The organism is Azonexus sp. GW821-FHT04F04, from assembly GCF_059420025.1.
In genome coordinates, this window is sequence record NZ_JBWKSX010000008.1 from 1 (window position 1) to 57,671 (window position 57,671).

Sequence of the window (57,671 nt, forward strand, 5' to 3'; positions counted from 1 at the left end):
ACCATGGGGTCGCCGCCGGACGAAACCATGCGTTTGGTCAGGCCGACGACCCGGTAGTCGTGCCGACGAATCCGAATTCTAGCGCCCAGTTGGAACCCGGTTTTGACGTCGGCGACGGCCTCGTAATGGTTACGGGTAATGTGACGTCCGGCAATCAGGTAGCCGGGCTCTCCCGGCTGCCCTGGCTCGAAACCTACAACCATCGCACGCACATCGGTATTGTCCAGACGAACCTGCATGGTCAGATAAGTCACGTTGGCGGCGCGAGCCACGCCCGACAGGCTCAGCATTGAACGGTACACGTCATCATGGATGCTCGAGGACTCCGCATACGGCCCCTGCGTGTCCTGCTGAACGACCCACAAGTCAGCGCCACTGTTGTTGAGCAGCGCCTTGGCATCATCGACCATACCTCGATACACCCCGGCCATGGTCAGCGTCACGCCAATCAGCAAGCCAAGACCGATTCCGGTCAACACGAACTTCGACCAGGAATGCAGGATGTCGCGCCCGGCCAGACTTATCACTGGCGTTGTCCTGCCAGTTGTTCGACAACTTTGACACGGCTACCTTCAGACAGCTCGCGCTCGCTGAAAACGATGATTTCGTCACCTGCGCCAAGTCCTTCCAGTACCTGCACCGCACCATCCAGGGTGCTGGTGCCGAGTTTGATGGCGACAAAGACGGGCTTGCCATCGCGTAGTTTCCAGACACCAGAACCCTCAGGCATTTGTTTGATGGCTGCATTGGGCAGTGTCAGGCCAGATTGATTGGCTGCCGTTTGAACGGTCACCTCGGCCATCTCGCCAATGCTCAGGCCAGGAGGAATCTGGTCGAAGGTAATCAGGGTGATGCGCTCCTCGGTCACGCTGTCACTGACCGGTTCAATCCTGACTACCTTGCCGGTTAATGGCATTCCCGGATTGCTGCGCAGGGCAATGCTAGCGGCTTGTCCAGCAGCCAGGCCGCGGGACCGCCCCTGGTCCAGCCGGACCTTGACCCAGAGACTGCTGGGCTCTATCAACTTGAGCACTGATTGCCCTGCAACGACTGTCGAGCCAGCTTCAGCATCACGGCTGGTCAGCACGCCGTCAACGGGTGCGACCAGGCGCAGGTTATTCCGTTGCTGCCGTAAAGCATCCTGGTCGGCCTTCAGGCGGATGACTTCCTGCCGGGCACTTTGCAGGTTGGCATCACTTGCATCGACGGCTGCCTGAGCCGAGGTCAGTTCCTGTTGTTTGCTCTCAACTGCACTCGGGCTGACGAAATGCTTATCGCCGAGGTCGCGATAGCGTTTCGCATTCAAGCCGGCAATCATCTGGCGGGCCAGAACATCCTTGCGCTGAGCGTCAGCCGCCAAAACCGCGCTGGATGCCCGGGCGTATGAGGCTTCAAGCGAACGTAGTCGTTCGTCCAGGTCGACTGGGTCGATTTCTGCCAGCAGTTGCCCGGCCTTGACCTGTTCACCCACATCGACATGAACTGCTTTGACGCGACCAGCAGCGGTGGGTCCAATAAAATAGCTGCGTCGCGCTTCGACCGTGCCAATGCCGAACAGGGATGATGACAGACTGCCGGCTTCGACCCGAGTGATGGTGACTTTGGTCGGCGCTAGGGGGCCTGAGCGGGCGACCACAAAGCCAAATCCAACCAGAAGAACCACTGCAAAAACCACCAGGCCAAACTTGCGACTGAGAAGACTATCGAGCTTCATGACTTGACCCCAAGGGCGGCAAGATAAAGTTCCAGAACGCCGACCGCCTGTTGCTCCATCTGCTCAGTGTGGCCGCTGAGCATGGATTGAATGACCAAGCCCTGAATGGCACCAAGGAACAGGGCTGCGGCCGCTGCGCAATCGGCATCGGCGCGAATCAACTTCGCCTCAATAGCCGCGGCCAGGGTTTGGGAAAGGGTTTGCCGATAGCGCTGCATGATTTGCTGAACCCGCTGCTTGACGGGGGATGAAGCAGGTTGCTGAAGCTCGCCAAAAATGAGGCGAGGCGCTCCGGGGTGTACTTTGGCAAAGCCGACGTGAGCCATGAACATGGCCTTGAGAGCAGCCAGCGCATCAGTGGAGCGCTCCTTGGCAGCAAGGAGTTCGAACATCAAATGTTCATCTATCCATTCGACCACGGCCAGGCGGATGGCCTCCTTGGTGGCGAAGTGCCGAAAAAGCGCCCCTTGAGTAACCCCCATGGCTTTGGCAATGTCCGTAGTCGTTATTTCGGCAGGGCTGCGCTCGGCCGAGAGCCGAACCATGGTGGCGATGATTTCTGCCTGGCGTGACTCGGTGGTTTGACGAGGGTTGATAGACATGGGCGCTTGTAAGTATTAAATCACTTACTAGTATAAGCGCCTAATTCATACTTTCCTAATATGCTTCACGTAGCGTGCAACCCAGGGTGACCTATCGCTTACCTGAATTTGTTGACATGGCACCAGCGCATCAAGCTAATTCAAGAGTGCACGTCAAAGTGTTACCAGAAAATCGTGCGCCAGTTCCAGTTTTGATTCAAATCAAACTATGATGGGCGCATTGTCATTTGCCTCGGGACGAATATGCGCGACCACAAGTCAATCAGCATCGAAAACCACCTGGCTCACTTGCCCCTGTTTGCTGGCATGGCTACCAGCGATATCGAACACATTGCCAGTTGCTCCAAGCTTATCCACGCGCAAAAAGGCGATGTACTCTTTCGTGCCGGAGATGCTTGTACGGGCTTTCATCTTCTGGTCTTCGGCCAGGTCAAATTAGCATTCACATCATCTCAGGGCAACGAGAAGATTGTGGAAATAATTCAGCAGGGTCAAAGCTTTGGCGAAGCCATTATGTTTTTGGACCGGACCTACATTGTCTTTGCTCAAGCGCTGCAGGATTCGATGCTGATTCATGTCCCCAAGGCAGCCATCATGAATGAGTTGGAACACGACTACGAATTCACTAAGAAGATGTTGGCCGGGCTGGCAAAACGCACTCACGACTTGATGACGGACGTCGAAGGCTACTCGTTGCAGTCAGCCAAGCAGAGAATTATCGGATATTTGATGATAGATGTGCCTCAGGCAGCAATAGACTCAGACCAACTGGAGTTTGAGCTCACAGCGGGCAAAGGGGTCATTGCCTCACGCCTCAACATCACTCAGGAACACTTCTCCAGGGTTTTGCACGACCTGTCGGATAGCGGGCTGCTTGAGGTGCATGGCAAGAAAATTCGGATTCCGAGCGTGTCCAAACTCCTCAAAACTCAAGACAACCCGTAGCGGTGAGAGCATCGCTAGTAACGACTGAAGGCTGTTCAGGGTCGAGGGCTGTCCTTCGTTACGGCAACTAGTTGGTATCGGCTAGGAGCCGGCCAGGAACTGCCGGTGAGCTATGTACGGTGGGCTGACTGCCTTAAGCAAACAACGGACATCGTCCTTCACAATTAATACGGTGGCAGAGCACTGATAGAACGAAGTATGTTGCGCGTAATTTCTTGCCGCTTTGAGAGGTCATTCAGTCTGTTGGGCGTATCGATGTTCAGCGCAAAAAATACCGGTCCGGTTGGCCACTCGACCCAGCCTACCCACCAGCCAACCTTTCCACTCCAGCCGGTCTTGGCCCGCAATATCCAATCACGACCTGCCTCATTCACCATCACGTCCTTGATGAGCCGCTGATGCTCGACCGGGAATGGCAGTTCATTACGATAGAGATGACGCAGGAACGATATTTGTTCATTTGCCGAAATTGCTAGGTCGCCTTCGACCCAGAAAGGTTTGCCGCCTCCCGCAACTGCGTTGCCATACTTAATCTTTCGCATGTACTCAGTCTCACGCGCATCGCCAAGCTGCCGAGCAAATCGTTCGTAGACCCAGACAGTCGAATTACGCATCGCGGAGCGTAGGTTTTGGTCCTCATTCCACGCCTCTATCGAACGCTTGATGCCATCCCAGGGAATTACCTGGAACTCATCACGGAGAATTCCCGCGTCAAGAGCAAACAAGCTATGAGGAATTTTGAAGGTTGAAGCCGGCGAGTAGCGACGCCCCGCGCGCTCCGAGTCGTAAACGAAAGCCACTTCCTTCCCATTGCGGTTGTCTACGACAACGATGGTGCCGTGCGCCTCGGCTGTAGTAAAGAAACTGGACCAGTCTGCGCGCTCTTGTGAAGCAGACGCAGCAAGCGTCCTAAACGCAAGGACAATTGATAGCGAAAAGAGAATTAGGCTACGTCGATTCATCGCACTAATTGTAGCCGTCTAGCCAAGCTTGAATGACTGGTCTGTGCTTGATTGCAGCCGTGCTGCCTGAGAACTGTAACCGGCTGCAATGGGTCGTGAGTGCTCAGTAGCGACTGGCCGCTTCCGGGAATTGGGTTTTTACTGACCGCTTTCCGACCATGAATTCGAAGAGGCAAACTGTCGCAAACCGACGCTTTGCCGACATGGTGGCTACTCGGTAACAGCCGTTCAGCCATACTCAATTTATGCGAGCTGGAATGCTACGAAGCGGCCGTTCTGGATATCTCAATACTGGGCTGCCCATTGGCCAACACCAGTTCCCTTGAATCGTTTTTTTCGCCTCTGGTATGGCGTTGAATATCTATTCACTTCGCAGCTTGATTGTTATCAAGACTAAATTCTTCCGAAGACAGCCTCAATTGGTGCCTTCATTACCCCTTGATCTTGATCAAAGCAGCAAAGCCCAGGCTTGCGACAGTGCCGATCCTTATTCAAATTTTGAGAGGGTCAAGGGAGTCATGATTTCAACAAAATACAAACGCAGTAGCTTGATGGCATTGCCGCTTCTGGCGGCGCTTGTCCAGTTTGCCTTTGCCGAAACACCGGCCGCGCACGGCGACGGCGCGATGCGCGACTACCAGGCGGCAGGCGGTTCGCCACTGGCTGACGTGAAGATGCATCAGGACATCAATCCGCTAGCGCCCAAGATGTCGGAACCCGAGTTTGATAAAGCCAAGCGCATCTTCTTCGAACGTTGTGCCGGCTGTCACGGGGTGCTGCGCAAGGGCGCAACAGGTAAACCGCTGACCCCGGATATCACCATCGAAAAGGGGCTGGAATATCTGAAGGTCTTCATCAAGTACGGCTCGGCCGGTGGCATGCCGAATTGGGGCACGTCCGGTATTCTGACTGATGATGAAGTCGACCTGATGGCTCGCTACATCCAGCAGACGCCGCCAGCACCGCCGGAATTCGGCCTGAAGGAAATGGAAGCGTCGTGGAAGGTCATCGTTCCCGTTGAACAGCGTCCGAAAAAGAAGATGAACAATCTCAATCTTGAGAACCTGTTCTCGGTGACCCTGCGCGATGCCGGTGAAATCGCCCTGATCGACGGCGACAGCAAGAAGATCGTCAGCATTCTGAACACTGGCTACGCCGTCCATATCTCGCGCATGTCGGCTTCTGGCCGCTACATGTTCGTGATTGGCCGCGACGCCAAGATCAACCTGATCGACCTGTGGATGGAAAAACCGGACACGGTGGCCGAAATCAAGGTCGGCATGGAAGCCCGCTCGGTCGAAAGCTCGAAGGCGAAGGGTTACGAGGACAAGTACGCGATTGCCGGCACCTACTGGCCGCCACAGTTCGTAATCATGGACGGCGATACGCTCAAACCGCGCAAGATCGTCGCCACCCGTGGCATGACCGTCGGCACCCAGGCTTACCATCCTGAGCCGCGCGTTGCCGCCATCGTTTCCTCGCACTTCAACCCGGAGTTCTTCGTTAACGTGAAGGAAACCGGGATGGTCTATTCGGTCGACTATCGCGACCTGAACAACCTGAAAATCAAGATGATCGAAGCGGCGCCTTTCCTGCATGACGGCGGCTTTGAGTCGACGCATCGCTACTTCATGGATGCGGCCAACGCCTCCAACAAGATTGCGGTCATCGACACCAAGGAAGGCAAGCTGGAGAAACTGGTCGAAGTCGGCAAGACACCGCACCCGGGTCGTGGCGCCAACTTCATCGATCCCAAGTTCGGCCCGGTGTGGGCGACAGGTCACCTCGGTGACGACACGATCGCGCTGATCGGTACTGACCCGAAGAAGCATCCGGACAATGCCTGGAAGGTTGTCCGTTCGCTGAAAGGCCTGGGCGGCGGTTCGTTGTTCCTGAAGACGCATCCGAAGTCGAAGAACCTGTGGGTCGATACGACGCTCAATCCGGAACCGAAAGTCAGCCAGTCCGTAGCGGTATGGGACATCAACAACCTCGAAAAGGGTAATGAACTGATTCCGATCGGCGAATGGTCAGGCATCAAGGATGGCCCGAAGCGTATCGTCCAGCCGGAATACAACAAGGCCGGTGACGAAGTGTGGTTCTCTGTCTGGAACGGCAAGGACCAGGAATCGGCAATCGTTGTGGTCGATGACAAGACGCGCAAGCTGAAGGCTGTCATCCGCGATCCGAGACTGGTCACGCCAACCGGCAAGTTCAACGTCTTCAACACTCAACACGACGTCTACTAAGACTAAAGAGGGGGTATGGCTCCTCCGAGAGAGGAGTTACACCCCCTTTTCGTTTTGCTTAGTATGGGGTTGGGAACAACTTCAGGAAATATTCTCCAATTGAACGCCCGCTTTAACGATCCGTATCGTGCCCAGCGCGAACTGCTCTCCGGCAGCAAGTTCTTTGCCGCGTTACCGCCTGCCTTGCTCAACGAGCTGGCCGAGGCGAGCCGCCTGCTCGAACTTCCGGCCAACCAGACGCTATACGAAGCTGGCGACCCGATCCGTGAAGCGCACCTGCTGTTCAACGGCAGCGTCAAGCGCAGCACGACCATCCCCGGCGGCGCCACCAAGATCATCGAACTGGTACAGAGCGAGCAGCTGCTTAGCCTGGGCGAACTATTCGGCGCCACGCATTACGCTTCGACTTGTTGCTGCATCACGCAGACCCTGCTGGTGGCAATCGATATTCGCAAACTGCGCGAGGCCACCGAAAATCACCACGAATTGGGCGCGCGCATCATTGCCGCCCTGGCTCGCCGTCAATGCGCGATCGAGTTCGACGTCACCAGCCACCATTATGGCCTGACCGGCACCCAACGCTTACTCGACTACCTGCTTGAATCGGCGGGCGAAAAAGCCAATCTGGCGGGTGAAACGACCGTCGTTCTAAAGGCCAGCAAGAAAGTGATCGCGGCGCGCATTGGCATGACGCCGGAGTCCTTCTCCCGCAACCTGCGCGAACTGAGCGACAACGGCGTTCTTGTCGTCGAAGGCCGCAAAGTCCATATCCAGAATGCTGCCCTGCTCGATACGGTAGGCGGCGACAACCGGCAGAGGCTGAATTTCTGCCGAAAACGTAAAGGCAACGCGCTCGATGCCGAGACCCCGCTGTCGGCTGGCGCGCTGGTCAACATGTGCGGCCGCCTGCGTGTGCTTTCGCAGCGCATGGCCATTGCGTGGTGCATGATCGTTTCAGCGATTGCCCCACACAAGGCATTGGTCAAGCTCAACCAGCAGGAGAAGGAATTCGAGCGCCATCTGGCCCGCCTTGAAAAGCTCGAACTGGCCGCCGAGTTCGCCGAAAAACTCGTGCTGATCAAGGCTTTGTGGCCGCGCTATCAATACCTGATGCATGGAGACCAGTTATCCGTACAAAAAATTGAAGATGTATTCGAACTGAGCGAGAAGTTGCTTCAAGCAACCGACGCGCTGACTGGCCATGCGGCTGATCTGGGCGAACTCCCCGCGGCGCATTACGTCAACATGGCCGGCCGCAACCGCATGCTGTCGCAGCGTATCGGCAAGTTCTTCCTGTTTCGCGAGTGGCCAAGGCTGGACGAAAAAATTGCCGTGCTGACGCCGCCTTCCTGCCTGGAGTTCGACAGCAACCTGAAGGCCCTGGGAAAAACGGCGAATATCCCGCCGGAAGTCGCCGCCCAGCTTCGGGTAGTCGCCAGCCAATGGCAGAAATTCATCCACACGCTCTGTCCGGATCTCTCCCATGCCGCCAGAACCCAACACGCCCGCCTGGTCATTGCCGAAGGCGAGCGCCTGCTGCGCAGCGTCGACACCACCGTCAAGTTGTTCGAACGGCTGACCAAGTAGCGGAGTCGCCAACGACTCGAAGATACGAAGTCTTGATGTTCATCAATTCGACGCATTGAGCAACATCAGATTCGGACGGGCTTCGGCAGGCTTTTGATTCCCATCAAAGCGCCAATTTTTCCAACCGCGACATTACGCTCCCGCATTATTTCAACGAAGGGTTCATCCAAATGAAAGCTGTCCATATCGCAATGATGTTTGCCGCTGGTCTCGGTATCTCCGGCCAGGTACTGGCCGACGAGGCACTGGCCAAGGCCAAGAACTGCATGTCCTGCCATGCCATCGAAAAGAAACTTGTCGGCCCGGCCTACAAGGACGTCGCCGCCAAGTACAAGGGCGATGCCGGCGCGGTCGACAAACTGGCCGCCAAGGTCAAGGCCGGTGGCAAGGGCGTCTGGGGTCAAATCCCGATGCCGCCGAACAACGTTACCCCTGACGAAGCGAAGAAGCTCGTTACCTGGATTCTCTCCCAGAAGTAACAAACGCCAGTCTTCAACGAGCAAGCAGCTTCTCGTGTTGTTGGACTAAAACAAGCCGAGAGCCAATAAACGGAACTCTTCGTAATTCCGTTTTTTATAGCAGTGATGTCTCTGCACAAGCGCTGCGCAGTTGCCTGTTGCTTCACGTCTCCAAGTCTGTGATCTTCGACGAACTGGATCGTGATCGCGACTATGTATGCAAAGTGCAGGCCGGGATGGCCATGCGCATGCATCAACTCATGCTCAATGTTGAAGCTTATTCCTTGTAATCAGGGAAGCAGCGCATCATTGGATACTTGATGCATGAATTGCCGGAAAGCCGGCTCGATGACGAAAATACGGTTCTCGAACTTCACGTAAATAAAGGGCTAATTGCCTCCCGCCTCAACCAGACGCAAGAATACTTTTCTCGCATCCTTCGCGAATTGAGTGAGCTTGGTCTGATCAAGGTTGAAGGAAGGCGGATCCTGATCCCAAGCGTTGACCGCTTGCACAAGTATCAGACGGCGTAGCACCCTACCTACTTATTCTTGCTAATGGCGGCATCTTTTTCCCGAAGAACACGTTCTGTCACGTCTCGTGCCATGGCAACCGAACCAATGACCTTTTCGGATTCGTCGGTTACCAGAGCAAAGCTCATTTCGACATAGATTCTCTCTCCCGATCTACGTTCTGCTCGTGTCAATGTGGGGCGGCCATGTAGGCGTGTAGAACCATTAACCATCGCAGCCTCAAAACCTCGCCAGTGCGCTGGACGAAGGTGCTCAGGAATTATCAGATCCAAGCTTTGGCTGTAAGCCTCGGCAAAGGTATATCCGAACATTGATTCTGCAGCTTGGTTCCAGCGTTCAATCACACCCTCTCGATTGGCGTAGATGAGCGCATCAGAGGTCTGCTCAAGGATTAAATCACTGAGTGAAGAAATTGCTCGCGAATACCCGTCCATAGCGGTCTACCTCAACAATTTACTTCCAACTTAGAAATTTGAACTCTGTAATCGTTCCACCAAGCCTTCTGTGAAACCATCTGGCAACTTCTACTCTTTGTTACTGCTCCCATTGCCGTGAGCTAAGCCAGCTGAATTTTCGAGATCAGTCTGAAATTTTTCGCTCCCAACGCCAACGATTCGCCATGCATACATCACGCTGGTTTCACTGAATTCCAGGCCGGATTCCATATCGAGCCACCACGCGTTGGACTGCGCCCCTGGACCGAGATAGCGCCAGTGGCGCAATTCTCCGCTGCACAATTCGATCACATAAATTCCGTCGTTTTTTGGCTCAAGCATCTGGGAGCGAGAACATCCAACGAGCGTTTTCGCGCCAATATCTACCGGATTGTCATTCTTTGCTGTCATTGCTGATTTTTGAGCCCGGCGCTACGGCGACTTCATCTCTTCGGCCCTGCTTCTGCACAATGCGTGCATTTTTCGCTGGGTTTGCGAACACGTAGCGACCATAAAGCACACAACCTTTCATTCCAGGGTCACAAGTTTGACCACCAACCTTGTGACACAAGCCATTAATTTCGTGTGGGCAACCCCATGAGCCGGCCATATTCAAGAACTCATCACTGGCGTTTCCGCCGAGTCGATGCCCCAATCGCCCCACTTGTACCAATCGTCCCCGAGCATTTCCGCCGGATGCTGGGTACGACCAGAACCATTGCCGCACTGCAACGAATTCACTGAACAATATTTATCGCAGCCCCAACAAGTCCGTTCAGGATGTTTAGGATGCAACGGAAATTTTTTTGCCATCTCGGGAGATTTGAAAAACACAGGGTCTTTACTCATAACCTCGGCCTTAATATCTGCGCAGTACTTATTATTGACCTGAATATACCTGACAAGATTACTCGGTTATGGGCGCAATCATTTGATTTCACTTAAACAATCCGCGATGTGGCGTTTGCTACACATGGCGAGTTGCAAATTTGTTGCAAGCGCGGGATTTTCGGCGGATCTCGTGTCAAGCAGTCGTATGTTTGCTCACCGAATACCGGTCGTACAAGCAGCTCTGAGAAAGCTGCAACTATTGAAATTGGATAGCCACTTGGACCGTCCGCAGATGGCCGGTTGGGCGTGGTCGCGACCGGCCGCTTTGTAGATGTCTAGTCCGTAAAACCAGGGTTTGCCTGACCGTCGGGTCTGGAGAAGGCTGGATGTCCGCAATGGGCGCGGAGTACGCATTCGCCAGAAATCGAAGCTGCCGTTCGCGACCACTCAAGGTGGAACGGCAGGTAAGCGGCGGATTGCTGCCCGATTGAGCGCCTCAGGCCAATGGCCGTTATGGCCGATCAACTGCCTAATTCAGAGGGCTGCTGATATTTGGGGTTCGCAGGCAGCGCGAGCGTTGTGAATATTACAGCTGCAGTTGGCGATCCTCTTCATCGATTGGCAGCTTCCGATTTCCGCCAATGAGTTATCGGCGCCAAAAACTCCTGATGGAAGCGCCAGCCTCCTGGCCTGATGCGGAGCGCAACATAAGGCTGATCAACCGCCCGGTGGAGTACTTACCAAACGGATGGCTTGGCTATCAGCCAACGCACACATTTGGGCAGGGTTTCTGAATTTCAGTGATGGTTTGACAAGGCGGAAAATCAGGAAGACTTGTGAATTCCAAGAGCTAGGCGAGTGGTCGTTGCGAAATGCTCTTTTAGTAGTTCACACGCTTTGTCTGCGTCGCGTGCCAAAGCTGCATCAACAATTCTCAGATGTTCTTGAGTTACATCGCGGACATAGGATTTTTCAGCACGCAATGATAGCTGTCTGTAGCGAGCAGTTTGTTCGCGCAAAAGTGCTGCGAGCTTGAGTTGCCAGTTCGAAGTTGATCCGGAAAGCAGAGCTGCATGAAAGGCATCGTGAGCTCTTTCCCACTCTGGGTTCAGCACAACTTCAGGGTCCGTGAGCATCATCGGAATGCGACTGAGTCTGTGACTAGCTGACATCAGTTCTGTTTCCCAATTGATGTCTCCGTGCTCGATCGCATCACGCAACGCATCGGCCTCCAGTCGTTGCCGTACCTGAGTGATATCAAGCAACTCAGCCTCCGATACTCCGGCAACACGAAAACCGCGCTGATCCTCAGCATCTACAAAACCGCTCATTGCTAGCCGCGATAGGGCTTCTCGAAGCGGAATAACTCCGACGCCGTACCGCTCTGACAACTCTCGGAGCTTGAGTTTTGAGTCTGGAGGAAAGACGCCAGCAATGATGTCCTGTCGCACTGAATCCGTAAGGATGGATGCCTGAGTGCGTACTGCCAGATCGCTATTGCGGCGGCGACTGGATGTGGTGGCAGTTCTATCGGTATTCAAAGCGGGTATCTCAAAAGGTCGCATGGTGACAGCTCCAATTCTAGGCGAACGGGGTGCGAATATCTACTATACGCAAAAAATTATGCATAAATGAACAAATTATTTTTTATTTGATTTTGTATATATTTTGTCGTAATGTATAAATCGTGTGAGCAGCCTTCACGCAAATGAGTCGCAAGAACTCTGGCTGTGAAAGGAGAGCAGCACCTTTCATGAGGTTGCTTCATTAGGTTGCAGCAGTGCCAAAGCACGGCTGTGTTAGCGAATTGCGCAAGAGCGCGGGATTCAGTCGCAGGTGGCTCGAGAGGCTTCGAGGTGCGGCGAGGACATTGGAGGAGGAGCAAATGGGTACTTCAAATTGGCGTCAGCAACCAAGGGCGCTGCAACTGAAAAAGGTTGCGTTAATCATCGCTTCACTGGGTTGTTCCCAGGGAGTAATGGCTTTCGATATTCCTACCGGGGAGTCGGATCTAAAGGTTCGCTGGGACAATACGGTCAAGTACAGCGTGGCTTACCGTCTGAGTAATCCCGATGAAAAAGTGGCAGCCGGTGATGCGATGGTTCCTGGTTTCTTGGCGCCGGGTCGCCAGCTTGATGACGGTGACCGAAATTTCAAACGGGGCTTGGTTTCTAATCGAGTCGACCTGTTTTCCGAACTTGATGTCACCTATAAAAATATCGGGGCGCGTGTTAGCGGTGCCGCTTGGTATGACGACGTTTACAACAGGGGGAATGACAATAGTTCCGACAGCGTTAACTCGACCAGCGTAGGTGCGGGCCAATTCAATATCGGCACGCGGGACATGATGGGTCGGAAAGCAGAGGTTCTCGACGCCTTCCTGTTCCTCAGGAGTGACCAGTCTTCCGAGACTCCGTATACGGTACGCCTTGGTAAACATACCGTGCTTTACGGCGAAAGTTTGTTCTTCGGCGCTAACGGTATTGCAAATGCTCAGGCGCCTATGGACCTGATCAAGCTTTTGTCAGTCCCAGGGTCCCAGTTTAAGGAAATTATTCGCCCCGTCGGCCAAGTCTCCACTCAGGTACAGGTTTCATCGAATGTATCGGTCGGTGCTTACTATCAATACCAGTGGGAAAAGAATCGCCTACCCCCTTCCGGTTCTTATTTGAGCGATGTGGACTTTGTCGGCGCCGGTACCGAGAGCCTGTTGCCGGGAACTCCGGTAGCAATGGTTAAGGTGGAAGACTTGAAACCAGAGGCGCCGCAAGGTGGTTTTCAGGTTCGTTTTAAAACTGATTCCAGCGATGTCGAGTATGGCTTCTATGCAGCCCAGTACAACGATAAGAACCCTGCAATCATGATGAACCTCGGTAACAATTTCCGCTTCGTGTATCCGGAAAAGATTAAAACGGTTGGCGCTAGTTTGAGTACGGTGATCGGTGAGGCCAATGTTTCGGCTGAGGTTTCCTACCGCTGGAATGCGCCTATTGTCTCAGCCCCGCAGGTGGATATCGGCCTGGCAGGCAACAGCACCAATAACCCGCTCTATGCGGTAGGTAAAACCGCTCATGCACAAGTTTCAGCAATCTACCTGATGAGCAAGAGCCCGTTGTGGGACGGGGCTGAATTGTTGGGGGAGTTGGCTTGGAACCGCACCCTCAGCGTGGACAAAAACCCGATGGCGGTTGATCCGAACGTGACTAGGGATGCGATGGCATTTCGGATGATATTTGCTCCGCAATATTTTCAGGTCCTTTCGGGACTCGATCTGTCGGTGCCGATTGGCATCGGATACAACCCCTATGGACGTTCTTCAGCCGTATTCAAGTTTAACGGTGGGGTTGAGCGCGGTGGCGACTTCAGTATCGGTCTAAAGGCGGACTACCAGAAGAAATGGAAGATCGCTGCGAATTACACCCATTTCTTTGGGGATACCAACGCCTTCCTGACGCCCAACACGGTTAATGCACCGGCTGGTGGTCTCTACATGCAGACGGGCGCGCAGTCCCTGCACGATCGAGATTTCCTTTCTCTCTCAGTCCAAACAACGTTCTAACCAGGAGACAACTCATGCTGAGACGTACATTTATCAACACCGCGATTGCCGCGCTCTGGGCAATCTCACTGCCGAGCTTTGCGGTTACGGCTGACGAAGCTGCCGCGCTCAAATCCACCTTAACGCCGCTTGGTGCAGAAAAAGTAGGCAATAAAGATGGCTCAATTCCATCTTGGGATGGCGGTTTGAATAAGGCTCCTGCTGGTTACCAGGCTGGTGCACAGCGCCCTGATCCCTTCGCAGCTGAGAAGTCGACTGTGCAGATATCTGCCAAGAACATGGATCAATATAAAGACAAGCTGTCTGAGGGCGTCCAGGCTTTGATGCGTAAGTATCCGAGCTTCCGGGTCGATGTGTATCCGACGCATCGGACAGCATCAGCTCCGCAATGGGTGTATGACAACACCTTTGCCAATGCCACGCGTGCAAAGTCGACGCAAGGCGGCAACAACATCGAAAACGCCTTTGGGGGGATTCCCTTCCCAATTCCGAAGACTGGTGCCGAAGTGATGTGGAACCACCTTCTCCGCTGGAAGGGGGAGTCTGTAGAAATTCCGTTCCGTGTCTGGGTTGGTGCTGCAGACGGTTCTCGGACCATGGCTGTCGAAGCCAAGGATGATCACCAATTCCCGTATTACCAGAAGGATGGTTCGCTGGAAAAATTCGGTGGTGAGTTCATGTTCCTGCGCCAAGTGCAGACTGACCCTCCGTTCAAAGCGGGTGAGTCGATTCTGTTGCGCGATCCGATTGACCAAATTGGGAAGGGACGCCAAGCCTGGCAGTACCTGACCGGCCAGCGCCGCGTTCGCCGTGCTCCGACCATCGCCTTCGATACGCCGGATTTCGTAGCCTCGGGTCAGAACTACTTTGATGAAGTGTTCATGTTCCTCGGCTCTTTGGAACGTTATGAGTGGAAGATCGTCGGGAAGAAGGAAATTTACGTTCCCTACAATAACAACCGCTTTCAGCTAGCAAAGACCGATGAAGTTTTTGTGCCGCATCACCTGAACCCCGAAAAGATGCGCTGGGAACTCCATCGTGTTTGGGTCGTTGAGGCTAACTTGGCTCCTGGCAAACGCCATGTCGTGCCGAAAAAGCAGTTCTACGTTGACGAGGATAGCTGGTCCGTGTTGCTGGTTGATGGTTACGACGCCCAAGGCAAGTTGTGGCGAACACAACACGCAGTGCCTTTTGTCGCACCGGAAATTCCAGCTGTGGTCTCAACAACCTTCACTGTTTTCAATTTGCAAGCAGGTACCTGGCTGGTTAATAACCTCTACAACGACCTGAAGTCTCCATACAAAGTAGTGCCGCGTCGTCCTGATGCCTATTTCTCGGCTGATGCGTTGGCTGGTGCTGGCATTCGCTAAAGAGCGCAAGTTGTATCGCGAGTTGTAGGTAATGTCGAACGGAGAGGGGAATCCTCTTCCGTTCGATCAGAGGAGTTAAATCATGAGTTTCGACATGAGAAAAAACATGTCGGTGGCTGGTTGCACCCTGATTATTGGGTTGTTGGGCAGCGTGCCGGCTCTGGCCGAGCAAGATGCTCTGGATCGCCCAGCGATAATGCGAACACAAGAGCGAACGACGACATCAGTCATGCTTTCTCTTCAGAAAGCCGGAAAACGGCTTGTGGCTGCTGGCGAACGCGGGTTGATCCTGTGGTCCGATGATGAGGGGCAGACTTGGAATCAAGCCAAGGTGCCCGTCAGCGTGACATTGACCAGCCTGTCGTTTTCCGATGCTCAAAATGGCTGGGCTACCGGACATAGTGGAATTGTGCTCGGCACCACAGATGGCGGCCAAAATTGGGTAAAGCTATTTGACGGAAAACGTGCGGCCGAAATTGTGTCTAGCGAAGCCAAGAAATCGAACGCAACTCCCGCACAAATTGCAGATGCAGAGCGACTCGTCAAAGATGGGCCGGACAAGCCGTTTCTCAGTGTCTATTTTTCGGATGCGAATAACGGTTTAATTGTTGGCGCCTATGGCCTGATTTTCTCAACTGCTGATGCTGGTAGGTCTTGGAAGCCTCTTCAGGGGCATATCGAGAATACCAAAGGACTGCATTTTTACTCCATCCATGACGCAGGAGATGCAGTCTACCTTTCGGGTGAGCAAGGTTCTCTGTACGTTTCGCACGATCGAGGCGCCAATTTTCAATCCATCAAGACACCTTACCTAGGGACATATTTTGGCGTCCTTACTGCGGGGAACAATTTGCTCGCCTTTGGTATGCGTGGGAACTCATTCTTCTCTGGTGACAAGGGGAAGACATGGCAGAAAAGTGAAATTCCAGGCAACAACACTTTGACCGCTGGTGCCCGCCTGAAAGATGGCCGCGTGATGCTGGTCGACGATGGCGGAAACATACTCGTCAGCAAAGACGACGGTCAGCGATTTACCAAGGCTGAAATGCCCAAGCTGACTCCGTTGAACTCACTGATTGAGACAGAAGGTGGAAAACTATTCTTCGCTGGAGTGCGTGGCATCAGTCGCGTAAGCCAAGCTCAACCTGCCACGGATGACAAAAAATGAGCCACGATTCCTCGTTAGCGGAACATCCGGTTATCCGCGATATTAAAGATTTTGACCCACGTTCTGGCAGCCTGATGGAACGTGCTTTCTTCAACAATCGCATGCTGGTGATGGTCGCCTGTCTGCTGTTGACGGTAATCCTTGGCTTCCAGGCGATGGGCGTCCGGCTGAACGCAAGTTTTGACAAGATGATCCCGGCTAACCATCCCTACATTCTCAATTTCTTTGAGAATCGTCAGGACTTGGCCGGTCTTGGCAACAGTGTGCGCATCGCCGTAGAAGCATCTGGTGATTCCATTTACGACGCCAAATACCTAGACACTTTGCGTCGTTTGAACGACGAATTGTTCTTGTTGCCCGGCGTTGATCGTCCCTACATGAAATCTTTGTGGACGCCGGCAACGCGTTGGGTTGGTGTAACCGAAGAGGGTCTTGATGGTGGTCCGGTCATACCCGAAAACTATGACGGCAGCCCGACTAGTCTCGACCAGGTTCGCGAAAATATTGAGCGATCCGGTGAGATCGGCCAACTTGTTGCAGGTAACTATAAGTCGACCATCATTCTCGTTCCGCTTAACGAAACGGCCGAGGGTGGCGAGCGCCTTGACTACCATGCCTTCTCGAATCAGCTAGAAGAGCTACGGACTAAATACGAGGCCGAAGGCGTAAGAATCCATATCACCGGATTTTCGAAGATCGTCGGTGACCTGATAGATGGTTTGGAGCAGGTCCTGATCTTCTTTGCCATCGCAATTGTTATCTGTACGGTGGTTCTCTACTGGTACACCCGTTGTTCACGTAGTACCGCTCTGGTCGTGTCGTGCTCGCTGGTTGCCGTTGTCTGGTTGCTCGGTCTGCTACCGACTCTCGGATATGAACTTGATCCGTATTCCGTTTTGGTACCGTTCCTGGTCTTCGCCATTGGCATGAGCCATGGGGCGCAGAAGATGAATGGCGTGATGCAGGATATCGGTCGTGGTACTCACAAACTGGTGGCAGCACGCTACACCTTCCGCCGCTTGTTCCTGGCCGGTGTCACTGCGCTGCTGGCGGATGCGGTTGGTTTTGCTGTACTTATGGTCATCGACATTCCGGTTATCAAAGATCTCGCCATTACTGCCAGCATGGGGGTGGCTGGTCTGATCTTCACCAACCTCATCCTGTTGCCCATCGTCCTCTCCTACACCGGCGTCAGTGCGAATGCTGCGAAGCGCAGCCTGACCGAAGAGAGGGGCGACGAGCAGGATGTGGCTCGCAAAAAGCATCCTTTTTGGGAGTTCCTCGATCTCTTCACCCACCGGAAATGGGCGACGATTGCCATTGTCGTTTCGATCATCCTTGGCGCAGTCGGGTTCGTAGTCAGTCTGCAATTGAAAATTGGTGACCTAGATCCCGGTGCTCCGGAACTGCGGGCCGATTCGCGCTACAACCGCGACAACGCTTTCATGGCCGCCAACTATGCGGCGAGCAGTGATGTCTTTGTTGTCATGGTCAAGACGCCGGAGTTCCAGTGTGTGCAATACAACACACTAAGCCAAGTCGATGTCCTTGAGTCCGAGTTGCAGCAACTACCTGGTGTCGAGTCGACCAACTCATTCTCTGCCTTGAGCAAACGAGCCGCTGCTGGAATGAACGAAGGTAGCCTGAAGTGGTATGAACTGCCGCGTACCCAGGACATGCTCAATGCCATCGCAACGCGTGCTCCTCGGGAACTGTTTAACCAGAAGTGCAACTTGCTGACGGTCTATGTTTTCCTCAAGGATCACAAGGCAGACACCTTGGAAGCCGTGGTCAAGGTGGTTGAAGCTTTCGCTGAGCGTAACAACACCGCCGAGGTGAGGTTCCTTAACGCAGCGGGCAATTCAGGTATCGAAGCTGCAACCAATATCGTAGTTAAGAAGGCAAACGTTGAAATGCTGATGTTTGTCTACGCGGCCGTGATCATTCTTGCATTCATCACCTTTCGCTCCTGGCAGGCCGTGGTTTGTGCGGTGTTGCCACTGATGCTGACATCGGTCTTGTGCGAAGCCCTGATGGTTTTTCTGGGCATCGGCGTCAAGGTGGCAACTCTGCCTGTGATCGCCCTTGGCGTTGGTATTGGTGTCGACTATGCCCTCTATATCCTGACCGTGACCCAAGCACGACTGCGCGAAGGGATGAGCCTGTCGGATGCTTATTACAAGGCGTTGCTATTCACCGGCAAGGTGGTTGCACTGACAGGAATGACATTGGGTATTGCTGTTGCAACCTGGGTTTTCTCGCCCATCAAATTCCAAGCTGACATGGGCATCCTCCTCGGCTTCATGTTCGTTTGGAACATGTTAGGTGCCGGCATTCTCCTGCCTGCTTTAGGTCACTTCCTTCTCAAGCCTGCGAAGCAGTAGGCGATTTTAGCTACAAATCATAAACACACCATCGAAAAGGACAAATTATGAAACTGGTCACTTTTACCCACTCTGGTCATACCCGCATTGGCAAAGTTGAAGGGGATCAGATTATTGATCTTTCGATCGCCCAACCCAGTCTGCCGCAAGATATGTTGAGCTTGTTGCAGCAGGGTGGTGCGGCCATGGATAAGGTTCGCGATGCCAAAGCATTGCCTGAAGCTGTTCTTGCCCTGGCTGATGTCAAGCTTGAGGCACCGGTGCAGAATCCTTCCAAGTATCTCGCCATCGGCATGAACTATCGCGACCACGTCGAAGAGTCGGCCCGCAAGGGAATTAAAACGCCGGAAACGCAAATTTGGTTTAATAAGCAGGTTTCCTGCGTCACCGGTCCGTTCGATCCGGTCGAAATGCCGCGCATCTCGGAAATGCTCGATTACGAAGTCGAACTCTGTGTCGTAATCGGAAAGACTTGCAAGGATGTATCGATTGAAGATGCGCCCTCCGTCATCGCCGGCTACATGGTGGCCAATGACGTCAGCGTACGCGACATCCAATGGGCTAGCCCGACGTGGACGCTGGGCAAGTCCTTTGACACGCATGGCCCGGTTGGTCCTTGGCTGGTCACGGCTGACGAAATTTCCAATCCGCACAACCTGCATATGCTGTTGACCGTCAATGGTGAAGAGCGCCAGAACAACACGACGAGCCTGATGGTTTACAACATTTACCAGCAGATCGCCCATCTGACCCAAATCATGACACTGCAACCGGGCGACCTGATTGCTACTGGCACGCCAATGGGTGTAGCCGCTGGCATGAACCCGCCGAAGTACCTCAAGGTTGGCGATGTCATTCGTGCCGAAATTGAAGGTGTCGGGGTTATCGAAAACAAAGTGGTTGCGAAATAACGATCCACAAACTCTCGGGAAGGCGGCCTGTTGTCATCCCGAAAAGCCCCGACAAGAGAGCCTTTCTAACTGTTTTGGAGACAAATATATGACTACAGCAAACACCAGCTGGGCTAAGGCCGGTATTCATTCCATCAACCACTTCGCCCTGGCCCTGCCGGACCTGAACGAAGCTGAGAAGTTCATGCTGGCCTATGGCCTTCGTGTCGAACGCCGCGGTGCAGAACTCCATGTTCGCGCCAGTGCCAGCGAGCACGTCTGGCTTAAGGTTGTGGCCGGCCCGAAGAAGTCTTTCGAGTTTCTGAGCCTCGGTTGCTATGCCGAAGATTTTGACCAGATTTGCCAGCAGATTCTTGATGCCGGCGGTGTCGTCACCGCTCCGCATTCGGCTGGAAGCCCCGAAGGCTTCTGGTTTAAAGATCCTGACGGTACGTTGCTGCATTTGCGAATTGCTCCGAAGATGATGCCTGACAGCAAAGCTGAGATGGAGGACGGCAATGTGCCGGCTGGAATTCAAGGTGCTGCATTCCGCTCGACGATGCAGAAGGTTGGTCCGAGCCGTCTTGCTCACATGCTGTTGTTCACGCCTGACGTACTGCGTGCAGTGGCCTTTTACGAGAAAGGCCTTGGTGTCAAGGTGGCGGATAGTTCCAAAGACATCGTGGCGTTTACCTATGCCCGACATGGTTGTGATCACCACCTGATTGCCTTCTTAAAAAGTAGCGGGCGCGGTATTCACCATAGCTCTTGGGACATGCCTGGTGTGGAAAAGCTAGGCATTGGGTCCTCGCAAATGCGCAAGGAAGGTTATACCCATCAGTGGGGTGTCGGACGGCATGTGCTTGGTTCAAACTACTTCAACTACGTTCAGGATTCCTTTGGTAAGTGGTGGGAATACAACTGCCATATCGACTATATCCCGGCAGGTATGCCCTGGGATGGAGGAGATCACGATCCAGAAAACGCCCTTTATTTGTGGGGCCCCGATCTGCCATCCAATTTCGTCGATAACAACGAAGCCTGATAGCAGGCCCATTTATCAAGCTGTGGTAGTGCGGGGCACTTCCGGTAACTGATCAGTGATCAGTTACCGGAATATTGACCCGATAGACAACAGCCCCTGTTCTGCAGAGGAGACAAAAATGAAACAAACCATGCTCAAGGTCATTCTGTTTGGCCTGACGCACATCATTCGCAAATCGCTGAAGAACTTCCCGGCGGTTCGCAATCATGTGAAGGGTCGGCGCTGTATCGCTCAGATCAAGTTGAAGGATGACAGCATCGGTCGCTATTACGTTATCGAGAACGGCCGCATCACCTCGCATGCCGGAATCCATTCGGCACCAGACGTGACCATGCGCTTCAATGATCTGCGGACAGCGCTGCTCTTCCTCAAGCCTGGCGTCAGCCAGGCCGAGGTTATTCATGCAGCGAAGAATTTCAGGGTTCTGGTACTCGGTCGAGACGAGACCGTGGTTTGGTTCATGCAACTCCTCAACCTGACCCAGTCGGCTGGCTGGGAACTAGGCACGCCGATGAAGGATGGCACAGTCCGCTTTACCACCAATACCAACGGTGGTCCGCTTTTCGTCTACGTCAAGGATGACAAGATCGTCCGTATGACGCCAATCGACCTCGACAACAGCGATGCGCCCAGCTGGACCATCACTGCTCGTGGCAAGAAATTTACGCCGCAGCGCCGGGGCATGATCAACCCGCATGCCATGTGTCTTAAGTCGCTGGTGTATTCCGACAAGCGCATCCTTCATCCGATGAAACGCGTCGACTTTGATCCGAACGGCGAGCGCAACATCCAGAATCGCGGCAAGTCGGAATATGTGCGCATCAGTTGGGATGAGGCGCTAGATATAGTCGCCAACGAGATCACGCGCCAGAAGAAGGTGCATGGCCCAGGTGCCATGGCACTGTTCAGCGGTTCGCATCACCAGTGGGGTAACGTCGGCTATTACCTTTCTGCCATGCTGCGCTTTGGCAACCTCGTTGGCTTCACCCGCGTACATCCAAATCCGGATAGTTGGGAAGGCTGGTATTGGGGCGCCCAGCATCATTTTGGCAATTCGCTGCGTGTCGGCCTGCCGGGCTTCTCAGGCCTTGTCGAAGACTGCCTGAAAGAGGCTGAGCAAATCGTTTTCTGGTCGAGCGATCCAGAGACCACCAATGGTTACGCCAGTGGCCTCGAAGGGACTCAGCGCCGCTTCTGGGCGAAGGAATTGGGCATCGATTTTATCCATATCGACCCACACCTGAATCCGACTGCTCAGCTGTATGGTGGCCGGTGGATCCCCATCAAGCCAAGCACCGATCCGGCTTTGGCTCTCGCCATCATGTACGTGTGGATCAAGGAAGGTTTGTACGACAAGGATTACGTGGCCTCCCGCACGACCGGTTTTGATGCCTGGAAAGCCTATGTCATGGGTGAAGAAGATGGTATCCCCAAGACCCCCGAATGGCAGGAACCCGAGACCGGTGTTCCGGCAAAGGATGTTCGTGCCCTGGCGCGTAGTTGGGGGAAAAAGAAGACTTATCTGGCCGCAGGAGGTCTCGGTACCGGTTTCGGTGGAACTTGTCGTTCGGCAACAGGGTCGCAGTGGGCCCGGCACATGATTCTGCTGATGGCCATGCAGGGCCTGGGCAAGCCGGGCATCAATTTTGGCAACTTGCAGGCCGGCACTCCACTAGACCACGCATTCTGGTTCCCCGGTTACGCCGAGGGAGGCATTTCTGGAGAGCTTAACTTTACTGCCGGTGCTGTCAATACATACTGTCGTATGCCGCATGTACTGACCATGAATCCGGTCAAGCAGATGATTCCACGCCAGCGCCTTCCGGATGCCATTGTTGATGGCTATGCCAAGGGTTACCTCTGGGATGGTTCTTCACTGGAGGCACAGTTCGCCCCTTATGAATACCCGATGCCGGGTTATTCCAAGGTCCATATGCTTTACCGTTATGGTGCATCTTCCTTCGGCACGGTCGCCAACTCCGATCGTTTTGTTGAGATGTATCGCCATGAATCGTTGGAGTGTGTCGTCAATCAGTCGATCTGGTTCGAAGGAGAAGCTCAGTTTGCCGACGTTATCCTGCCAGCATGTACGTCCTTTGAGCGGGTCGATATCAGCGACTGGGGTAACTCAGGTGGATACATCCACCACAATACTGACCAGATTAATCATCGCATGGTTATCTTCCAGCACAAATGCATTGAGCCGCTGGGCGAATCCAAGTCGGATTACCAGATTTTCCTTGAAATTCTCAATCGGCTCGGGCTTGGGGCAATGTTCTCTGAAGGCTGCAGTGAACTGGACTGGTGTAAGCGCATGTTCGAGGCCTCCGATCTAGTTAACTACACAAGTTGGAAGGAATTCATCAAGAAGGGTTACTTCGTTGTACCCGCAGAACCGGAAAAGACACGCGACCCCGCTTATTTCCGCTGGTTTGCTGAGGACCGCCACAAGGATGTGCCCGAACCTGTGCCGTTGCCGTCGCAATGGTCCGGCGAGTTTGGCAAGGGATTGCAGACCCAGTCGGGCAAGATCGAATTTGTCTCTAGTTCCATCCAGCGGGGTGATCCGAACAATCCTGAACGCCCGGCCTTGAACCGCTATATCCCATCGTGGGAAGGTCCTCAGACCAGCGAACTGTTCGGCAAATATCCGCTCCAGATGGTATCGACGCACTCGCGCTATAGCTTCCATACCTATGGCGACGGTAAGGATTCGACGATCAATGACATTGAAGATCACCGCATTCTGGTTGATGGCTATTACTACTGGGTAATGCGGATGAATCCGGAGGATGCACGTCAACGTGGCGTGAATCAGCATGACTTGATTCGTGTTTTCAATGACCGCGGCAACGTTGTTTGCGTAGTTGATATATCTCCTTTGATTGCCAAAGGCGTTGTTAAAACCTTCGAATCCAGCGCCGAATACGACATTTTCATGGATCCGCGCTTTGGCCGGGTCGACCGTGGTGGGTGTGTCAATACGCTTACCCCGCGTCGTGCACAGGTAAAGAACACCGACGGCATGGGGTCGAATTCGTGCCTGGTGAATATCGAGCGCTGGATACCCTCCGGCGAAGCGTTGGTTGCAGCCTGACTAGAGCTGAGAAACGAGGAGAAAACATAATGAGCAAATGGAATCTGATCGTTGATGTGGCGCGCTGCGAGAACTGCCACAACTGCACGCTGGCCCTTAAGGACGAATTCGAGAGTAATGAGTTCCCTGGTTACTCGAAGCCGCAGCCGAGGCATGGCCATGAATGGATACGCATCGAGCGGAAAGTACGCGGCGAAGGCACGATGGTTGACGCAGCCTATCTGCCGAGTATGTGCAATCACTGTGATAACGCGCCCTGCGTTGCTAAATCGGCTGGGGCCATCAAGCAACGGGATGACGGAATTGTCATCATCGACCCGGTCAAGGCGAAGGGGCGCAAGGATCTGGTCGATACCTGTCCTTATGGCAACATCTGGTGGAACGAGGAGCATCAGGTTCCTCAGTCCTGGTTCTTCGATGCTCACCTGCTTGATCAGGGCTGGAACGAACCACGTTGCTCCCAGTCCTGTCCGACCGGCGCGTTGAAGGCATTGAAAGTCAGCGATGCCGAAATGAGGGTAATGGCCGAGAGAGAGGGTCTGGAAGTGCTCAAGCCTGACTTGGGAACCAAGCCCCGCGTCTACTACAAGAACCTGCATCGCTTTTCCAAGTGCTTTATTGGTGGCTCTGTGGTCGCTGAACTGGTCGGTGTGGACGAGTGTATTGCTGGCGCCACAGCGATCCTGAGCCAAGGAGGCAAGGAAATTGGGCGCCAAGTGACTGATGTTTTTGGCGACTTCAAGTTCGACGATCTGGAGCCAGGCAGCGGAATATATTCCGTTCAAATCCAACACCCAGATTTAGGTCTAGCAAATGTTACAGGGCTGGTCGACGACAGTTGTTATCTCGGCGAAGTCCGTTTGTCCTAATCAGAAGCTATACGCCAGTTTGGAAGAGAATATGGAAAATTCAGGTCAATTATTCAAAGGCGTTGTCGCCGCAACTGTGGTTATCGGTTTGTCGCTGTTTGCCTGCATCTCCGTTCCGCCTGACCTCTTGATGGGTTGGGGTACGCTGTTTCTAGTTGCCATGGTTCCAGCGCAGATGGTGGTCAGCCTGCTTTGGCGCTGTGAGTATCCGCGTGCTATTGCGGATCTGCCTCAGCCGTGGCGTGGCCTTGGCTTTTTTGCACTGAGTGCGCTGCTCGCTGTGATGGTTGGCTACGTTTCTTGGCAAACGGTTGGTGGTGGTATTTCACCACCGACACCTTTCGTGAATATGTATCTGATTTTCACGGTGCCTGTAGCACTCTGGCTGATTATTCCCTTGCAAGCTTGGCCTTTGAATCTTGTATGTAAGAGCATAGGTTGGCTGGGCGGCAGCCTTTTGGTGGTTACTTACACTTTGGCTTATCTGCTTTTCCGCGTTTTCTTCAATTTCAATTTCCTGAATGGAGCGCCTTTCTACCAGGCAGTTTTGGATCCCAGCGGCCTTTATATGGCTTGGATTCCACTAGCTATGAGCATTGCCTCAGTGGCCGTCATTCTGATTCTGGTCTTGCTCGATTTCTGGCCGGTCGTTGTTCTAGCCAAATTCTTCCCGGCGCTCACAAAGCAGCCAATTTTTGCGATTGCCAATGGTCTGCTCATCGCTGTCGCTGTCTTCCTGCTTTGGTGGTTCTTTGTCGGATATGGCGGAATGGATCTCGTACTTTTCCAGACCAAGGTTTGCGTTGCTCTGATTTTCGGGTTGTTCATCGTACTGGTCATGCTCGAAGGCCTGCCAGGACTAAAAGTTGCGCAACCATGGCGTGGCCTGTTTTTGACAGGCATCGCCTGTGTCCTGGCGGTAGTCATGTTTGAGTTGTATCGAGTGGTTGTGCTGGGCAGGTTTGCTTTGCCCGGTGGCGAGCCTCCCTATGCGCTAGAGCTTTGGCTAGCATCCAGCATGCTTGCTGTCACATTTCCTGCAATGGTTGCACATGCGAATTATCTGCAGTTTTGGCCTTTAGGCTTGCGAAAGTCCGGCTCCAATCAATAACTACTCGAGGAATAAAAAGTGACTGTTCGTAAGTTAATTGAGTGGGATGAGGTCGGTACGCTGTTTGCCGACGGAATGACCATTATGTTCGGTGGTTTTATGGGGGTCGGAACTCCTGAGGGTCTGGTTTCGGTGTTGCTGGAAAAAGGGATCAACAAACTGACCCTGATCGGCAACGATACCGCATTCCCAAATGTCGGCGTTGGCCGTCTTGTCTCTGAGGGGCGAGCCAGAAAAGTGATCGTTTCACACATTGGAACGAACCCATTGACTGGCAAAAAGATGATTGCCGGGGAGCTTGAGGTCGAACTCGTGCCTCAGGGCACTTTGGCAGAGCAAATTCGCTGCGGTGGAGCGGGTCTTGGTGGAGTCCTTACGCCAACCGGCGTTGGCACCATCGTTGAAGATGGAAAAACCAAGATGGTCGTTAACGGTCGTGAATACCTTGTCGAATTGCCGATGCGGGCCGATATCGCCCTTTTGAAGGCCAAGCGGGCGGATAAGGCGGGAAATCTTGTCTATGAGCGTGCCGCCCGCAACTTTAATCCGTTGATGGCCTTTGCTGCTGATCTTGTGATTGCAGAAGTGGAGGAATTGGTGGAGGTCGGTGAAATCGATCCAGATATGGTTATGACGCCCGCCGCGCTTGTCGACAAGATTGTGCTGTCCAGAGGGGCTTGAAATGGATTCGAAAGAACTGATCGCTCGCCGCGTAGCCCAGGAGCTTAAGGAAGGGTATGTGGTGAACCTTGGTATTGGCTTGCCAACGATGATCCCGAGATTTCTTCCGGCGGATATTGAAATTACGCTGCAGTCGGAAAACGGCTTTCTCGGACTTGGTCCGTTGATAGGGGAGCCTCAGCCGGGTGTTGTAAACGCCGGGGGGCAACCCTGTGGACTTATACCTGGTGCAGCCATCTTTGATAGTGCAACCTCGTTTGCGTTGATTCGCGGAGGGCATGTTGACGTGACGGTCCTTGGTGGCCTACAGGTTGATCAGGACGGCAACTTGGCTAACTGGATGGTGCCAGGAAAGATGGTGCCTGGCATGGGCGGCGCTATGGATCTCGTGACTGGCGCAAAAAAGGTCATTGTGGCGATGGAGCATACGACTAAAGACGGAGAGTCTCGTCTGATGCAGCACTGTGCATTGCCGCTGACTGCAAAGGCTCGCGTTTCAATGGTGGTAACTGAACTGGGCGTTTTCGGAATATCTCATGGCGAATTTATTCTTCTTGAGCATGCGCCGAATGTCACCGTTGATGAGATCAAGGCAAAGACATCTGCTCCATTGCTAGTTGCTGATGGGCTGAAGCCCATGGCACTTGATTGCTAGTTTCCTCAGTAGCTCGATTCGAAAGCATCTCCTCTGCGCTTCCTGGTAGTTGGTCGTCTCTCCCGATGTCCAGAAAGAAATGAATCGAGTGTTTTGGCCCGCTTCGGCGGGCCTCTTTTTATATGTATCACCGTTAAGCCAGATAGAAAAATGTCGATGAAAAAAATCCGTAGCATCCTTGTCGCCAACCGCAGTGAAATCGCCATCCGTGTGCTGCGTGCAGCCTCCGAGCTGGGTATTCGAACAGTGGCCATCTACTCGAACGAAGACCGCTTCGCCCTGCACCGTTTTAAGGCAGACGAGTCCTATTTGGTAGGTGCGGGCAAGAAACCGATCCAGGCCTATCTCGATATCGACGACATCATTCGCATCGCCAAGGAAGCTGGCGTCGATGCGATTCACCCAGGTTACGGCTTCCTTTCGGAAAACCCGGATTTTGCCGATGCTTGTCACTCAGCGGGTATAGCCTTCATTGGCCCATGTGGCGAGGTGATGCGCCAGCTTGGCAACAAGGTGGCTGCCCGCAATCTCGCCATGCGGGCGGGCGTCCCGGTGGTGCCGGCAACCCCGGCACTGCCGCTTGATCTCTACGAAGCCAAGGTACTGGCCGATGCTGTCGGTTATCCGCTCATGCTCAAAGCCAGTTGGGGTGGCGGCGGGCGTGGCATGCGTGTCGTCGAGAATGCCGACGAATTGCCCGGTGCGCTCGATGTGGCCCGGCGTGAGGCCAAGGCCGCCTTCGGCAATGACGAGGTCTATCTCGAAAAATTGGTGCGGCGCGCCCGCCACGTCGAGGTCCAGGTCCTCGGTGACCGCCACGGCGAACTGGTCCATCTCTTCGAGCGTGACTGCACCGTGCAGCGCCGCAATCAGAAGGTCGTCGAACGCGCCCCGGCGCCGTACCTTGACGAAACCACCCGCCAGGCACTGTGTGAATCGGCTCTCCAGCTGGCCCGCGCTGCCGACTATACCCATGCTGGTACTGTCGAATTTCTGATGGATGCCGATACCGGCAAGTTCTATTTTATCGAGGTCAATCCGCGTATCCAGGTCGAACATACGGTGACCGAGCAGATCACCGGCATCGATATCGTCAAGGCACAGATTCGTGTCACCGAAGGCTATCGCATCGGTGACGAAGAATCATTCATCCCGAAGCAGGCCGACATCCGCATGTCCGGCCACGCCCTGCAATGTCGCGTCACCACTGAAGATCCGGAAAACGCTTTCACCCCGGATTACGGCAAAATCGCCGTCTATCGCAGTGCGGCCGGCTTCGGCATTCGGCTTGATGCCGGCACCGCCTATTCGGGTGCTGTCATCACGCCGTTCTATGACTCGCTGCTCGTCAAGGTCACCGCCTGGGGCCACAGCAGCGATGAAGCCGCACTGCGCATGGATCGGGCGTTGCGCGAATTCCGGGTGCGTGGCTTGTCCACCAATCTGCAGTTCCTCGAGAACGTCATTGCCCATCCGCTGTTCCGCACGGGCGCCTGCACGACCCGTTTCATCGACGAGACGCCGGAACTCTTCAACTTCGTCAAACGCCGTGACCGGGCCAGCCGCCTCGTCAAATTCCTCGGCCACGTCATGGTCAACGGGAATCCGGAAATGAAAGGAAGAAAGCTGCCGTCCTTGCCTCTGGCACGTCCGATCAAGCCAGCTTTCGACCTCGGCGCACCGATCCCGGCCGGGACCCGCGACAAGCTCAAGGAACTTGGCGCCCAAGGCTTCGCCGAGTGGATGAAGGCCCAGCCGCAGGTGCTGCTCACCGATACCTCGATGCGCGATGCCCACCAGTCGTTGTTTGCGACGCGCATGCGCACTCACGACATGCTGGCTATCGCCCCGTACTACGCCCGCATGGCGCCAAACTTGTTCTCCATGGAATGCTGGGGCGGCGCGACCTTCGACGTGGCCTTGCGCTTCCTCAAGGAAGATCCGTGGGAGCGCCTGCAGCGCCTGCGCCAAGCCGTACCGAACATCCTCTTCCAGATGCTGCTGCGCTCCTCGAATGCCGTTGGCTACACCAATTACAGCGACAACGTCGTGCGCTACTTCGTGCAGCAGGCTGCAACCAACGGCATCGATGTCTTCCGTGTTTTCGACTCCCTGAACTGGGTCGACAACATGCGCGTCGCCATGGATGCGGTGGTCGAAAGCGGGGCCTTATGCGAAGGCACGCTGTGCTACACCGGGGATATCTTCGACCGTAGTCGGCCGAAGTTCAATCTCCAGTATTACGTCAATCTGGCCAAACAACTGGAAAAGGCTGGCGCCCACATCATCGGCATCAAGGACATGGCGGGTGTCTGCAAGCCACGCGCCATCACCGCGCTGGTCAAGGCGCTCAAGGATGAGGTCGGCCTGCCGCTGCATTTCCATACCCACGATACCAGCGGTATCGCGGCAGCGTCGGTGCTGGCGGCAGTCGAGGCAGGATGCGACGCGGTCGATGGAGCACTCGATGCCCTCTCCGGGCTGACCTCGCAACCCAATCTTGGCTCCATCGCCGCCGCCCTCAAGGGAAGCGAACGCGATCCCCAAATCGATCTCGGCCAGCTGCAATCGCTGTCGCATTACTGGGAAGGTGTGCGTCATTACTACGTGCCCTTCGAGCCCGAAATCCGCTCCGGCACTTCCGACGTCTACAACCACGAGATGCCCGGTGGCCAATACACCAACTTGCGCGAGCAGGCACGGGCCATGGGCCTGGAACACCGATGGCCGGAAATCTCCAAGGCTTATGCAGAGGTCAATCGCCTGTTCGGCGACATCGTCAAGGTGACGCCGACTTCCAAGGTCGTCGGTGACATGGCGATTTTCATGGTGGCCAACGATCTGAAACCGGAGGATGTCGCTGATCCGGAAAAAGACATTTCCTTCCCGGAGTCGGTCATTTCCCTGTTCAAGGGCGAGCTGGGCTTCCCGCCCGAGGGCTTCCCCAAAGCCCTGGAAGCCAAAGTCCTCAAGGGCGAAAAGCCATTGGCCGGAAGGGCTGGGGACTTCATGGCACCGGTCGATCTCGATGCCAAGCGCAAGGAGCTGGAGCACGCCATCGGCCGTCACCCGAGCGATAGCGATCTGGCTTCCTACTTGATGTACCCCAAGGTCTTCCGAGATTACGCCGAACATCGCCGGGAGTTCGGTGACGTCTCCCTGCTGCCCACGTCACCGTTCTTCTACGGCCTGCAGGATCGGGAAGAAGTCGCCATCGACATCGACAAGGGGAAGACCCTCGTCGTGCGTCAGACAGGCCGCGCAGAAGCGCCGGACGAGGAGGGCAAGATCAAGGTCTTCTTCGAACTGAACGGCCAACCGCGCACAACGCGGGTTCCCAAGGCAGGTCTGGAGGGCGCCAGCAAGGCTAGAGCCAAGGCGGACGGCAGCAATACCAACCATGTCGGCGCACCGATGCCGGGCATGGTGGTCACGGTTGCCGTCAAGCCGGGGCAGAAAGTGGCGAAGGGCGCTCCTCTGCTATCCATCGAGGCAATGAAGATGGAAACGATGTTGAGTGCTGAACGTGATGTCGTCATCAAGGCCATCCACATCAAGCCGGGCGATGTCATTGCGGCAAAAGATTTGCTGATTGAAATTGATTAAGGATTAAACATGTCCCGAGAAATGATCGAGTTACTTCTAGGTCATCACAGCGATAGGATGTTCTCGTCCGAGCAGGTAAGCGACGAGATACTCGACGCAATTATCAGCTCAGCGTATCGAGGCCCAACTTCAATTAACGGGCAGCATATTTCAGTTGTTGTTGTACGGGATGTCGCCAGAAAAGCTCGGATTGCTGATATCGCAGGCGGGCAGGCCTGGATTGCCAAAGCACCGGTCTTCATAACATTGGTGATTGATTTTCATAAAACCCGAATAGGCGTCGAGTGGGCGGGCAAGCAGCAAATTATTCACGAAAGCGTTGAAGGGTTCGCTGTCGGTACCCTTGATGCTGGAATCGCTTTGGCCAATCTAATGGTTGCCGCTCGGGCTCAAGGGTTGGGCATCGTACCTATTGGCGGTATCAGAAAAGATCCTCAGGCAATGATTGACCTTTTGCTATTGCCACCACTCACATTTCCGCTGGTTGGTTTGTGTATTGGCCATGTTGAGAAATCTGCGCCACGGAAACCGCGGTTACCTATCTCAACCTTTAGGCACGACGAGGTCTACCACACAGAAGCCATAGCCGATGCCATCCATGGCTATGACCGAGAGATGTTGGCTTACTGGCAGAGCATTGGTAGATCAGATGGTCTTCCTTGGTCAGCAAATACAGCTTCATTTTATGAGCGCATCTATTTTCCAAAGACCGCCAAGGTGGCTCGGAGCCAAGGCTTCGCTTTCGATGAATGATGTGATCGATAGCGCTTATTAACCGGTCTGATCAAAGCCCCGTTTTGGTTATTAAAATTTAGGAACGAACGCATGAAAGTTTATTACGACAAGGACGCCGATCTCTCCCTCATCAAGGGCAAGAAGGTCACCATCGTTGGTTATGGCTCGCAGGGCCATGCCCACGCCCAGAACCTCAAGGATTCCGGCGTCAAGGTCACGGTTGGCCTGCGCAAGGAAGGCGCTTCGTGGAAGAAGGCCGAAGCGGCTGGCCTGAAGGTCGAAGAAATCGCCAAGGCAGTCAAGGGCGCCGATGTCGTCATGATCCTGTTGCCGGATGAAAACATTCCGCAGGTGTACAACGAAGAAGTTGCCCCGAACATGAAGAAAGGCGCTGCCCTGGCCTTCGCTCACGGCTTCAACGTCCATTACAACCAGGTCGTGCCGCGTGCCGACGTTGACGTCATCATGATTGCCCCGAAGGGGCCCGGTCACACCGTGCGTTCCGAGTACCTGAAAGGTGGCGGCGTACCGTCCCTGATCGCCGTGTATCAGGACGTTACCAAGAAGGCCAAGGACATTGCCCTGTCCTACGCAGCTGCCAACGGCGGCACCAAGGGTGGCGTTATTGAAACCAACTTCCGCGAAGAAACCGAAACTGACCTGTTCGGCGAACAGGCCGTTCTCTGCGGCGGCGCTGTCGAGCTGGTCAAGATGGGCTTCGAAACCCTGACCGAAGCTGGCTACGCTCCGGAAATGGCCTACTTCGAGTGCCTGCATGAACTCAAGCTGATCGTCGACCTGATGTACGAAGGCGGCATCGCCAACATGAACTACTCGATCTCCAACAATGCGGAGTTTGGTGAGTACGTGACCGGTAGCGAAGTCATCAACGAGCAGTCCCGTGCCGCCATGCGCAATGCCCTCAAGCGCATCCAGAACGGTGACTACGCCAAGATGTTCATCCTCGAAGGCCGTACCAACTACCCGGCCATGACGGCTCGCCGTCGTCTGAATGCCGAGCATCCGATCGAAACGGTCGGCGGCAAGCTGCGCGACATGATGCCGTGGCTCACCGAGCAGCGTCTTGTCGACCAGGCAAAAAACTAGTCAGTAACTAACGAGAGTCTTGCAGCTATGCATCATTTATCGAGAGACGCTTCTGGTGAAACTCATCGTAGAGCCATAGCTGCTCTCGTAGACAAGTATGGGCGTCGAATAAACTATGTGCGCCTTTCGATCACAGATCGCTGTGACTTTCGCTGTAACTACTGCATGGCGGAGGAGATGATATTTCTTCCTCGCCATGAAGTGATGAGTTTGGATGAGTGTCTTCGTGTTGCTTCGGTTTTTGTCGGGTTAGGAGTGAACAAGCTGAGAATTACGGGAGGCGAACCGCTCGTGCGTAAGAACGCAATGTGGCTCATCGAACGTTTGGGCGCTATGCAAGGCCTTGATGACTTGGTCATGACAACTAACGGTTCTCAGTTAGCGCGTTATGCCCAAGGGCTCAGAATTGCTGGGGTAAAGCGCCTCAACATTAGTTTGGATACCCTAAAAGCAGAGCAGTTCAGGCAGATCACCCGCACCGGCTCCTTGGCGGATGTACTTAAGGGGATTTCTGCTGCCGGTGCAGCAGGGTTTAGACGAACAAAGCTAAATACAGTGATGATGCGCGGAATCAACGATGATCAGTTCATTGATCTCGTTCGATTCGCCGTGGACAATGGGCTGGATATCTCCTTCATTGAGGAAATGCCACTCGGCGGTATCGCTGGGCGCAGCAGAACCTATATTTCAGCCGAAGAGACAAGAGCTCGAATCTCGGAATGTTTTGATTTGAGTTTGTTATCAGAGACCTCTGGTGGTCCAGCGCGATATTGGAAAGTGAGCGGTTCTGAATCTCGAGTTGGATTTATTTCGCCGCATAGCCACAATTTTTGCGATACCTGCAACCGCGTTCGGATTGCTGCCAAGGGTGAGTTGTACCCCTGTCTTGGCCAGAACGATGTCGTAAATTTGCTTCCAATATTGCGATCCAAGTCATGCAACGAAGAATTGCGCCAAGCCATAGTCGATAGCATGGGGATAAAGCCATTTGGGCACGATTTTTCCAGCCAGATGGAGTCACCAAGCGTGATTCGGTTTATGTCTATGACTGGCGGCTAAATTTCTCAGTGCATGCGTACTGGTTTGTGACAATCCATTGATGACCGTGGCAAATTCTTTATGGAAATGAGTTTTACTGGTTGGGCGGTTACGGCTCTAGCGATCCTGATAACAGGGATTTCAAAGTCGGGCCTTGGGGGGGCTTTGGGTGGTTTGGCGGTGCCATTTCTGTCCATCTGGATATCTCCTAGAGATGCTGCCGCAGTCATGCTACCCATACTTATTGTCATGGACTTGGTTGGTATTCGAGCGTGGCGAGGCAAGGCTGATTGGCATGATTTGAAGATAATGATTCCAGGTGCTCTGACTGGCATAGTGATAGGTTCGCTAACGTTTGGCGTGATGCCTGATCATTTGGTTAAGAGCTTGGTTGGGTTGATCGCTGTATGTTTTTCGCTTGATCGCTTGCTAAGAAAAGCAGGTAAGGTGGCTATTGATCAGCGCCCATCTAAATATTTCGGATGGCTGTGCGGAGCTGGATCTGGTTTCACCAGCACGCTCGCCCATGCTGGTGGCCCACCGGTGATGATCTATCTGCTCTCATGGAACCAACCTCGAGAAACATTTGTTGCGACAACAGTATTCTTTTTTGCCTTCATTAACTTGGCTAAGCTGCCCTTTTACTTTGGACTAGGCCTGTTTAGTCGTGAAACGCTCACGATGTCCTTGGTATTACTTCCCATCGTCCCCATTGGCGTGTGGTCAGGAGTGCGATTGCTCAAGCATATTCCCGAGAGGCCTTTTTATCTGATTTCTACTTATGCCCTAGGACTATCGGGTTTCAAATTACTTTGGGATGGAGTGATGGTTTAATTTTCACTGCGTGTCAGCTCCTAGGTGGGCACAGATGACGCTTGGTGGATGTTGAAAGTTACAGCAGATGTGAGAAGCCAACAACCGGCTGGTTGGCGATCCATTGCGGCCGCACATTGTGCGATTCCCGAATGACCGTTTAGGCCGAGGTGCAGTCGAATGCCAAAATAGTAACCGCTCCCAACGTGAACTCCGGAACTGACCGCTGCTTCATCCTTTTCATGGCCAGTGTTGCTGTCTAGATTGCATCGCGTACTGGTGCCGGTTATATGTCCAATTCTAAAAGTCAGGCCTAATGCATCTTCAAGCTAATTGTACTGTTGATCCCGTTGTCGGATTAAGGGCGGCGGTTTGCTTCGCCAGCGCGAGGATCGAAACGTAGTCTTCATGCCCAAGCTTGAATCCACGTCGTTTTAGCTCATCAACGAGCGGACGCCGTCGAATCTGTTGATTGCGATTTACAAACTCTAAGGTCACAACCTTTATTTCTTCGCACAAGGCCAACAGCCGCCGTCTCTCTCGATGAGTTCGCATTTCCTGCCGGCGTTTTGAAAGTGTCTTTTCTACCTGGGCTGCAAGTTCTGGGAAGCGTTTTTTCGGTGTGGTTCGGTGAATCTGGAATTGCTCTCCGATTTGCCGAAATTTCGTAATTGCGGGATGTTTGCCGATGGTGATATCCAGCATCAATTTTTCAATAGCTGGGTAATCGATATCGCGTTTTCGTGAGATCGGTCGCGGTCGGTCGAGAACAATCTGTGACGGTAGCTTCGCTAACGTTGAAAAGGCGATGGCGTCTGAGTCTCCGTTCAGCAATGCATGAATTGATATCTGAAATGCGTAGGAAATTTCACAGAGAGCTTCCCAGCTTGGAGCTACGACTCCATTTCGCCACTGCGAGACTAGTGATTTGCTCCTGCCGATGTGCATTGCAGCAGACGTCCCATTACCTTCAAAGTGGTAATTGATTGCAGTATTGATTCCGATCGCTAGATTTTCAAAAAGGGGGGTCTTCGCTGTAACCCCTTTCTCCAGCATTTCTACTACGCATTGAGCTATCCACCAGCGGTAGCGAACCTGTTCATCGTGGTCACGAGGGTATGTCCGTCCTGCCCCTCCAAGCCAAGCATGACATTTTGGACAATAGCCAGCAACGTCGTTGTTTCTGATGAATGAAAACGAATTGTTCCCACAATTTAAACAACTCGATTCAAGCCGAGTTCCATGTTCGGTACATAACTCTACGCCTTTCGGCATCCATGCTAGCCGATCATAGATGCGGTTCTCGGATAGCGCGTCATCAAGATAGCAGGCAGGGCACCACTTCCGGAAGTCGTTCAATGAAACGATTGGACGTGCAGGGTCGCGGGCATTCCATGGAGCAAATGAGTGTGCTTGGGCTGCCTCGTACCCGGTGAGGGTTTCGATGACCGTGTGGATGTCATTTGTTACCTTAATGCCGTGATTGGCTGCGTAAAGCGGGTACTCGCAACTGACGAGCGGAAGGTATCGGCTTGTGCCAACGAATGACATCTGTTTGATAACGGCACGCATCGCAAGATGATTTGTTTCGCATATTCCCCGAAACACAGAGGTCATCGCTTCGGTTGCCGGGCCGGAGCTGCATATAGCGGGCGGCAAAATCAAGGGGAAGCGAGGGGGAAGGGTAAATATCTTCACAGTCTTCATTCCATACAGGTCGTGCGACTTCAGTTGCTCGGGATTTTTATCGTTTCCACTACAGAGAGCTGGTCAATTTGGCGTTTGCCGTTCGTCAGTTCATCACGAAGAGTCCTGAGTGTTGCCTTTGGGAAGAAACAGGAGATCAGCAGGTTCTCGTCCATTGGGCAGTTGTTTTGCAGGCTTTTTCTCATCCATTTATGCAGGATGTGCCTTGTCATTCCAATCTGTCCGAGCGCTTGCTCGAAAAGAATCGGGAGCATTTTCTGAACATTTAATTTCCAAATCGTTGGTATGTGGGCCAGCAGTCCCAAAAGACCGATTGCAAATCCCTCGAAGCCCTCGGCTGTGGCTTCGTAAGGTGAGAAATAGACGGTATTGCCTCGCCTCGCCAGCGGTCCCGTTAGGTTTACGGAATCGAGCAAGGTAAACGTTCCCGTCAGTAGCAGGGTGGCGGGGGAGCGATTGACGAGTGAACGTACAGTTTCTGCTTTTCGTTCGAGTAGAAGACGAAGCTTTTTTTCTGTCAGATTCGGATTGACAACGAACAGACTTTTCGCCTCGTCGATGACGATAAGGCGAGTATTCCGGGACGAGATATTGGTTTTCGCACGGCGACGCAATGCGCCTGTTGTTGGGAGGGCTGCAGATGCCTCCGGGGCTATCGTGGCGCGTATTCCGGCTTCCCCAGAGTCACGATTTGTCAGTGGAAGAGTTGATTCAATTAATGGGGCATGCAATTCTTGAAGCAGGTCCATATATAGATATTTCCACTCGAATTCGCCTTCTTCTGGCATGTCAGCTTCGAGCCACGCTGCAGGTACAGATATCTTGTCTTCAGGAAATTGAAGCATGAACTTTTCATTTACTTGACTTACAAGAAGTTTGGTTAGTGCCGTTTTCCCAATTCCGCTCGGGCCAACGAGATTGACCATGTTCTGGTCAAGACCTGGGTCGATCGCATCCTTTACCGCTTTCAGTGTCTTATCGAATGCCGGATGGCTGACTATGAGATTCTTGTCGGCAAAATAATTGAGGCAAATTTCGGGTAGTGCCGAGAGTAGTTCTGGTGGATGCTTGCGTTCGACGGATTCCATGTTCATCGGAGAATCTCCCCGTAGGTGGAATCTGCTGCAGCTTGAAGTGCCTGTGCGGCCATTGCAGCGATGCGTTGGTGCTCATCATCCGCTGGTGCAGCGTCAGTCGACGAGGTGTCGGCGGATGCTGGGAGAGAAAACGCGTACGAGAGCTTTTTTCGAACCTCCGGATCATCCATGAATTCCTTGTTAGCAAGTGCCGCGGTATTCAGGCGTTCGATCAGGTCGGTAAGCTCCTCGGAAGACTTTTCGCGGGCAGCAGCTACGAATCGGTGGTCCATCAACAGATCTTCATAAACCGCGCGCAGGTAAGACGGGGGGACATTGGCGAATTCGCCAGTAAACTTGGAGCGGCAGTAAACCCACTTTCCGTCAACGTGAGCAAGAACGCATCCTGGATCAAAAGGCACCAACTTGACTGGAACCGGTCTGCCGCGAAGTGTTCTATCCGTAAGCGCTAGACCTCCGTAGCGCTCGTAGTTGACCCGAATTCCTCGTCGGTCATCAATCATGCGGGTGCCGCCACGAGCGTCTGGTAGCAACAGGTGTAGGCAATCATTAACGTCGATTAATTGGTGCGTTCTTTTGCCACCAGAAATCATTCCGTCGTTGAACACGTCTCGTGGAGGTCGCAGCCAGGCAGGGTGCGCTTGGCTGTCATAAGTACTGAAGAAAAATTCCTCAAGACCATCGTAGATTTGATAGAGAAACAGTCCAGCATGCTGCTCCGGATCTACTGAGCGAGTCATCGTGCGAACAAGTTTTGTTGCTTTGGTGTTGCCGGCAAGGTTATGAATTAGGCGTGTGTGAACAACTCCAAAAGCGCGTTCAAGCACCGCGCCATAGCGCGCTGCACTCTTTGGGCGAAACAGATGGCGAATATCTAGTACATCCATGGCCATCTTCAGTGCTTTGCTGCGAAAGTCACTTCCCCAGTCGGTTATTACTGTGTCTGGAATACGTCCGAAACGTTTGAACATGTCGTAAAGCCCCATCAACACGGAAAACGTTGATGGCGGGCGATAAGTGAGCCAGTAACCAAGGATTCGTCGGCTAAAGGCATCCATGACTAGCGTAAGCCAGACACGCGTTCTTGGTTTGCCTGAAACAATGCTAATTGGATGAATGTCCAGGAGGGTATGGTCGATATGAACCAGTTCGAATGGTCGCTGGCAATGTATGGGTGTTTCGTGTTCCAGTTGCCAGTAAGAAGGCTCTTCCTGATAGGCAACTTTGTGCCCTTGCGAGGCTTGAATGGTGTCGTTGCTTTCCTGCTTTTTCGCTCTTGCGTAGAACGCGGGGAGAGAAATCATTTTTTCTCCGTTGTTCTCGATCTCTTTTTTGATGTTATGGAAAATTTGATGCAGAGAGAGCCGAATTTTCTGCGCAAGCTCTTTCGCGATTGCAGTATCAATATTTTCACTAAGGGTTGCATCAATATGAGGTCCATGAAAGCCTCGCAGTGGTGCTTGATCGATTAGGCCAGCGATTGGCGGAAGGCCGGCGGCGGTAGCCTCGCGTTCGTTGGCGGACCAGCGAGAAATACTTCGTAGGCTGGCATTTGGAATCTGTTCAATCGGTACGCCGGATCGATATTGCTCAAGTGCTTCCCGTCGCTTGAGAGCACCACGAATCTGTTCGGTCGTGGCGTTTCGCAGTAGATTGAACTGTCGATCTTCAGGTTCGTTTCTTGACCTGGGCTTTATCGTTAGTAGGCCGCGGTTATTCAGGTGTGATAGCAGGCGCCATGGTGCCTCAAATAGTTCCCCATTCTCTCCCACCCCTACGAGCGAAGTGTTTCCAACGAACTGAACCGTGTAGTTCACTCCATCAGCAATGATTGTGCTGCCGGGTAAGATGGCACTAGGAACAAGTGGGAGACTCGGGACAGCGTTTTCTTTGCGTAAGCACGCAATGTCTCCGGTTGCGATTTGATGGGCGCGAAGGGCGTCTTGGTCACGAAATAGCAGGTAATTCTGTGTTTTAGCCAGTTCGAAGGTATCCCATTCGAAGGCGATCAAGCCGTTTGCCAAGCACCAATGGACCAAGTCGAGGTCTACTTCTTCTTGTTCAAGGAGTTCGTCGAGCGTGCAGTAAGCGTTTGTACAGAAATAGCTTGTAACTAGCGTTGAGGTCGGCTCGTATGTTTGAGCCGCCTTTCGAGTTAAATAGGAAATCAGCCAACGCTGGTTGAGTGTTCGAATGCGCGGAATTTCATCGTCAAATCGTACAGAATATGTAGCGCCTAATCGTCGTGCTGTTTCCTCTGCGCAAGGGGAAGAAACTCTTCCGCTGTCTGACACGTAGCGACCTGGATGAGAATCCGTTAGGCGATCCCTTTTGCTGGCTGGTTTCCATTCGTCGATGCAAAGCCCCTTTGATTTTCGAAGGACCATGAAGTCTGGCGGCGTTGTGGTGCGAACGTGCTTGCCATCGGGTTTGATGTAGTCCAAAGAAAGCTTTGGCGCTTGTGCTGAGTAGGCTAATACGTCTGGATCGAAGATGTAGTCGAGCAAAGCACGAGCTTCTGCAGTGTCGCTTTCCACCGAAAAACTGGTTCCCATCTTTGGGCACGGATTGTTGCTGGTAGCGTTACGTGTTCCACCCTGAATCTTGCGAGAAGGGCCAGTAAGCGCTTTTTCGATGTATTCACGACCCTCTGTTGGGAGTGCGTGGAGATCGACGAACGAAGCCAGAACGGCCTTGGAAAAAATCTGAAACGACATCCTATGGTCCTTGCTTGTGGACAAAAACAGTCCCTCTCCAGGCGAAACATGCAGTTTCGTGGAGCCCTAAAGGTTGACGGGGTACGAGCAAGGGGGGAATACTGAGATTGCGAAGGGCTCGGTTTTTCCGTGCTCGCGGGGGCCGTGCGAATGCACGGCTTTCGTTTTTCTACATGTTGATCTCCTGCTTAGTAGTGGACGTAAGCGCAGTCAATATTGAGTAAATAGCGTTAGCAGCGCTGACATCTAGGTAAGGAACGCTTCCTACAAGTAATTCAAGTAGTCCTGCATTGGGGAGACTGGTGGCGTTTCCGCGGATTGCGCGCGATATGCGACTGACCGCAGCGGACCTTCGAATTTGTTGCTCTTCCATTGGTGTTGCTTCAAGGGCCCGGACAAGCCGGGTTAAGGTTTCGGCAGATGGCGGAGCACGCCGATCACATTCAATAGCAGCAAGATAAGACGGGTCTATTCCAACGCCATAAGCGACTTGCTTTTGCAGCAGCTGGTGGCGCTTCCTGGTACTGACGAGCACCTTGGCGAAATCTAACTGGGCTAATGGTCGGCGAGGGAGATGATCGCATTCATTCAAGAAGTGGTATCGCTTGACAATGGTTGTACATTTTTCAAGCTTATTGCCCTATGGCTATCTGTCAATGAGGCAATAATTATGCAAAATGGATTGTTTCTAGGGGAGGTGCAAAAAATGCGCATCTTCCGAAAAAATTTTGCGTTAGATGCACAAATCCAATTTTTCCTAGAACTAAATAAATGCTGTTTGTTGCAAAATAACGACATGTTTGCGTTGGTAATACCAACCGTTATTGGGCTTAATGATTCGTTTGAGAAAGTTGGTGCGATTCAGAAGTTTTTCATTTGGTATCTCCAACTGCCGAATTCTGCAGATCTCGTATGACGTCAGCCAAATGTCAAGGATATTTGTGTTGAACCTTCGACCAGGGGGAAATGAGTCTGGCTGCTCAGAGGCCGCGATCATCGGAATCCCGATCGTTCGATTGCCCATCATCAAAGTTATACAAAAATGTTATCGAAGTTAGAGTGTAACTTCGAGCCAGACGTCTCTTGCACAGCATCAATAGACACAGATTTACGGGAGAATATATAAGACCACGATCCAGCTTTATCGAGCCGGATGTGCTGCACAGTTAGCAGAAAATGAAAAGCCGCTCAGATGAGCGGCTTTTTGGTATGCGGCACCCTTTTTCTACCCAACAATTTTGCAAGCAGCACCACATTCAGGCTGCGCCAGAAGGTTGTCGTTCCACTTGCCATCTGCGTATGTTCTCAAATAGGGCATTTTTCCGGTTACCCGAACTACGCCGATTTGCGCTCGTTTTCCAGTCTGCTTATCGACGGTGTAATACCCCTCGGTTTTTGCCTCAATTCGCTTAATCGCTTCTTCACGCGTCAGACGCCATTGAATGGTGGTATTTCCGATATGCGTGATGTGCTCGTGAGGGCTGTTGCGGTTCGGCTTCGTAACGCAGTTGACTTCAAACTCTTCCATCTCAATTCTCCATAAATTCGCATCATTAACAATGATGCAGTAAATAAATGGTACTTGCGCTTTTTCGAAAGCGCAAGCAAAATTTGCATCATCATGATTGATGCAAAACTATGATTGAAATTCTTCAATATATGGCCGACGTTTTGCCAGGGCATCCCTTTCGCGGCAGCATCGCTGAAATCCCTGGCGGAAATGCTCGTGCTCTTCAAATGCGAGATATCGGCTCAGATGGCCAGGTGAACTGGAATGGCATGGTTCAAACGCAGGTCGAAAGTCGCCGGGAACCTGATTGGCTACAGGTTGGCGACATCGTGTTTGCCGCACGAGGTCAGAGAAACTACGCGGTATGTTTGAGTGAAGTACCGTTTTCCGCCGTCTGTTCCCAGTATTTTTTCCTTTTGCGATGTCGAGGAGAGGCCTTGCTGCCAGAGTTTCTCGCCTGGCAGATCAATAGCCTTCCTTGTCAGCGATATTTTGCTAGTAGCGCCGAAGGCACTGATCAGTTGAGCATCCGTCGTCCCGTACTGGAGGCTTTGTCAATCGCAGTTCCCTCACTCGCTGATCAACGTCGCATTGTTGAACTTGAGCGCTGCGCTCAGGCTGAACGCAGCGCGCTGGAAAACCTTATCCAGAATCGCCAGAGGCAACTCGATGCCTTGGCTCTGCAACTCTTCACGTCCCATTCCTAATTCGAAAAGCCCCATGACCGTCACTCCGATCAATCAAGACACCATCAACGCTGCCGTCTGGTCTGCCTGCGACACCTTCCGGGGCACTGTCGATCCCAGCATCTACAAGGACTACGTCTTGACCATGCTGTTCCTGAAATACATCTCCGATGTCTGGCAGGACCATTACGAGGTCTATGCCAAGGAACACGGCGACCATCCCGAATTGATTACCGAGTTGCTCAAGAACGAGCGTTTCGTGTTGCCGCCGAACGCCAATTTCTATGCTTTGCACAAAGCGCGTCACCAGCCTGGCAATGGAGAGCGTATCGACAAGGCTTTGCACGCCATTGAGGAAACCAACATTACCAAGCTGCGCGATGTGTTCCAGGACATCAGCTTCAATTCCACCAAGCTGGGCGACGAGGCGCAGAAGAACGATATCCTGCGCCACCTACTTGAGGACTTCGCCAAGCCGGAACTCAACCTGCGGCCGAGCCGCATCGGCCTGCTCGACGTCATCGGCAACGCCTACGAATTCCTGATCAAGAACTTTGCTTCGACTAGTGGCAAGAAGGCTGGTGAGTTCTACACCCCGCCGGAGGTCTCGCAACTGATGGCGCTGCTGGTCGACCCGCAGGAAGGTGACGAAATCTGCGATCCGACCTGTGGTTCCGCCTCTCTGCTCATGAAGTGCAGCCAGTTGATCCGCCAGCGCAGCGGCGGCAAGAAATATGCGCTGTTTGGTCAGGAAGCCATTGGCAGCACCTGGGCGCTGGCCAAGATGAACATGTTCCTGCACGCGGAGGACAATCACCGCATCGAATGGGGCGACACCCTGCGCAATCCCAAGTTGCTCGATGGCAACGGCCAACTCAAATTGTTCGACATCGTCGTCGCCAATCCCCCGTTCTCGCTGGAGAAATGGGGTTTTGAGAATGCCGAAGCCGATCCCTACAAGCGTTTCCGCCGTGGTGTGCCGCCTCGCACCAAGGCTGACTACGCCTTTATCCTGCACATGATTGAAACTATGAAGCCGAGCAGCGGACGCATGGCGGTGGTTGTGCCCCATGGCGTGCTGTTCCGGGGGGCTGCCGAAGGGCGTATCCGTAAGGCCTTGATCGACGAAAATCTGCTTGAAACAGTCATCGGTCTACCGGAAAAACTCTTCTACGGCACCGGCATCCCCGCCGCCATTCTCGTCTTCCGCAAGAACAAGAAGGACAACAAAGTCCTGTTCATCGACGCCAGCCGGGAATACCAGGATGGCAAGAACCAGAACCAGCTACGCGACGCCGACCTACAGAAAATCCTCAATGCCACGGTCAACCGGAAAAATCACGAAAAATACGCATATCTCGCCAGCGTCGCCGAGATTGCCGAGAACGACTACAACCTCAACATTCCCCGTTATGTGGATACCTTCGAGGAAGAGGCCGAAATCGACCTGATGGCCGTGCGCGCCGAGCGCGAAAAGCTCAAGGCCGAACTGGCGGTGCTGGAAGAGAAGATGGCCGGGTACTTGAAGGAGTTGGGCTATGAGTGAGTCAGGCGATCAAGCACGCGCCGAACTGGTCATCTATGCAACCGATGACGGCGCGGCGCAGTTCTACCTGCGTGCGGAAGGCGGCACCGTCTGGCTGAGCCAATTGGAACTGGCCGAACTGTTCCAGACCAGCAAGCAGAACGTCAGTCTGCACATCAAGAACATTTTGGGCGACGGGGAGTTGCTGGCCGAAGCAACTGTCAAGGAATACTTGACAGTTCAAACTGAAGGACGCCGCCAGGTCGAGCGCTCCATCCAGCTCTACAACCTTGATCTCATTCTTGCTGTTGGCTATCGCGTCCGTTCGCCGCGCGGCATCCAGTTCCGCCAGTGGGCCAGCACTCACCTCAAGGAGTTCCTCATCAAAGGCTTCGCCATGGATGACGAGCGCCTCAAGAACCCCGGTGGCTGGGACTATTTCGACGAGTTGCTGGATCGCATCCGGACAATTCGTGCCTCGGAAACTCGTTTCTATCAGAAGGTGCGCGAGCTCTTCTCGCTCTCCAAGGACTACAAGGACAATCGCGAAGCCACCGACCTCTTCTTTGCCGAAGTCCAGAACAAGCTGCTCTTCGCCGTCACCGGCAAAACTGCCGCTGAAATCGTCGTTGACCGCAGCGATCCGACGCAAGCCAACATGGCCCTGAAAACCTGGAAAGCCGGACGGGTGCGCAAGGCCGACGTGATCGTCGCGAAGAACTACCTGGAACTTGAAGAAGTCGATGAACTCAACCGCCTGATCACCATGTTCCTGGATTTTGCTGAAGACCGCGCCCGCCGCAGGCAGCAGATCACCATGGACGACTGGCGGCAGTTCACCGCCAATTTCCTCGCCTTCAACGAACGTGCGCTGCTCAAGGGCGGCGGCAGCATCAGCCGCGAAAGCATGGTCAGAATTGCCCACGAACGCTATGAAAGCTTCGATGCTCAGCGACGCCGGGCGGATGCCTTGCGGGCCGATGCCGAGGACATGGCCGAACTGGAGGCGATTGAAAAGTGCTTGCCCAAGGGAGGCAAGGATGTTGCCTGAGGGGTGGAAGCGAACAAGTGTCGGAGAGGCTTGCGAGATAAGGAATAACCTTCGATTTCCGCTCAGTGCTGAGCAGCGCTCTGGAATGATGGGAATTTATCCTTACTTTGGCCCGACGGGGATTCTCGGCTATCTGGACCATTTCCGGATTGACGAACAATTCGCGCTAATTGGTGAGGACGGAGATCACTTCCTGAAATTTAGGGAGCGAGAAATGACGGTCTTTTTCCAAGGGAAGGCCAACGTAAACAATCACGCCCATATCATTGGAAATTCGAAGTGCTGTTTGGCTAAGTGGTTTTTCTACTCTTTGATGCATCGTGATTTGACACCGGTGATCTCGCGCCAAGGTGTTGGTCGTTACAAGCTGACAAAAGCAGGTCTTGAGCAAATTGAGTTGCTATTGCCTCCGCCAGAAGAGCAGAGGCAGATTATTCGGCTGTTGGATACGTGGAATGAAGCAGCAGCCACCACCGAAAAACTCCTAGCCAACAGCCGTCGGCAGAAGCAGGCGTTGATGTGGGGCTTGCTTTCCGGCAAGCGCCGTTTCGATTCTCCCTCCGGGTCTTGGCAATACGTCGATTTCGATGATGTTTTCGAGCGCGTGACGCGGAAGAACTCAATCTGCAACGACAACGTGCTGACCATTTCCGGCCAGCATGGACTGATTAGCCAGCGCGACTACTTCAACAAGAGCGTCGCGAGCGAAAACCTGTCCGGCTACACCTTGCTGGAGCGGGGCGATTTCGCCTACAACAAGAGCTATTCGGCCGGCTATCCAATGGGCGCCATCAAGCCCTTGCAGGCTTACGACGCAGGCGTGGTTTCCAGTCTCTACCTTTGTTTTCGTTTGCGTTCCGATGTCGATGCTGATCTCGATTTCTTCCGCCATTACTTTGAAGCGGGGCTGCTGAACGAGGAGATTTCCGGCATTGCCCAGGAAGGGGCGCGCAATCACGGCTTGCTGAATGTCAGCGTGACCGACTTCTTCAAGCTCCGGCTGCACATTCCGCCGGCGCCGGTGCAGCGCAAGATTGCCGAAGCCATCAACGTCGCGGAAGCCGAAGAGCGTTGGTTTGAGCAGGAACTGATCCGATTTCAGGCGGAAAAACGTGCCCTGATGCAGCAACTCCTGACCGGCAAGCGCCGCATCCGTCTTCCCGACCACGAAGCGGTGGAGGCCTAAATGAGCGCCGTCCCGCAAACCCGTGAGCAAGTCAGCACCCACATTCCCGCCCTTCATCTGCTATGCAATCTTGGCTGGAATTTCCTGTCGACCGCAGCCTGTCTGGCCTTGCGCGGCAGTACCCGCGAGGTGGTCTTGCGGCCCCGGCTGGTCGAGGTTTTGCAGACTCGCCGCTTCGAGTACAAGGGGGCCTGGTATCCGCTGTCGCCTTCCGGCATTGAGCAGATCGTCCGCGAGTTGTCGGCGCTGAGCCTGACAGAAGGGTTGCTGCCGGCCAATGAGCGGCTATATCAGAAGCTGGCTTTGGGTATTACCGTCACTGAGTTCATGCCGGATGGCAAGAAGCATCAGCCGACCATCGCCGTCATCGACTGGGCCGAGCCGGCGGCCAATCGCTGGGAGGTGACCGAGGAACTGGAGGTGCTGTCTACCCACGGTACGCATAGCCGGATTCCCGATCTGGTCTGTTACGTCAATGGCTTGCCGCTGGCGGTGATCGAGGCGAAGCGGCCGGAGAGCGGTAAAGCCGAGAAAGCGACGGTCGACGAGGGGATCAGCCAGAATTTGCGTAACCAGCGGAACGACGAGATTCCGCAGCTTTTCGCCTACGCCCAGTTGCTGCTGGCGGTAAACCATAGCGAAGGGCGCTACGGCACGACCTTTACGGCGGCGAAGTTCTGGGCGCGCTGGCGGGAGGAGGAGTTTTCCGACGGCCAACTGGCGGCGTGGAAGAACCAGCCTTTGTCGGCGGCGACTCACGCCGCGCTGTTTGCCGACAAACCTTCGCGCTTACGCCATCACTTCGAGCAATTGTGGGCGCAGCCGTTGTTGCCGACCGAGCAGGACCGGCTGCTGGTGGCCTTGCTGACGCCGGCCCGGCTGCTCGAGTTCCTGCGTTTTTTTGTGCTGTTCGACCGCAAGGTCGGCAAGGTGGTGGCGCGTTACCAGCAGTTTTTCGGCATCCGCGCCTTGCTCAAACGCATCCAGCAGCGCCGGCCGGATGGTGGGCGGGAGGGCGGCATCGTCTGGCACACGACGGGCTCGGGCAAGAGTTTCACGATGGTTTTTCTGACCAAGGCGCTGGTTGTCCATGAGGATCTGAAAGCCTGTCGGGTGGTGGTGGTGACCGACCGGGTCGATCTGGAAGACCAGTTGGCGCGCAATTTCATCAGCAGCGGCGCTTTTGGCTCGGCCATCGCCACCAAGAAGGAGGGCGAGAAGGCGCGGGCGCAGACCGGGCGGCAACTGGCCAAGCGCATCGGCCAGGGCGCCGAGCGCATCATTTTCACGCTGATCCACAAGTTCGCCACCGCCTCGCGCCAGCCGGAGTGCTACAACCCGTCGCCGGATCTGATCGTGCTGGTCGATGAAGGCCACCGCAGCCACGGCGGCGAGACGCATGAGCGGATGAAGAAATCGCTGCCGCTGGCGTCTTACGTGGCTTTTACCGGCACGCCGTTGTTGAAGAAAGAGAAAGCCGCCAACAAGTTCGGCCCCATCGTCCATGCCTACACGATGCAGAAGGCGGTGGAGGATGAAACGGTGGCGCCGTTGCTCTACGAGGAACGGGTGCCCGAGCTGACCATCAACGAGGAGGCGGTGAATCACTGGTTCGAGAAGATCACGGCCGGGCTTTCCGAGGCGCAGAGCGCCGACTTGAAGAAGAAATTCGCCAACAAGCGGGCGATTTACGGCGCTGCCAACCGTATCGAGCTGATCGCTTGGGACATTGCCAGCCATTTCAGCGAGAACATCAAGAAGCTGGGCCTGGGCTTGAAAGGCCAGGTGGCGGTGTTCAGCAAGCTGGATGCGATCCGCTACCAGGGCTATCTCGACGATACCGGACTGGTCAGCAGCGCCATCGTGATTTCGGCGCCGGATAGCCGGGAAGGCAATCTGGAAGTCGATGAAAGCAAGCTGCCCGAGGTGCAGAAATGGTGGAACGCAAACGTCGGCAATGATCAGGAAGGCTACGAGCGACGGGTGCTGGACGGTTTTGCCGGGGATGGCGAGCCCGACCTGTTGATCGTCGTCGACCGGCTGCTCACCGGCTTCGACGAGCCGCGCAATACGGTGCTCTACATCGACAAGCCGCTCAAGGAACACAACCTGATCCAGGCCATCGCCCGCGTCAATCGTCTGCACGAGGCCAAGCGCTACGGGATCCTGGTTGATTACCGGGGCATCCTGAAGGAGCTGGATACCGCGGTGAAGGCTTATCAGGATCTGGAGGCGCGCACCCAGGGTGGCTACGATCTGGCCGACATCGAGGGGCTTTATCAGCAGTTCAGCAGTGAGTACAAGCAGTTGCCTGGCTTGCATCAGGACCTGTGGGTGATCTTTGCCGACGTGAAAAACCGGCGTGATCTGGAGCAATACCGCCACGTGTTGATGCCGAAGTACGCCGAGGATGAGGAGGGCCAGAGCTACGATACCCGCCAGAAGGTGCGCGATGATTTTTACGCGGCACTGACCAAGTTTGGCCTGTGCCTACAAACGGCGCTGGCTTCACGCAGCTTTTATGAGGATCACACCTTTTCGGAAGCCAAGTTGGCGACTTACAAGGAAGACCTGCGCTTCTTCACCAGCCTGCGCCAGATTGCCCGGCGGGATGCGCTGGAAACGGTCGATTACAGCGTTTACGAAGAGCAGATTCGCCGCATGGTGGATAAGCAGGTGATCGGTAAGGAAGTGCGCGAGCCGGAGGGGGTCTATGTCGTCCACAAACTGGGCGGTGACGATCCGGAGAACTGGAGTGAGGAAAAGACCCGCAACGAGACGGACATGATCCGTACCCGCCTGAAAAAGACCATCGAGCAGGACTTGGCCGATGATCCCTATGCCCAGAAGGTGTTTGCTGATCTCTTGAAGGAAGCGATTGCTGCGGCAGAGGCAATGTTCGAACACCCGGTGAAGCAGTACGCGCTATTCAAGAAATTCGAGGAGCAGGTTGAAAGCCGCGAGTTGGATGGCGTGCCCGATGTGTTTGCGGGCAACGCGCACGCTCGGGCCTATTTCGGGATTTTCCGGATGGTGTTGGGTGAGGGGGACTTTGTCCTGGGTGAAGAAGGGGCGTATGTCGAGGAAGCCCGTTTGATTGACCAGATCGTCCGCGATGCGGTGGCTGAGAATTCGCTGAATCCACAAAATATCGAGGCGGCGATCCGCAAAGCGCTACTCCCCCGTTTGTTCGGGTTGATGGGACTGGAACGAGCGAAAAGCGTAATCGAGCAGGTGATTCAGGTGACCCGCGTCGGCTTGAGTCGCGGCGGCTTCTGATATGCAGCGCAGCATCCGGTATGGCGATGCGCGCATCGCCTTTGCCATTCACTTTGTGCCAAAGCCACGTCGTCGAATCACTATTCACGTGCTGCCGGAAGGTTCGATCCGTGTCGATGCGCCGGAGGATGCAACTCCGGAGACGGTGATTGACGCTGTGCGGCGGCGTGCCCGCTGGTTGTGGAACGAACTTGAAGCCCGGCGCGAACGCTGCCTGCATGTCCTGCCGCGTGAGTACGTCAGCGGCGAGAGCCACTTCTACCTGGGCCGGCGCCATATGCTGAAGGTGGAACTGGCGGATGGGGAGAAAACCAGCGTCAAATTGTTGCGTGGCAAGTTGCTGGTTACTGTGCCGCGCCGCGATTCCTCATTGGTTCGTTCGGCGCTGGAGGATTGGTATCGGCAGCGGGCTCGGGAGGTTTTTGCCCGACGGTTAGCGGAGCTTGCCCCGCACTTACCTTGGTTATCAGCGGCGCCGAGCTTCCGTTTGCTGAACATGCGCACCCAGTGGGGGAGCTGCTCGCCATCCGGCGAACTCGTGCTTAACCCGCAGTTGGTGAAGGCCCCGCGGATCTGCATCGATTATGTGATCTATCACGAGTTATGCCATCTGCGAGAGCATAACCATAGTCCGGAGTATTATCGCCTGCTTGAATCTGTCATGCCTGACTGGGCCTCGCACAAGGAGATGCTCGATAGTCTGGCGGAAGTGCTACTGAATCGATAGGGATCTGATTGTGAGCGATATCAAGCTGTTTCGTTTTTCTTCAGGCAATGCAGAGGAACTGGCTGGAAAATCGGCAGCCGTTGAGAAGACATTGCAAAATCTTATCGAGTCGCAGATGGATGCATTCCTTGGTGTGCGCTTCCTCGCTTCCGAGTACGGCACGGGCGCCAAGCATCGCGGGCGAATTGATTCCCTTGGGCTGGACGAGAATGGTTGCCCTGTGATCATCGAATATAAGCGCCACAGCAACGAAAACGTGATCAACCAAGGCTTGTTCTACCTTGATTGGCTGCTGGATCACAAAGCCGATTTCCGCTTCCTGGTGATGGAAAAGCTCGGTAAGGATGAAGCGGACAAAATCGAGTGGAGCGGTACTCGCCTACTTTGCATTGCAGCTAATTTCACTCGTTACGACGAGCATGCTGTAGCGCAGATAAATCGCAATATAGAGCTGATCCGTTACAAGTTGTTTGGCGATGACCTGTTGTTGTTCGAGTTGGTCAATGGCGCGAGCGCTACTAGCACGCAGGCGACTTTTGAGATCGATGAGCAGGTTTCGGATATCAAGCCAGTGAAGGCGCCTGCGGCATCAACCTTGGCTATGAAAACGCACGCCGACCAGATCGCCACCGCTTCGCCAGAACTCCTGGCGCTGTTTGAACAGACACGTAGCTTCATCCTCGCCCAAGGCGACGACATCATCGAGAAACCCCTGAAGCTCTACGTGGCATTCCGTCGTTTGAAGAACTTTGTTTGCCTTTCGATGACCTCCAAGCAGGATCCCCGCATTATCTTGACGCTGAAGCTTGATCCGGCAACTGTCGAACCCGAAACGGGATTCTTGCGGGATGTCACCAACATCGGTCACTGGGGAACAGGCGATCTGGAGGTTGTGCTGCGAAAGCCGGCAGACTTCGAGAAGGCAAAAGCCCTGATCGAGCGGGCCTACCAAGAGAATTAAAGGACTCTGACTAATTCGTGACGACTATCGTTGAAAGACTACTTCTGAAGATCGAAAACTATGATCGGTGAGATTCATTCGGCCCTGAACGTTGGCGAAAAGCTCTGGAAGTTCATCGGATTTCTCCGAAAAATAAAAACGCCCCAAGCTGAATCTGTGAGCAGCCGATTTGTTCGGTTGTTTGAGTGTCACAACGTCCATCGCAATCAGATTCCACGCTTTTTTGGTCACGGTTTGACGGTTAAGGACGTGCATGACGATCTGTCACTCCTCAGTAAGCTCGATGAACCCCTGCTAGATGCAGCCTGCGAACGGTTTGGTGTGCGCAGAGAGTGGTTGGATGGGGCGGAGTCCCAAGTCTACGCATGTCACGACTTTTACAAAAAATCAGGGGATGTGCTGCCGTTCTTGAATCAACTCAGGGAGGGTAATCCGGAGGGAACTTTGGACGGTATGTTGATAGCACCAGAAGATGGTGAAGGCTATGCTCTTGTCGTCTTGAGTGAGAAGATTGGCGAGATTGGGAATAAGGCGATCTATCGATTCCATCTGTGCAATAACTGGGTGTTTGATTACTGGAAATCGCGAGCTTGCCTGACTGCGTTTGTTGCGATCTGTTGGAAAAATGGCGTGCACATCCGGGGGACTTACCTACCGGAAAAAGAAATCGAACGGATTGCTTGGGGAGAGGCCTTGGTCGGCACGGAGGAAGGCGAACCAGCAATTCGTGGCGCTAGGCTCTGGGATCCCGAAGACATGGCTCTGAGGCCAGATGTGTTTCTTTCGGGAGTTGATTCTGAACAGGATCAATTTGGATTCAAAGCCGCCTTACGGCTATGGCTCGATCTTGAACAGCAAGGCTATATGAGTACAGGTCTGGCGATGTACTCCAAAGAAGCAATTCGATCCACTTTTGAGCAAAAACTCGCAGAATTTTCAGCTTAAACTGGCAAGAACTACTCTTGGGAAATTTGGAAGCCCCTATCTCTCGTCAGCAGATGGTAATTCACTGTAAAACGATAGCGAAACAATCTGGGCGTGTCCGTACGATGGCTTATGGAAAGCCATATGTGCTCCGGCCAATGCATTTCCTGTGGCCAAGGTCAGTAGCCATGTGAATTCTTGATTGGTTAGGTGGGCAACAACATCGACCCGCTCCCGAAGAGAAATAATCGAGCCAACACTTGGCTCAATGTGTTGGGCAATTGTTACTTTCTCGGAAGGAAAGATTGAGCCATGCACCTGGGTGAGTCCTTTGATCGGTTCATCGAGTGTTCCAAAGAATTCAATGCACTGAAGGGTTCTCCGCTCAGGTGGCAAGCCGCGTGGCTTATCAATGGAGAAGTGCATACCAAGAGACCAACGATCAATGGTCATGTACCGGGCAAATATTTCAGTTTGCCGCGCTCGCTTGCTTGTTCGTTTTTGAACCATCTTGTCACCCACACGGTTGGCTATTTGGTTAGCTGGCCGCCGTACTGATCAACAATTGACATAAACCCCACACTGAATGCCTGAAAACCCAGTTGAGCGGTGTGCTCGTTGTAGTTTCGATGTTGATGGTGATGCCCATGAAACGCCAACTTCACGCGCATCGATTGCGCTAGGCCCGTCATCGCTTGGAAGCCATGTTGATGGCAATCCGGCGCTTCGTGGCTCACCAGGATGTCAGCCTGTTGGCCATATAGATTTAACCAGTCATCGTAGAAGATTGTTGAGGAATGCTTGCGTAGCAGACCATCCCGACTGATCTGCTCAATAGTTGGACGCTCCAAGTGCAGTCGGTTTGGGCGTTTTGAATTTTGGCTGGCAATCAGTGCCGGCCAGTTGCGGATCTCCGGTACGTTCTCGCTATCAGGGTTCCAAATCTGCCCCCGGAAAACCCCGCCTAGCCCGGCGACCTTGAAACCTGCGATGGTTGTAACTTTGCCGTGCAGGTTTCGCTCTTGGAACAACTTGTCGCCATAAAGATTCAGGTAGTTTTCTGCGCTGTCAGTGTCATGGTTACCGGGAATAAAGTAAGCCGGAATCCCATTGTTTTCCAGATCGCTAATGCAATCGGAGAAAGAGCTCTGGCACTCTAGATCCCCGAGAAAAATCACGGCAGCCGGGGTTTCCCCGGTATGCTTTACAGTTTCCATGACGTGATCGAAGTTGCCATGGTTGTCGCCTAGCATCCAGATTAGCGGCTTAATCACCTTCTCCTCCATGGATCAAGGCAACTAGAGGGAGGAAGGCCCACAGTTCGCATCTTTGATAGCCGTATCGGTACTTCCTCCGGTAGCCCTTTAACTGCTCCCGGGTGTCGCGATCGCACACAATGATCTCCATGGCTTGCTGGTTCATGACTTTCTACCAAAAATCGCCTGATGTTTTTCGCGTTGAGTATCTGCAATCAGCTTCAGTCGGCGAGCATCGTAGAGCGCATGATGAATCATGCCGGGATGCTGCTCCCAAAAGGCATTCTCAACGTCGACAAGTGCACGCTGGATCTCGATCTGATCTGATCGAACCCAAACCTGCCCTTGGACCTTGGCAGGGAAGGTTGAAAACTCGGCATAGCAGTAGCTGTGAATGATGTGCCAATCGACCGAGTGATCCGATATAAGCTGGATCGGCTCTTTAAATCGCTCCAGCCAGTTGCAGAAACGCCACGCAAAATGCGTCGAAGGCATCCGTTCAGGAATCTTGTCGCCTTTTCCCAAAAGCGGGAGCACGGTTTCGACTACGAAGGGTGAGCAGTCCTCATGCAGAAAATCCGTAATCTCCACGTACCATTCTTCGCCGCATTCTGTAACGAACCCGGCCGAAATCATGTCCCAATCGACGTTTCCGTCGAGGCTCGTAAATTCAGTGTCGTAATAGATTCTCATGGCTGGCATCGTGCAATCAGGACTTCCATGTGCTCAGGCTTCAAGCCCGTGATGTGGTCGATTGCAATCAGGTTCGTGCAGTTGGGTGAGAAGTATTCCTTGAAGTCATCCAGGGCGAGCCACGGCCGATGGTTCTGGCCGTTGCCGAGTAGCCATAGCTTGATTTCGGTTTCCCGCCGATAGCATTGCGTGATGTTGGCGCCGCGCTCAGACACCATGCTAGGCGTGGTGCCAATAAAGCGGCCGGCATGCTGTTCGCCACCGCCGGCAGTCACGAACTCGATCAGTTCATGGACTGGATGAATCTCGCGCCAGCTTGTCGAAAATACGACCTCGATGTGCGGGCAGGTATCGAGCAATTGCCAGATCAGGTGCCGGGCTGAAAATAACGCAGCGCCCCGAGCGAAATCCGGATGCAGTACGCCGTCGAAATCAAGGAAGAGAACGGGCGACTTAGACATCGAGTACCAGCCAAGGATTGAAGTTGTTGATAAGCGCCTCTCCACCGAAACGGTCGCCGTATCCTTTTGGATTGCACACCACCTGAACCCCATTCACTTTGTATTCACACGCTTGGTGAATGTGACCATGAACCCAAAAATCGATGCGGTCGGGCGTCCAGAAGGCTTCATTTGTCCAGTCATTGGCATAGGCGGGGTTCAATTCGTCTTTGCACTTCCGCCGCCATTCAGGAATTGATAAAGGGCTGGGCGCATGATGCGAAATGACGACAGTTTTCCCGGCGAAGGGCGTCGCAAGCTCGCGGCGCAACCAGTCACGGGTTTCCTCGTTGATCCGGATCAGATCGGATGGGATCAACTTGCGATACTTGGTTGTCGCCCGGATCTTCGTGTAATCACTCATCACCCGCTCGGCGTCCAGAGCCGAATACAGCCGTTCGCCATGGATAGAGAAGTCCGTCCATGACGTCGCACCAAGGAATTTAACCTCACCGATCACGATGCTTTCACGTTCCAAAACGGTCACTTGGCCTTTGGTTTTCGCGGCTTCCGAACGCATTTTGGAAAGCGTCTTGTCGAGGTGGCCAGAATAAAATTCATGGTTGCCAGGCACGTATAAAACTGGAACGCCGAAGTTGTCGGCCGCCCACTTGATGCCACGGGCCTTGGTGTGGATATCGCCGGCCAAAATGACCAAGTCGACCGGCAGCACCTGGGGCTGAAAGGGGTAAAGCTCAATGTGCACATCCGATAGAAGCTGGATTCGCATAACGATCTCTCGCTTGATCGAGTATGCACGCGTGCATACTAACCTATTGATTAAATGGTTGTATTCTGCAGCGAATGGGTGTTTTTGCATACCGATAGGTAGGAAATTCCTTTTCCAAGGCCGTTTGCCCCAGAAGCAGTCTTCGAGCTAATGAGGCAACTTGACCCAGTTCGGCTTCGTTTCTGACTTCCAGTGGAACTATTGGCCGGTATTCGCCAAAAGGATGCAAAACGGATGTCGAAGTCGAAGAATAGAATCATAGTTCGATCACCAAGTCTGGCCGAAAGCCATTGTCAGCGCGCACGCGCTCACTTGGATATCCCAGCTGATTTGAGATTACACGACATCCGTTTTCTGCCTCGAAGTCGGTATTGCCATGCGTGTGCCCATAGCACCAGGCAGCGATACGGTACTTGGCCATCAACCAGGAAAGATCCGTGACGAAGTAAGGCGAGAAATCGCTCCCTTCGAATTTCGGCTCTACGCATCCACGGTGCGGGGCAAAATGCGTGATGACCACCGTCTTGCCATCGAATGGTTTCGCAAGCTCGGTATCGAGCCAGTGCACGGCCTTTCGATGGAGTGCTAATGTATCTCGTGGCTCAAGGCGAACAGCACCATGCGCTTGGATCATCCAATAGTCATTGATGTTTCGCTTGGCGATGGCCATATAAGCCTCAACTTTATCGGCTCCATATAGATCAAAGGCGCTCCATAGCGTGCAGCCGAGAAAGCGAACGCCGCCGGTTTCGATTACGCGTTTCTCCATGAACTGAACCCCCGACTGTTCCCACTTGGGCTGGCGCAGCTGATCGAGCAGGCCGAGATGCGCGTCGTAATACTCATGATTGCCCGCCACGTAAAACACAGCAGGGGAAGCGGTTTCCTGATGAAACGCTCCGGCCGCCCATGCCAGACCATGCGTGTGACTTGCTATGTCGCCAGCAAGGATCACAACGTCGACATCGAGCGCGGGCGGCCCCCACAAGCCGAGACCAAGATGTAAATCGGAATAGAGCGCAAACTTCATAGGAATCCCATTCTTTGCCCAATTTCGTCTGGCAAATTTAAATCGTCGTTTGTGATTTGACGGTCCTGGATCAAAGCCCGACCGGCAGCCTGGCGAAGGATCTGCTGTACGCCTCTCAAATCAATGCCCCGGTTCTCTGCAATCTGGTTCAGGATTTCATTGCTGAAAGTCACGCCATAGCGTTCCTCGAAGCCGGCGGCAATGCGGCTTACAACCTGAAAACGTTGCTCCAGCGTTGGCGGCAGAATTTCGATCATGCGCATGCGCGAGCACAACGGTCCGGGGATGTCATGAATCTCGTTAGCCGTGGCAACAAAGATAATCCGGCTCGCATCGAACTCGAGCTCCAGGCATTCATCACGAAAATGTCGTGCCGAATCGGGTTCGAGAAGGTCGAGCAGAGTCGGGATCACCGGAAACCGGGGATCGGAACCCATCTTGTCGATCTCATCCAGCAAAACCACGGGTGCGGCACTCTCTCCCCGGGCCAGAAGTTTGGCGATTCTGCCTGGCCGGGTCGTTCCCCAACCCCGTGAAACGCCACAGAGCTCAAAAGCTCCCGATGCTGCGCCCATGGATAGCTTGTCAAAACCGACGCCGAGAATCGCCGCGAGCTGGGAAACGAAGCGCGTTTTGCCAATCCCTGGTGCTCCGTACAAGAGCATGGGGGTCACTCGGAATTCATCGGGTGGGCCAGATAGTGCCAGCGCCAATTCTGAAGCCAACGCTTCCGCCGCCAAAGCAAGGTTCGGCATTTCGCTCACCACATTTTGAAGATGATCCCGAATATGGGACAGCGTCACATTGCCTGACAGCGCATGTCGATAGCCGTCATCGCGTTTTGCATCTTCGAGCGTCGGCAGGATCTGACCGGATTTCTCATCACCATCAGCCTTGACCGTTTTGGTCGCTCGGTCAATCGACTCTCGATTGAAAACAGGGACGAGAGGCGTCGTGCCAACTGGGGCTGGTTCAGGAATGCACGCCTCTAATGCAGCTTCCTCTTCGTCCGCTTCCTCGTCGGCGACTTGCTGAGAGGCTTCCTGCTGCATTTGCTTGATCAGAACGGTTGGCAGAAGCATCGCTGCATTGCCTTGTTGGCGGTGAATTTGGAAACCTGGCGGGATATCTCTCTGCCCCGATAGTCTGATTGCGGCTGACTGTGAAATAAGGTTGTCCATTTGCTTTCCTCTCTGATCTGGCTTGTGGCCGGAAAATAAAAAACCCCGCTGGCGGGTAGCCTGGCGGGGTTTTAGGTGGAACTGGGAATGCTTCTGTACTACTGCATCAAGTGTTCATTCTCCCCGCGTGGGAATAGGCGGTAGTGACCACCACGGTATTCGTGGCGGCTATATTGCTAACGCGAGGGGTGAGGTTGTAGCGGTTCATTGTTGTTCCTGATACCTATCATTAGCGATGTTTTGTGGCAGGTCAAGCAAAAAAATGAGAGGAAAATCCGCTGATGTTGCGATTATGTCAATTCACTATTTAAATAGTGTTTGCACCGATGCATGAATGCAAACACATTTATATAAATCAATAATATACGGTTATATTTTTCGTTCCCATGTGCTTGGATGATACGTGCCCGATACACGGACGGACTTATTTACGCGGAATACTTCCCTGAGTTCAATGCCATTCATAAG

The 57,671-nt window shown here is 53.7% G+C and carries 51 protein-coding genes; 31 read left to right on the forward strand and 20 right to left on the reverse strand.

Annotated features, from left to right (window positions below):
* The 3 genes from AC07TV_RS15260 to AC07TV_RS15270 form a co-directional block, all read right to left on the reverse strand.
* A partial coding sequence (locus tag AC07TV_RS15260) for an ABC transporter permease (RefSeq protein WP_494649228.1) occupies positions 1–527 on the reverse strand: 527 nt, incomplete at its 3' end.
* Positions 524–1,714: an efflux RND transporter periplasmic adaptor subunit gene (locus AC07TV_RS15265; protein ID WP_494649229.1), complete on the reverse strand. Its 1,191-nt coding sequence runs from the start codon at positions 1,712–1,714 to the stop codon at positions 524–526. The genes AC07TV_RS15265 and AC07TV_RS15260, both read right to left, overlap by 4 nt.
* Positions 1,711–2,316: a TetR/AcrR family transcriptional regulator gene (locus AC07TV_RS15270; protein ID WP_494649230.1), complete on the reverse strand. Its 606-nt coding sequence runs from the start codon at positions 2,314–2,316 to the stop codon at positions 1,711–1,713. Before AC07TV_RS15270 ends, AC07TV_RS15265 begins: the two co-directional genes overlap by 4 nt.
* 243 nt (positions 2,317–2,559) lie before the next feature.
* On the opposite strand from AC07TV_RS15270, the gene AC07TV_RS15275 reads away from it, so the two are divergent.
* Positions 2,560–3,261: a Crp/Fnr family transcriptional regulator gene (locus AC07TV_RS15275; RefSeq protein ID WP_494649231.1), complete on the forward strand. Its 702-nt coding sequence runs from the start codon at positions 2,560–2,562 to the stop codon at positions 3,259–3,261.
* Positions 3,262–3,425: 164 nt separating this feature from the next.
* Here AC07TV_RS15275 and blaOXA read toward each other — a convergent pair whose 3' ends face one another.
* The gene (blaOXA, locus tag AC07TV_RS15280) at positions 3,426–4,223 is read right to left on the reverse strand and encodes a class D beta-lactamase (protein WP_494649232.1); all 798 of its coding nucleotides are present in this window, start codon (positions 4,221–4,223) and stop codon (positions 3,426–3,428) included.
* Positions 4,224–4,741: 518 nt separating this feature from the next.
* On the opposite strand from blaOXA, the gene AC07TV_RS15285 reads away from it, so the two are divergent.
* From AC07TV_RS15285 to AC07TV_RS15305, 5 genes are all read left to right on the forward strand, one after another.
* Positions 4,742–6,472, forward strand: coding sequence for a cytochrome D1 domain-containing protein (locus AC07TV_RS15285; protein ID WP_310492159.1), 1,731 nt, complete (start codon positions 4,742–4,744; stop codon positions 6,470–6,472).
* A 99-nt stretch (positions 6,473–6,571) separates the two neighbouring features.
* Positions 6,572–8,059: a helix-turn-helix domain-containing protein gene (locus AC07TV_RS15290; protein ID WP_494649233.1), complete on the forward strand. Its 1,488-nt coding sequence runs from the start codon at positions 6,572–6,574 to the stop codon at positions 8,057–8,059.
* 170 nt (positions 8,060–8,229) lie between these two features.
* Positions 8,230–8,538 carry a c-type cytochrome gene (locus AC07TV_RS15295; protein ID WP_494649234.1) on the forward strand — a complete coding sequence of 103 codons (309 nt, stop codon included), beginning with the start codon at positions 8,230–8,232 and terminating at the stop codon, positions 8,536–8,538.
* A 137-nt stretch (positions 8,539–8,675) separates the two neighbouring features.
* The gene (locus AC07TV_RS15300) at positions 8,676–8,807 is read left to right on the forward strand and encodes a hypothetical protein (RefSeq protein WP_494649235.1); all 132 of its coding nucleotides are present in this window, start codon (positions 8,676–8,678) and stop codon (positions 8,805–8,807) included.
* Between the two features lie 18 nt (positions 8,808–8,825).
* The gene (locus tag AC07TV_RS15305; RefSeq protein WP_494649436.1) at positions 8,826–9,050 is read left to right on the forward strand and encodes a helix-turn-helix domain-containing protein; all 225 of its coding nucleotides are present in this window, start codon (positions 8,826–8,828) and stop codon (positions 9,048–9,050) included.
* Positions 9,051–9,058: 8 nt separating this feature from the next.
* Here the strand turns inward: AC07TV_RS15305 and AC07TV_RS15310 are convergent, their stop codons facing one another.
* The 4 genes from AC07TV_RS15310 to AC07TV_RS15325 form a co-directional block, all read right to left on the reverse strand.
* The gene (locus tag AC07TV_RS15310; protein ID WP_494649236.1) at positions 9,059–9,484 is read right to left on the reverse strand and encodes a PAS domain-containing protein; all 426 of its coding nucleotides are present in this window, start codon (positions 9,482–9,484) and stop codon (positions 9,059–9,061) included.
* A 90-nt stretch (positions 9,485–9,574) separates the two neighbouring features.
* A complete protein-coding gene (locus tag AC07TV_RS15315; protein WP_494649237.1) occupies positions 9,575–9,895 on the reverse strand; it encodes a hypothetical protein in 321 nt (106 codons plus the stop codon).
* Between the two features lie 201 nt (positions 9,896–10,096).
* Positions 10,097–10,297, reverse strand: coding sequence for a DUF3079 domain-containing protein (locus AC07TV_RS15320; RefSeq protein WP_153151425.1), 201 nt, complete (start codon positions 10,295–10,297; stop codon positions 10,097–10,099).
* Positions 10,298–11,139: 842 nt separating this feature from the next.
* Positions 11,140–11,880, reverse strand: a complete 741-nt coding sequence (locus AC07TV_RS15325; protein ID WP_494649238.1) for a GntR family transcriptional regulator — start codon at positions 11,878–11,880, stop codon at positions 11,140–11,142.
* 320 nt (positions 11,881–12,200) lie between these two features.
* Here AC07TV_RS15325 and AC07TV_RS15330 point away from each other — a divergent pair, with 320 nt between their 5' ends.
* From AC07TV_RS15330 to AC07TV_RS15405, 16 genes are all read left to right on the forward strand, one after another.
* Positions 12,201–13,874, forward strand: a complete 1,674-nt coding sequence (locus tag AC07TV_RS15330) for a DUF1302 domain-containing protein (RefSeq protein WP_494649239.1) — start codon at positions 12,201–12,203, stop codon at positions 13,872–13,874.
* Positions 13,875–13,888: 14 nt separating this feature from the next.
* A complete protein-coding gene (locus AC07TV_RS15335; protein WP_494649240.1) occupies positions 13,889–15,244 on the forward strand; it encodes a DUF1329 domain-containing protein in 1,356 nt (451 codons plus the stop codon).
* 82 nt (positions 15,245–15,326) lie between these two features.
* Entirely contained in the window at positions 15,327–16,412 is a 1,086-nt protein-coding gene (locus tag AC07TV_RS15340) for a WD40/YVTN/BNR-like repeat-containing protein (protein ID WP_494649241.1), read from the forward strand.
* Entirely contained in the window at positions 16,409–18,796 is a 2,388-nt protein-coding gene (locus AC07TV_RS15345) for an efflux RND transporter permease subunit (protein ID WP_226495555.1), read from the forward strand. Before AC07TV_RS15340 ends, AC07TV_RS15345 begins: the two co-directional genes overlap by 4 nt.
* 47 nt (positions 18,797–18,843) lie before the next feature.
* Complete coding sequence (locus AC07TV_RS15350) at positions 18,844–19,707, forward strand: fumarylacetoacetate hydrolase family protein (protein WP_226495554.1); 864 nt, start codon at positions 18,844–18,846, stop codon at positions 19,705–19,707.
* Positions 19,708–19,795: 88 nt separating this feature from the next.
* The gene (locus tag AC07TV_RS15355; RefSeq protein ID WP_494649242.1) at positions 19,796–20,731 is read left to right on the forward strand and encodes a VOC family protein; all 936 of its coding nucleotides are present in this window, start codon (positions 19,796–19,798) and stop codon (positions 20,729–20,731) included.
* A gap of 118 nt (positions 20,732–20,849) precedes the next feature.
* Positions 20,850–23,828: a molybdopterin-dependent oxidoreductase gene (locus AC07TV_RS15360; RefSeq protein WP_494649243.1), complete on the forward strand. Its 2,979-nt coding sequence runs from the start codon at positions 20,850–20,852 to the stop codon at positions 23,826–23,828.
* A gap of 29 nt (positions 23,829–23,857) precedes the next feature.
* Positions 23,858–24,697, forward strand: a complete 840-nt coding sequence (locus AC07TV_RS15365; RefSeq protein WP_226495551.1) for a 4Fe-4S dicluster domain-containing protein — start codon at positions 23,858–23,860, stop codon at positions 24,695–24,697.
* Positions 24,698–24,728: 31 nt separating this feature from the next.
* The gene (locus AC07TV_RS15370) at positions 24,729–25,808 is read left to right on the forward strand and encodes a hypothetical protein (protein WP_494649244.1); all 1,080 of its coding nucleotides are present in this window, start codon (positions 24,729–24,731) and stop codon (positions 25,806–25,808) included.
* An 18-nt stretch (positions 25,809–25,826) separates the two neighbouring features.
* Entirely contained in the window at positions 25,827–26,489 is a 663-nt protein-coding gene (gene atoD, locus AC07TV_RS15375) for an acetate CoA-transferase subunit alpha (protein ID WP_226495549.1), read from the forward strand.
* A gap of 1 nt (position 26,490) precedes the next feature.
* Entirely contained in the window at positions 26,491–27,144 is a 654-nt protein-coding gene (locus AC07TV_RS15380) for a 3-oxoacid CoA-transferase subunit B (RefSeq protein WP_226495548.1), read from the forward strand.
* A 156-nt stretch (positions 27,145–27,300) separates the two neighbouring features.
* Positions 27,301–30,750 carry a pyruvate carboxylase gene (locus AC07TV_RS15385; protein WP_494649245.1) on the forward strand — a complete coding sequence of 1,150 codons (3,450 nt, stop codon included), beginning with the start codon at positions 27,301–27,303 and terminating at the stop codon, positions 30,748–30,750.
* 9 nt (positions 30,751–30,759) lie between these two features.
* On the forward strand, positions 30,760–31,503 hold the full coding sequence (locus AC07TV_RS15390; RefSeq protein ID WP_494649246.1) for a nitroreductase family protein: 744 nt from the start codon (positions 30,760–30,762) through the stop codon (positions 31,501–31,503).
* Between the two features lie 72 nt (positions 31,504–31,575).
* Positions 31,576–32,592: a ketol-acid reductoisomerase gene (gene ilvC / locus AC07TV_RS15395; RefSeq protein ID WP_494649247.1), complete on the forward strand. Its 1,017-nt coding sequence runs from the start codon at positions 31,576–31,578 to the stop codon at positions 32,590–32,592.
* Positions 32,593–32,619: 27 nt separating this feature from the next.
* On the forward strand, positions 32,620–33,651 hold the full coding sequence (gene moaA, locus AC07TV_RS15400; RefSeq protein ID WP_494649248.1) for a GTP 3',8-cyclase MoaA: 1,032 nt from the start codon (positions 32,620–32,622) through the stop codon (positions 33,649–33,651).
* 60 nt (positions 33,652–33,711) lie between these two features.
* Positions 33,712–34,464, forward strand: a complete 753-nt coding sequence (locus tag AC07TV_RS15405) for a sulfite exporter TauE/SafE family protein (protein WP_494649249.1) — start codon at positions 33,712–33,714, stop codon at positions 34,462–34,464.
* A 303-nt stretch (positions 34,465–34,767) separates the two neighbouring features.
* On the opposite strand, the gene AC07TV_RS15410 is transcribed toward AC07TV_RS15405, so the two are convergent.
* From AC07TV_RS15410 to AC07TV_RS15425, 4 genes are all read right to left on the reverse strand, one after another.
* Positions 34,768–36,141 (reverse strand): TniQ family protein, encoded by a 1,374-nt coding sequence (locus AC07TV_RS15410; protein ID WP_494649250.1) that lies wholly within the window; start codon positions 36,139–36,141, stop codon positions 34,768–34,770.
* Between the two features lie 29 nt (positions 36,142–36,170).
* A complete protein-coding gene (locus tag AC07TV_RS15415) occupies positions 36,171–37,244 on the reverse strand; it encodes an ATP-binding protein (RefSeq protein ID WP_494649251.1) in 1,074 nt (357 codons plus the stop codon).
* A complete protein-coding gene (locus tag AC07TV_RS15420) occupies positions 37,241–39,964 on the reverse strand; it encodes an integrase catalytic domain-containing protein (RefSeq protein ID WP_494649252.1) in 2,724 nt (907 codons plus the stop codon). Before AC07TV_RS15420 ends, AC07TV_RS15415 begins: the two co-directional genes overlap by 4 nt.
* Before the next feature lie 169 nt (positions 39,965–40,133).
* The gene (locus tag AC07TV_RS15425; RefSeq protein ID WP_494649437.1) at positions 40,134–40,499 is read right to left on the reverse strand and encodes a helix-turn-helix domain-containing protein; all 366 of its coding nucleotides are present in this window, start codon (positions 40,497–40,499) and stop codon (positions 40,134–40,136) included.
* Between the two features lie 39 nt (positions 40,500–40,538).
* On the opposite strand from AC07TV_RS15425, the gene AC07TV_RS15430 reads away from it, so the two are divergent.
* Positions 40,539–40,880 carry a hypothetical protein gene (locus tag AC07TV_RS15430; RefSeq protein WP_494649253.1) on the forward strand — a complete coding sequence of 114 codons (342 nt, stop codon included), beginning with the start codon at positions 40,539–40,541 and terminating at the stop codon, positions 40,878–40,880.
* Between the two features lie 309 nt (positions 40,881–41,189).
* Here AC07TV_RS15430 and AC07TV_RS15435 read toward each other — a convergent pair whose 3' ends face one another.
* Positions 41,190–41,492 (reverse strand): DUF3892 domain-containing protein, encoded by a 303-nt coding sequence (locus AC07TV_RS15435; protein WP_494649254.1) that lies wholly within the window; start codon positions 41,490–41,492, stop codon positions 41,190–41,192.
* A gap of 110 nt (positions 41,493–41,602) precedes the next feature.
* Between AC07TV_RS15435 and AC07TV_RS15440 the strand changes: the two genes are divergently transcribed.
* The 8 genes from AC07TV_RS15440 to AC07TV_RS15475 are packed head-to-tail and all read left to right on the forward strand — an operon-like array spanning position 41,603 to position 51,834.
* Positions 41,603–42,181, forward strand: a complete 579-nt coding sequence (locus AC07TV_RS15440; protein ID WP_494649255.1) for a restriction endonuclease subunit S — start codon at positions 41,603–41,605, stop codon at positions 42,179–42,181.
* Between the two features lie 13 nt (positions 42,182–42,194).
* Positions 42,195–43,706 carry a type I restriction-modification system subunit M gene (locus AC07TV_RS15445; RefSeq protein WP_494649256.1) on the forward strand — a complete coding sequence of 504 codons (1,512 nt, stop codon included), beginning with the start codon at positions 42,195–42,197 and terminating at the stop codon, positions 43,704–43,706.
* Entirely contained in the window at positions 43,699–44,736 is a 1,038-nt protein-coding gene (locus AC07TV_RS15450) for a virulence RhuM family protein (protein WP_494649257.1), read from the forward strand. The genes AC07TV_RS15445 and AC07TV_RS15450 overlap by 8 nt, the downstream gene beginning before the upstream one ends.
* A complete protein-coding gene (locus AC07TV_RS15455) occupies positions 44,726–45,922 on the forward strand; it encodes a restriction endonuclease subunit S (protein WP_494649258.1) in 1,197 nt (398 codons plus the stop codon). The genes AC07TV_RS15450 and AC07TV_RS15455 overlap by 11 nt, the downstream gene beginning before the upstream one ends.
* Positions 45,923–49,201, forward strand: a complete 3,279-nt coding sequence (locus AC07TV_RS15460) for a type I restriction endonuclease subunit R (protein WP_494649259.1) — start codon at positions 45,923–45,925, stop codon at positions 49,199–49,201.
* A 1-nt stretch (position 49,202) separates the two neighbouring features.
* Positions 49,203–49,928, forward strand: a complete 726-nt coding sequence (locus tag AC07TV_RS15465) for a M48 family metallopeptidase (protein ID WP_494649260.1) — start codon at positions 49,203–49,205, stop codon at positions 49,926–49,928.
* Positions 49,929–49,938: 10 nt separating this feature from the next.
* Positions 49,939–50,889 (forward strand): DUF5655 domain-containing protein, encoded by a 951-nt coding sequence (locus tag AC07TV_RS15470; protein ID WP_494649261.1) that lies wholly within the window; start codon positions 49,939–49,941, stop codon positions 50,887–50,889.
* 60 nt (positions 50,890–50,949) lie between these two features.
* Entirely contained in the window at positions 50,950–51,834 is an 885-nt protein-coding gene (locus AC07TV_RS15475; protein WP_494649262.1) for a hypothetical protein, read from the forward strand.
* A gap of 36 nt (positions 51,835–51,870) precedes the next feature.
* Here the strand turns inward: AC07TV_RS15475 and AC07TV_RS15480 are convergent, their stop codons facing one another.
* The 7 genes from AC07TV_RS15480 to AC07TV_RS15510 all read right to left on the reverse strand — a co-directional run bounded on the left by AC07TV_RS15480 (position 51,871) and on the right by AC07TV_RS15510 (position 57,203).
* Entirely contained in the window at positions 51,871–52,335 is a 465-nt protein-coding gene (locus AC07TV_RS15480; RefSeq protein WP_494649263.1) for a hypothetical protein, read from the reverse strand.
* An 8-nt stretch (positions 52,336–52,343) separates the two neighbouring features.
* A complete protein-coding gene (locus AC07TV_RS15485; RefSeq protein ID WP_494649264.1) occupies positions 52,344–53,087 on the reverse strand; it encodes a metallophosphoesterase family protein in 744 nt (247 codons plus the stop codon).
* A gap of 144 nt (positions 53,088–53,231) precedes the next feature.
* A complete protein-coding gene (locus AC07TV_RS15490) occupies positions 53,232–53,762 on the reverse strand; it encodes a hypothetical protein (RefSeq protein ID WP_494649265.1) in 531 nt (176 codons plus the stop codon).
* On the reverse strand, positions 53,759–54,223 hold the full coding sequence (locus AC07TV_RS15495) for an HAD domain-containing protein (RefSeq protein ID WP_494649266.1): 465 nt from the start codon (positions 54,221–54,223) through the stop codon (positions 53,759–53,761). Before AC07TV_RS15495 ends, AC07TV_RS15490 begins: the two co-directional genes overlap by 4 nt.
* Entirely contained in the window at positions 54,216–54,992 is a 777-nt protein-coding gene (locus tag AC07TV_RS15500; protein ID WP_494649267.1) for a metallophosphoesterase, read from the reverse strand. The genes AC07TV_RS15495 and AC07TV_RS15500 overlap by 8 nt, the downstream gene beginning before the upstream one ends.
* A 256-nt stretch (positions 54,993–55,248) precedes the next feature.
* The gene (locus AC07TV_RS15505) at positions 55,249–56,022 is read right to left on the reverse strand and encodes a metallophosphoesterase (RefSeq protein ID WP_494649268.1); all 774 of its coding nucleotides are present in this window, start codon (positions 56,020–56,022) and stop codon (positions 55,249–55,251) included.
* The gene (locus AC07TV_RS15510; RefSeq protein WP_494649269.1) at positions 56,019–57,203 is read right to left on the reverse strand and encodes an AAA family ATPase; all 1,185 of its coding nucleotides are present in this window, start codon (positions 57,201–57,203) and stop codon (positions 56,019–56,021) included. Before AC07TV_RS15510 ends, AC07TV_RS15505 begins: the two co-directional genes overlap by 4 nt.
* Between the last annotated feature and the right edge of the window lie 468 nt (positions 57,204–57,671).

Coding starts and splice junctions, on each gene's coding strand:
- AC07TV_RS15415 (WP_494649251.1), bottom strand. CDS start 37,244: ATGAACATGGAATCCGTCGAACGCAAGCATCCACCAGAACTACTCTCG.
- AC07TV_RS15420 (WP_494649252.1), bottom strand. CDS start 39,964: ATGTCGTTTCAGATTTTTTCCAAGGCCGTTCTGGCTTCGTTCGTCGAT.
- AC07TV_RS15445 (WP_494649256.1), top strand. CDS start 42,195: ATGACCGTCACTCCGATCAATCAAGACACCATCAACGCTGCCGTCTGG.
- AC07TV_RS15325 (WP_494649238.1), bottom strand. CDS start 11,880: ATGCGACCTTTTGAGATACCCGCTTTGAATACCGATAGAACTGCCACC.
- AC07TV_RS15320 (WP_153151425.1), bottom strand. CDS start 10,297: ATGGCAAAAAAATTTCCGTTGCATCCTAAACATCCTGAACGGACTTGT.
- AC07TV_RS15430 (WP_494649253.1), top strand. CDS start 40,539: ATGATCGCATTCATTCAAGAAGTGGTATCGCTTGACAATGGTTGTACA.
- ilvC (WP_494649247.1), top strand. CDS start 31,576: ATGAAAGTTTATTACGACAAGGACGCCGATCTCTCCCTCATCAAGGGC.
- moaA (WP_494649248.1), top strand. CDS start 32,620: ATGCATCATTTATCGAGAGACGCTTCTGGTGAAACTCATCGTAGAGCC.
- AC07TV_RS15350 (WP_226495554.1), top strand. CDS start 18,844: ATGAAACTGGTCACTTTTACCCACTCTGGTCATACCCGCATTGGCAAA.
- AC07TV_RS15495 (WP_494649266.1), bottom strand. CDS start 54,223: ATGTCTAAGTCGCCCGTTCTCTTCCTTGATTTCGACGGCGTACTGCAT.
- AC07TV_RS15370 (WP_494649244.1), top strand. CDS start 24,729: ATGGAAAATTCAGGTCAATTATTCAAAGGCGTTGTCGCCGCAACTGTG.
- AC07TV_RS15345 (WP_226495555.1), top strand. CDS start 16,409: ATGAGCCACGATTCCTCGTTAGCGGAACATCCGGTTATCCGCGATATT.
- AC07TV_RS15500 (WP_494649267.1), bottom strand. CDS start 54,992: ATGCGAATCCAGCTTCTATCGGATGTGCACATTGAGCTTTACCCCTTT.
- AC07TV_RS15380 (WP_226495548.1), top strand. CDS start 26,491: ATGGATTCGAAAGAACTGATCGCTCGCCGCGTAGCCCAGGAGCTTAAG.
- AC07TV_RS15340 (WP_494649241.1), top strand. CDS start 15,327: ATGAGTTTCGACATGAGAAAAAACATGTCGGTGGCTGGTTGCACCCTG.
- AC07TV_RS15365 (WP_226495551.1), top strand. CDS start 23,858: ATGAGCAAATGGAATCTGATCGTTGATGTGGCGCGCTGCGAGAACTGC.
- AC07TV_RS15510 (WP_494649269.1), bottom strand. CDS start 57,203: ATGGACAACCTTATTTCACAGTCAGCCGCAATCAGACTATCGGGGCAG.
- AC07TV_RS15450 (WP_494649257.1), top strand. CDS start 43,699: ATGAGTGAGTCAGGCGATCAAGCACGCGCCGAACTGGTCATCTATGCA.
- AC07TV_RS15355 (WP_494649242.1), top strand. CDS start 19,796: ATGACTACAGCAAACACCAGCTGGGCTAAGGCCGGTATTCATTCCATC.
- blaOXA (WP_494649232.1), bottom strand. CDS start 4,223: ATGAATCGACGTAGCCTAATTCTCTTTTCGCTATCAATTGTCCTTGCG.
- AC07TV_RS15405 (WP_494649249.1), top strand. CDS start 33,712: ATGGAAATGAGTTTTACTGGTTGGGCGGTTACGGCTCTAGCGATCCTG.
- AC07TV_RS15295 (WP_494649234.1), top strand. CDS start 8,230: ATGAAAGCTGTCCATATCGCAATGATGTTTGCCGCTGGTCTCGGTATC.
- AC07TV_RS15490 (WP_494649265.1), bottom strand. CDS start 53,762: ATGAGAATCTATTACGACACTGAATTTACGAGCCTCGACGGAAACGTC.
- AC07TV_RS15330 (WP_494649239.1), top strand. CDS start 12,201: ATGGGTACTTCAAATTGGCGTCAGCAACCAAGGGCGCTGCAACTGAAA.
- AC07TV_RS15315 (WP_494649237.1), bottom strand. CDS start 9,895: ATGACAGCAAAGAATGACAATCCGGTAGATATTGGCGCGAAAACGCTC.
- AC07TV_RS15505 (WP_494649268.1), bottom strand. CDS start 56,022: ATGAAGTTTGCGCTCTATTCCGATTTACATCTTGGTCTCGGCTTGTGG.
- AC07TV_RS15460 (WP_494649259.1), top strand. CDS start 45,923: ATGAGCGCCGTCCCGCAAACCCGTGAGCAAGTCAGCACCCACATTCCC.
- AC07TV_RS15455 (WP_494649258.1), top strand. CDS start 44,726: ATGTTGCCTGAGGGGTGGAAGCGAACAAGTGTCGGAGAGGCTTGCGAG.
- AC07TV_RS15270 (WP_494649230.1), bottom strand. CDS start 2,316: ATGTCTATCAACCCTCGTCAAACCACCGAGTCACGCCAGGCAGAAATC.
- AC07TV_RS15465 (WP_494649260.1), top strand. CDS start 49,203: ATGCAGCGCAGCATCCGGTATGGCGATGCGCGCATCGCCTTTGCCATT.
- AC07TV_RS15435 (WP_494649254.1), bottom strand. CDS start 41,492: ATGGAAGAGTTTGAAGTCAACTGCGTTACGAAGCCGAACCGCAACAGC.
- AC07TV_RS15265 (WP_494649229.1), bottom strand. CDS start 1,714: ATGAAGCTCGATAGTCTTCTCAGTCGCAAGTTTGGCCTGGTGGTTTTT.
- AC07TV_RS15390 (WP_494649246.1), top strand. CDS start 30,760: ATGTCCCGAGAAATGATCGAGTTACTTCTAGGTCATCACAGCGATAGG.
- AC07TV_RS15335 (WP_494649240.1), top strand. CDS start 13,889: ATGCTGAGACGTACATTTATCAACACCGCGATTGCCGCGCTCTGGGCA.
- AC07TV_RS15475 (WP_494649262.1), top strand. CDS start 50,950: ATGATCGGTGAGATTCATTCGGCCCTGAACGTTGGCGAAAAGCTCTGG.
- AC07TV_RS15285 (WP_310492159.1), top strand. CDS start 4,742: ATGATTTCAACAAAATACAAACGCAGTAGCTTGATGGCATTGCCGCTT.
- AC07TV_RS15385 (WP_494649245.1), top strand. CDS start 27,301: ATGAAAAAAATCCGTAGCATCCTTGTCGCCAACCGCAGTGAAATCGCC.
- AC07TV_RS15310 (WP_494649236.1), bottom strand. CDS start 9,484: ATGGACGGGTATTCGCGAGCAATTTCTTCACTCAGTGATTTAATCCTT.
- AC07TV_RS15440 (WP_494649255.1), top strand. CDS start 41,603: ATGATTGAAATTCTTCAATATATGGCCGACGTTTTGCCAGGGCATCCC.
- AC07TV_RS15360 (WP_494649243.1), top strand. CDS start 20,850: ATGAAACAAACCATGCTCAAGGTCATTCTGTTTGGCCTGACGCACATC.
- AC07TV_RS15275 (WP_494649231.1), top strand. CDS start 2,560: ATGCGCGACCACAAGTCAATCAGCATCGAAAACCACCTGGCTCACTTG.